Source organism: Shinella sp. CPCC 101442 (assembly GCF_024704725.1).
Classification (GTDB): Bacteria; Pseudomonadota; Alphaproteobacteria; order Rhizobiales; family Rhizobiaceae; genus Shinella.
Map to the genome: position 1 here is coordinate 1 of NZ_JALIQS010000008.1, position 57,671 is coordinate 57,671.

Here is a 57,671-nt window from a genome sequence, read left to right on the forward strand (position 1 = left end):
GGGAGAGGGCTCCAGATCCTGACGCGTCTCGACCGCTGCATCGGCCGGTTTCGGCATGGAGCGCGACCTTGTTGGCCAGCGTCTCGTCGATGTTGCGAAGGTGCGAGATCATGCGCTCAGCGCCATACCGATGTGTCGCTGTTCGGGCGGCGTCTGGCTGATATAGAACTGACGCGCCTGAATGCAGTGATCGGCAAAGCTCTCCGGTCGCAGTCGGACCTTTTCACCGCTCTCCTGCGCGTTGAATGCCGGTATCCGGCAAGGGGAGATTCGCGCGGTCCTTCTCCAAAGGAATTCGGCTGATAGTTACAGACCGATCTCCCGCAAGGGAGGGCGTGCTTGCTTTTGGCAGTTGACGGAGGCCTGAAGCTCCTCTGTTGCCAACGTTCCCCCCGAACGTTGGACGCCCTGTCCTCTAGGAACGTTCGCCCCGTTTGGGCGTTGTCCCGCTAACTCAGGAGGCGGCGATGGGGCGTTTTTACTTCAAGATACAGGATCAGGACGGCGTGCTGCAGCCGGACCGCGGTTTCGACTTCGAAAATCTGGATGAGGCAAAGGGCGAGGCAAAGACCCTCCTGGCAGAGATGGCTATAGATGGGCTCCCAAATGAACCGATCGACACCATCTCCGTCGAACTGCAAGACGCCAATCGTGTTCCAATCGTGACGTTTCGGTTGGTTCTCGAGGCGATACCGCACGGTGGCCAAGAGCTCTGAAGTCGCGCTGCATAGCCGATAAGGTGACATGGTCGAACGCATGGACCTCAGCCCGGCGCAAGCGACATTTTCAATGCTAGGGAGCGAACAATACTCGCTCTTGTTCGTCTCCGCGTCTTCAGCCGCCTGGGACATATTCTTTCCTTTGTCCGCTTCCGTACCGACAGCTGGCTCTGGCTTGTGTCATCAGCTCTGCGGTCATAGATGGACAGCAATTGACTGTAGGAAAGACCGAAGCCTTGGGCAGATGTGCGGTCGGTGAACCGCATAGGAATGTCGGATGGCAGACGTTTGGCAGAGCGGGTTTCAAAACTACTTGCTTCGGCGCTTACCGCAAACGAGCCTGGTACGGTTTGAAACATATCTTGAGAGGATAGAGGTGCCGCGTTCGCACCAGCTTTCCTCACCCCATCAGCCGATGGAGCATGCCTATTTCTTCGAAAGCGGGATCGCATCCGTCGTTATCCGGTCTCCAGAGGGCCAGCATAGCGAAATCGGGATAATTGGTCGGGACGGCATGTGTCCGACGGCGGCGATCTTAGGTGTGGATGCGGACCCCTTTTCCATCCATATGCAAATGCAAGGGGACGCCTATCGGATACCTTCGTCGGTTCTGAAAGCGGTTCTTTCTGAAGATCGCGAAGTTCATACCTTGTTTGCGCGCTATACGCAGGCGTTGGCGGTTCAGCAGGCCTATACGGCTCTCTCCAATGCAGTTCATCACATTGACGAGCGGCTCGCGCGCTGGATCTTGATGTGCCACGACCGCGTGGATGGAGAAGATATCAGCCTAACGCATGAATTCATGGCGGTCATGCTCGCCGTCCGGCGCCCGAGCGTGACGACAGCGCTGCATGTGCTGGAAGGCAAGAAACTCATCTATTCCGAGCGCGGCGTCGTCAGTGTTCGAAACCGGACGGGCCTTGAAGCATTCGCGCGAGATGCGTACGGCGAATGCGAGAAGGAATATGGAAGGCTTATCGGGGCGTCGCTCGGACAGTCGACTACGTGAGCGCTTCGGAAAACGGCATGCGCGCCACCAGCTCTCCCTGATCGTCGACGATCTCGAAAAGACGCGTTTCGTCCAGTTGCCCTTTGCGCACATCCTCGGCTAGTATTTCGCGGGCCGCGACGCGTGCCTCGGCAAGTGCGGCCTGCAAGGTATCGAAATCTCCTCCTTCCCGATCCTCGATCCGTTCCGTTCGACTGCGAATGTGAAAGAAATAATGGGTCATGGTCGCCTCTGAGCATCATTGGCCTTCGCAACAGACTGACGAAGTCGCGATGTGTTCCATTCTCTTGTCGTCGCGTCCGTACGTTATCGTACCGCAACTATCGCCATAGCGGTTCGTTCCCTTCAAAATGGAGGGATTAATGGACGCTCTACTCTGCGAGGACCCAGCTCAAACGGTTCATGGTGAAATTGAGGTGCAGTTGCCTGCGCTGAGGCGGTTTGCCCAGAGGCTGACCCGCTCGGTGAGCGAACGGGAAGACCTTGTCCAGGAGACGGTGATGCGCGCGCTACGCTCCTCGCACCAGTTTCATGCAAACACGCAACTTCGCTCGTGGCTCTTCACGATTATGCGCAATACGTTCAACACGGAGTATCGCCGCCGCTGCCGGGAACCGGTTGGACTGGACGACGGCCTCTTTGAGCGGCTCAGTATCAGTGCGCCGCAGGAATGGGCGGTTCGGCGCAGCGAGTTGTGCTGCGCAATCGGCCGTCTCCCACCGCGATCACGCCGCGCATTGCTGCTCGTCGCAATGGGCGTCAGCTATATCGACACGGCCCGGTTATGTGCGTGCGAAATCGGAACGGTGAAAAGTCGGGTCAACCGTGCGCGAAAAATGCTTGAGGACGAGATCGGCCGCCCTAGCGCGCCTTAAAGGGAACAATGGCGCTCCTCACGGGATTGGCCTGTTTACATACCCCACCGATTGAATGACTGGAGCGTGACCATGACCGATCACAAGCAAGTGTCACGCGAGGAAGACTTTCTCGACTACGAGGAGCGCGATGTCCGCGTCGGTTGGCCCTATGCCGACAGCGATGATGCGCGTCGCGCTGGTCAGAATGCGCCCTACGGGATAACCGGCGCTGGTTTGGACCGGGTCGAAAACGAAGGCATCGAGATCACTTCGGGCCCGACCGGGCGGGATGTCGAAGGAGAAAAGGGAGCATTTGCTGAAAATGCGCATGAGGCAATTTCGGACGACGCTCTTGGGGCATGGGTTCTCGAAGCACTTGATCGGGACGGGCGGTTTGATCTTCAAATGCTCGATCTCACGATCCGCGATGGGGTTGCTGAACTTGACGGCGCCGTCGATAGCCAGGACGAACGGCGTTAGCTGATCCAGTTCCTACGCCGGGTGAAGGGCCTGCGCGAAGTGCGGGCCGGTGGACTTTTGACGTATGGCGTCGATAGCCATGTTCCCCGAGATGTTGCTGAGTAACGTCCAAACCAAGCCAAAGACCCACTCGGTGCCGTCTCGTACGCTGTTGCCGCTTGGAATTGAACCACCGCAACTCTAGACTTGCGCCTATCGCAAAGAGGAGGCGGGCGTGGGCAGCTACACTTCCAGGGGAACGTTTCAGCCGGAAGAGCTGGTTGCGTTGAAAACGGTCTTTGACGAATTGACTGCGGAGCCTTGTTTCGAAGCCTCCGATGAGGCAAGGGAGAGTTTCGCCAAGTATCTCTTCGAGATGTTCCCTGCCATGACCTTCAATCCGATCAAGCACCGTTCGATCATCTAGGCGTCTGCCCGGATGTTCTACTCCCGCGAGGACGCCTGATGTAATCGCTCTCGAAATGCGGCATACGGGCAACGGTATCGTGGGTTCGAACCCCACCTCTTCTGCCAAAATTTCACTACTAGCTTGTTTTAAATGGTTTTTTCATAGCCTTGAATTTCAGCGCCACGATTAACCCCGCATTTGCATGCGGCTTGGTTTATGGCGAGTAGCTCTCCGAACGACGAAGGCTGCTTTTCCAGCGCGACCATTTGACCTCGACCTTCCAGTCAATCCGTTCGCACCGCAGTTCCCAAGTGCGTGGCCGCAACCGTGTTCCCAATGCCAATTAAAACCTGCGTACCGCGACCCGTATCGATACCTGTTCCCCAGGGAACACGGTCGCCCCCTTGCTTGTGAGCAGATGCGGTCACGGCGGGAATGTACTCGCCATCGAACTGCGGCGGCCTGACCTCCAATGTTTATACAGCACTTTTCGGCCACCCATGCGGCGGGTGGCGGGTGGTCGCTGTTGTCCGAAAAATAGAGTTATGGGTGAGAAAAGTGGCGACGAAATATGGAACAAATGCATCGGAAACGCTGACCGGCGGCCTTGACCAGGATTACATCTTTGGCCAGGGCGGCCACGATAAGATCTACGGCGTGTTTGCCCGCGACAACCTGTCGGGCGGCGACGGCAACGACACGCTGAGCGGCGGTTTTCAAGACGATACCCTCTATGGCGACCTCGGCACGGACACGCTGTCGGGCGACCAGGGCGATGACACGCTTTCGGGCGGTGGCGGTGCCGATACGATGTCCGGCGGAATGGGCGACGATCGCTTCACCGATTATTCCATCGGCGACTGGAAGGGTGACATCGTCGATGGCGGGCTGGGCACGGATACGGTCGACATCAACCTGCAATACAACACGGCCGGTATCAAGTTCACGGTTCAAGACCCGACCACGTCGGTCAACATGGCCGGTTTCACCGTCAAGAACATCGAACAATATTGGGTCACGGCCACCAATTTTGCCGACACGCTGACCGGTGGCCACTGGAACGACCGCTTCAACGGGCAGGACGGGAACGACACGCTTTCCGGCAACGGGGGCAACGACACTCTCGACGGCGGCGCCGGCAAGGATACGCTCTCCGGCGGCCAGGGCGATGACTATCTCTACGGCCGCGACGGCGACGACAAGCTCGACGGCAGCTATGGCGACGACAACCTGCAGGGCGGGACCGGCAACGACAATATCATCGGCGGCAACGGTGACGACGCGCTCTACGGCGAAGATGGCAATGACGTGCTGAATGGCGGAAGCGGCGACGACTATCTGTGGGCCGGCGACGGCAACGACACGCTGAACGGCGGCGCAGGTGCGGATTACATCATCACCGGCAGCGGCACGAACACCGTGAATGCCGGTGATGGCGACGACGAGATCCTGATCACCCTGGCGGATGGCGCCGACAAAGTCGACGGTGGTGCCGGCATCGACGAGATCGAGATCCGCAACATCTCGGGCACCTTCACGGCCAAGGCCTCGACGGTCGTTAATACGCTCGCCGACGGCACGACCATCGTCAATGTCGAGAACTACGATCTCTACGGCACGAACGACAGGAACACGATCGTCACGCTGGGCGGAAAGGACCACATCGTCACCTACGACGGCGACGACACGGTCAAGGCCGGCGCAGGCGACGATTCCGTCGATGGCGGTGCTGGCAACGACAAGCTCTATGGCGAAGCGGGCAACGACACGATATTCGCCGGCTCCGGCAAGGACGCGATCGACGGCGGCTCGGGTACGGACACGGTTTATATCGACGTCTACAGCTACCAGACGATCAATTACACCTTCGACGTCGTCAACAGCAAGGGAACGCTGTCGAACGGCTCCTACGCGCAGAACACCGAAATCTTCAACATCTTCACCTCCGCCTATGGCGACGACGTCCTCAAGGCCGGCAATGCCCAAAGCGTCTGGTTCAAGTCCTACAGCGGCAATGACCAGCTCTACGGCAGCGCCGGCGACGACCTGCTCGACAGCGGACTCGGCAACGACAAGATCGTCGCCGGTAAGGGTGACGACGTGCTGTACGATCTTGGCGGCAACAACAACCTGTCGGCCGGCGACGGCGACGACGAGGTGCATCTGTCAATCTTCGAGGCCCATGCCGGCGGGGATACGACGACGCTCGATCTCGGCGCGGGCAATGACAGCGTGGAGTTCAACGCCGGCCTCGGCTACACCTTCGGCACGCTCAACGCCGACGGCGGCGCAGGCAGCGACCTCGCCGTCATCGACCGCAACGAAACCACCAAGGCCCTCACCTTCACGCTGAGCGCCAACGCGACCGTCGTCAACGGCGATGTCACGCTGAGGAATTTCGAGCGCATCGACATTACCGGCGGCTCCGGTGCCGACAAGTTCACCGGTGGCAACCTGTCGGATTCGCTCGACGGCAACGACGGTAACGACACACTTGTCGGGCTTGGCGGCGACGACTGGATCTATGGCGGCAACGGCCGTGACACACTGAAGGGCGGCGATGGCCGCGACACGATCTGGGCGGCCGGATCGAGCGACGACGCAGCGGCCGACACGATCGATGCAGGCGCCGGCGATGACTACGTCCACATCAACAACGGCGACGCCGCCATCGGCGGCGCCGGCACGGATACGGTCTATGTCGACGTCTCGACGCTGACGACCGGCGTCAAGTTCACCTCCGGCACCGGCACGGTGAAGGTCAACGCCACCACCTCCTATTCCGGCATGGAAGCGCTCGATTTCACCGGCACGAAGGGCAACGACATCGTGACCGGCGGCGCCGGCAGCGACACGCTGCGCGGCAGGGAGGGCAACGACACGCTCAACGGCGGCGACGGCAGGGATTTCCTCTACGACGATGCCGGCAATGACACGCTGCTGGGTGGCGCCGGGGACGATAGTTTCACCCGCAACGAGTTCACCGGCAAGGACGTCTTCGATGGCGGCGCCGGTGTCGACACGCTGGACTTCAACTATTACGGCTACGACACCTCGGTGAAACTCGACCTGCTCGACAACACCAAGAACGATGGCCTCGCCCGCGGCCTGACGGTCAAGAATATCGAGCGGATCTGGGGCACCAGCCAGGACGATGATATCAGGGGTACGAATGCCAGCGAATGGATGTACGGTGGCAGCAAGGACGATATCCTGCAAGGCCGTGGCGGAAACGATACGTTGATTGGCGGGTCCGGCGGCGATCAGCTTACAGGTGGATCGGGCAAGGACATGTTCCAGTTCAACTACGTCACCGACGGCGGCGATCAGATCACCGACTTCAAACGTGGCGAGGACAAAATCGCCATCGACGACACCGCCTTCGGCATCAAGGCCGGAAGCGGGATCAAGCTCCTGCTCGCCGACGACGCCGTCTTCACGACATCAGGCCCAACCTTCCTTTACGAAAAGGACACGCACCGGCTTTGGTTCGATGCGGACGGCAAGGGCGGCGACAAGGAATCCGTCCTCCTCGCGACCCTAGACAACGTTTCGACGCTCTCCACCAGCGACTTTCTTTTGGTCTAACCTGGTATCCCGCCAGTTTGGCGAATACTCTCCGCGCCGTTCGAGCGCTTTCTGCCCGGCAGGACGCGCTCGAATTTTCGACTGGAGACATCAGTCAAAGGCGTTGCCGGCATTCTGCCCAAGACAGCGAATAGGCATCAACGAACTGCCAAAACCTTTGGCCGGATATCACCGCTCGTGGGCAAACGTCTTTGGACAAATGACGCGCTGAAACTCATTGGAACACAGCCGGATGCGGGGCTGGTCAATACCATGCTGGAAGCCGCTATCGAAACCGTGGCCGATATTGATGCGCGGCCTATCGTTCATTCTGATCGCGGAGCCCACCATCGCTGGCCGGGCTGCTCACAAGGACAGGCGATGCAAAGCTGGTCCGCTCAATGTCTCGCAAGGGCTGTTCGTAAGACAACGCGGCCTGCGAAGGCTTCTTCGGTCGGCTGAAAACAGAACTCTTCTATCCTAGAGACTGGAGGGCGACCACGATCGAGCAGTTTGTCAGAGAGGTGGACGCCTAAATCCATTGGTACAACGAAAAGCGCATCAAACTGTCACTTGGCGTCCTCAGTCCCATCGAATATCGAAACAGCCTTGGGCTTAACCCACAACCAGTCCAACTTTTTATCCGCATCCGCGCCCGGGTCAGTTCTCAGTGGCAATCAACACTTGACGCATTGACTTGCGGCCTGATCGGACTTCATTGGCTTGTCGCCCCGCGCGACCAATCAGTGATGATTGGCGATCTGGAGAGCGGTTACATGATTGCACCGGCCACAAATGGCATCCATGAGCGGTTGCACGCTGCAGCGCTGCAGCGGAACGTGCCAATTGTATGAATTGGAGAAGCTTCGCTGCCGCAGGCACACTCCGGCCACTCCCATCGAAGCAAGATTGACCTGGACAACCGCGGCAGGACTTGCCGCTATGAGACAGCCCGCGCCCCCGTGCGCCGACCAACAAAGCGGAGAGGTGGCTGAGTGGTCGAAAGCACCGCACTCGAAATGCGGCGTACGGAAATCCGCATCGCGGGTTCGAATCCCGCCCTCTCGTCGAGTTTCCTCATCTACGAAATTGATTTGGTAGAGAAATATCGGTTTGGCGTTCGGCGTCCCTTCTTCCATTGAAGCCACCTCCTCTCGAGTATATGCGAACACAAGCGCCGACTGTGACGGAGCCTCTGGCTGTTCGCTATCGCCGGCGATGGGGCGTTGGATTTGGTACAACCAAAATCAGAGGCCAGCGCGCCGGCTTCGCGCTACGCGCATATTGGTCTAGTCGGAAAGAAGCCGCAGTACGGCAGTCCCACCCTTTCCTTTGCGCGCTCACGCCATATTTACGCCTTTGCCACGCAATTCAGCGCTGGCTTATGGAGTTGGGGCTTTGGCTACATCGGTACTTATCAGCATTTTGATCACCTTCCTGGTAATCGTGCTGGTTCTCTATCTCATTGGACGGTTGCCGCTTGACGGACGCGCGAAGCAAATCGCGCAGATCATCGTGATAATCATCGGGATAATTGCGCTGTTGAAGTACATCGCGGTGTTCTAGGCCAGATCACTTCGCATTGGCGCATCCAGATGCCCTGCGTCGTGCAGGGCATCTACTCCGATGCGGATCTTTTCAAAATAGTCCTGTTTTTCAGATGCATGCGCTCGACGTGGAGTGTTCAAGAGCGGGTGGGATGCGCACTTACCATCCGCGAGGGGAGCATGGACCCGAGCGGCGGACCGCTTTCGCGCTCACTGAGGTGCCGATCAATCCAAAATTCCACGCAAATGCAGTTACTGCGCCTTACGGTCGGCAAAGTAGGCCACCAGGGCATTAATGTCACCCTCCTTGAGGTTGGCGACGGCCTTTTCCATGACGTGTCTGAACGGTCCTCCGCCGCGGTTTTTCCCGACAAAAAGTCTCAACTGATTTTCGAGATAGGAAGCCGGCTGGCCGGAAAGGCGCGGGAAGGCGGGATTTGCCTCTGACTTGTCGTGGCATGACAGGCAGGCGGGGATGCGCCGGACAGGATCGCCAGTGACAGCAAGCGCTTCTCCACGAGCCGCGTTCTCGGAGGCCAAGCCCTGTAAGCGCGCGGGCTCGGCAGCAAAGTGACGGGCGAGGGCGCGGCGATCCTCTCCGTCCAATCTCTCTATCGCCACCACCATGATACCGCTCGGCCGCGTTCCATCAGCATAGGCGGCAAGGGCCTGTTCGAGATAGGTGGCAGATTGGCCGGCGAGCCGTGGTATCAGGCTTCGCGGTTTGATGCGTTCGGGCGCATGGCACCCGTTGCAGGTTTCGATCACACCTTCCAACGTCGGCTCCGTTTCTAAACTACCCGCCAGGTCACGATAACCGTTGGCGTCGAGTTCAGGATACCGGCGCAGAAAGGCAACCATGGCCCACGCCTCGTCCTCGCGACCGGCGACCGGCCAGGCAGGCATACCCGTATAGCGCACGCCATGCTGAACGATCTGGAACAACTCTGCGTCGCTCCAGGCGGCGATCTTATCCTTCAGATCGGGCGGCGGTGGCAGCATTTTAGCAACACTGTCCGGTCGCGACCCGGCAGGCGAGCCGTGGCAGATCGCACACCCGGCCTCGAAATGCCCGGCCGCCATCGGTAACATGCCCTCGGTAAAGACCGGAACAGTCGTGCCGATCGCGGCTGTGCGGACGGACGATCGCATCACCCAGTGCAGAACGATATCCGTGATCTTCCAATGGCCGGTGCTTGCCTTGACGCTGATCAGTCCAGACCAGGCAACAAGAAGCGCACCCAGAACGCCGGCAAGTAGGAGGACGACGATATGTCTCCAGCCGATCAGCATCTTGGCCCCTCGCGCAGTGTTTCACCGTCCCGCAGGACGCCAGCAAGAAGGACGATGCCGCCGACGAGATAAGCAAATGCTCCCACCACCAACATCACCACACCGCCGATTTGCTGGTCGGCAGCAGCGGGAAGGGAAATACCGAAACAGCGGACAGCGCCGTCGCCATAGAGAGGGCGCGGCGCCAGCGCCAGCAGCACGCCGAGAAGGGTCATGTGCATCGAGGTGAACAACAATCCTACTGTCCCGGCGAGCCGCCCCTCGCCCGGCCGTAGGCAAGCGATCCATAGTAGTAGGCCGGCAGCGAGAAAACCGATCTGCTCAATGAGCGTGAGCGGGTGACTTGCATCTGCGGCGGCGCGTAGCACTGGCAGATGCCAGAACCAGATCACGACGAGTTCGATCAGCGAGGCCAGCATCGGGGTCATCCAGGTCCAACGCGCCATCGGGTCGCGCCGCGCGCCGACGAGGCCATGGGCGATCAGGGGGGCTGCCACGGCGACGATTCCCATGTGCACGACCATGTGGACTGTGAAGGAGTTCGATCCAAAGCCGAGGATGAGGGCAAGACAGAGAATGACAATGCCGACGGGGAGCGCAATGCTTTTCATGTCTGGCACGCTCCGATCAATAAGAGCGGCACGGCGACAAACACAACCGCGACGAAACTCAGGCCGGAGAGCAGCAGCGTTGCGAATCCCTGGAAGAGGAGGCGGTCCCTGCGCGTCGGTTCGTCATGCGGCGGGTCGCCTGAACCGAAACCCCATTGCCTCCACGCAAGATAGGCCGAGGCCGCGATGCCCGCGAGTGCCGCGATCGTAACGGCGCCAAGGGCGAGGCGCATCGCATCGAAAGAGACGGAGGCTGAACCTGCCTTGGCACAGAAGACGGCTACGGTGATGTAGCAGGCGAGGAAATGAAGCGCCCAGATGGTGGGGGCGGTGAAGAGGGTCCAGAGGCTTTCGATTTCCTTGGGGATCAGGCGCATCGGTCACCTCAATCCTGGAAACAAGCCGAGCACGGCGAAGGAGCTGATCGCCGTAATGACGAGGAAATGCCAGTAGAGCACGACATTGCGCAAATCCATGTCGTGGCGCGCGTCCATTTTGCTGGCAATGCTCCGTGCCAGGCAGTAGACCTGCATAATGACGCCGACGCCGCCATGCGCAACCGTCCAAAGGGCGACGACCCAGACGATGGCCGGATAGACGTGCGTGGTCGGGTCCATGCCGGTGAAATAGGGTCCGGCGAGACCGGCGCAACCTGCCGCAAGTGTGAGCAGCAGAGAGAGCAGGATCGAAAGGCGGGTCAGAACTGACCTGTTGCCTGAGTTGACCCTGCGTGCCAGAAGCATGACTAGCCAGGCGCTCGTGAAGAGGCCGGCGGCCGTGAGCGGCCAGAGCATGCCGGGGCCGGGATGGCCAGCAGTGAAATCCTCGTGGATAGTCCAGTAAAAGAAGTAGCCGAACATCAGGCTGGCATAGGCCGTACCGTCACCCGCCATGGTGATGAACATCGCCCACCAGCCGACCGAGCTCGGTCCGGATGTGTAGAGCGGCAGGGTCTTTCCGAGGCCGACGTCACGCATCTCATCCCTGGGAATGACGGAGGTGCCAGTCCAGAGCCAGGCAATGATCGCCGTAATCGTCATGAGCGCGCAAACGATCGTCGTGATCCACCAATGGAAGGTCAGCGCGACGAAGACGCCGCCGAGCGAAAAGGCGGCGATGATGGTGAGTGTCGAGGTGCCGCCGACACGCAGGCATTGGATGGGCTCGGCATCAAGCACGGACGTAACCAGCGTTTCGCGTGCACCGTCCTTGACGTCGGGTAGGTAGAAACGGCCGGCTTTGATGTCCTCGATCAGCCCCGGCTGGTCCCAGATGGGATAGCGGCTCTTGATAATGGGGATCGAGCGCACACCCCATTTCTCCTCCGGTTCGCTGATCCATTCCAGTGTACCGGCGTTCCAGGGATTCGCCTCCTCCTTCGGCTGGCGATGTTTCGGTCGCAAAACATCGATCACCACGAGAGCAACCCCGGCGGCAAAGATGAAGGCGCCGATGGTGGAGATCAGATTGAACCAGTCCCAGCCGATATCGGCGGGATAGGTGAAGACGCGCCGCGGCATGCCGCGCAGGCCCGCGAGATGCATGGGGAAGAAGGCCACGTTGAAGCCGATGAACATCAGCCAGAAAGCGATTTTCCCCAGCCGGTCTGAAAGTTTCCGCGCATTCAGCAGCGGGTAATAATAATAGATGCCGGCCACGACTGGGAAAAGCATGCCGCCGATCAGCACATAATGCAGGTGAGCGACGATGAAATAGGTGTCGTGCGCCTGCCAGTCGAACGGCACCAGTGCCACCATGACACCGGTCAGCCCGCCGATGATGAAGATTGCGAGTCCGCCTGCGCCAAACAGCATCGGCACGGACAAGATGACACGGCCGGCGAGCATGGTGGCGATGAAGACGAAGATCTGCACGCCGGTCGGGATCGCCACCGCCTCGGAGGCGGCTGAGAAGAAGGCGAGCGAGATCTGCGGTAGGCCGGTGGTGAACATGTGGTGCACCCACAGGCCGAAACTCAGGAAGCCTGTTCCGACGGCGGCGAGTACGATCCAGGAATAGCCGACGATCGGTCTTTGCGCGAAGGTCGGCACGATCATCGCCATCAGCGCGATGGCCGGCAGGAAGATGATGTAGACCTCCGGGTGGCCGAAGATCCAGAACAGGTGCTGCCACAGCAGGGGATCGCCGCCGCGCGCCGCGTCGAAGAACGGCCAGTCGAACGTCCGCTCCATCTCGAATAGGATGTCGCCGGCAATCAGCGGCGGGAAGGCGAAGAGGATCATGCCGGCGACGATCAGCAGATACCAGGCGAAGAGCGGCATCATGTTGATGCGCATCCCGGGCGCACGGCACTTCATGATGCCGACGATCAGCTCGACGGCGGCGGCGATCGACGCCACCTCGATGAAGGACAGGCCGAGCAACCAGATATCCGCGCCGATGCCGGAGTATTCCTTGTCGGTGGCGAGCGGCGGATACATGAACCAGCCACTATTGGGTGCCGCGCCGAAGAAGATCGACCCGCAGACGAAGACCCCTCCGAGCGCGAAACTCCAGAACCCGAAGGCGGAGAGACGGGGGAAGGGGAGCTCGCGCGCGCCGAGCATCGAAGGTAAAAGGAAGATCGCCGCCGCCTCGAAGATCGGCACGGCGAAAAGAAACATCATCACGGTGCCGTGGAGCGTGAAGGCCTGGTTGAACGTGTCAGCGGAGAGGAAGTCGTTCTCGGGCACGGCGAGCTGAACACGCACGAGCAGCGCCAGAACGCCGGCAAACAGCATGAAGATGAAGGCGGCAGCACCATACCAAAGGCCAATCTCGGTATTGTTCACGGACGTCCAGTAGCGCCAGCCGGATGGCGTGCGCCAAACTGCTCGCAGCTCGGCTTCTTCAGCGTTGTGCGCGTCTGCCGAAATTTGTGTTTCGACAGCCCCGGTCATTTAAGCCCCACGAGATACCTGGCAATGACGGCGATTTCCTTATCGGGCAGCATGTCGAAGGCCGGCATTTTGGCACCGGGTTTCACCACGGAGGGATTTCGGATGAAGCGGGCGACGTTTTCAGCCGTATTGGCGAGCGCGCCGGCGCCGACTGTCTGGCGCTGACCGAAGAAGGTGAGGTCCGGGCCGACACTCGTTGATGCTGTCTCTCCGCGCACTCCATGACAGCCCGCACAGCCATACCGGGCGAATAAGTGCTCGCCGTCGCCGCCGCGCGGACTGTCACCGGCCGCCTGCGCGCTCCTCCACGCGGTAAAGTCCGCAGGCTCCATGACGATGACGGAAAAGGCCATCAGCGTATGAGACGTTCCGCAGAATTCGGCGCAAGGCGCGCGGAAGACGCCCGCCTTCGTCGGCAACAGGGACAGCGTGTTGGTGCGGCCGGGGATCATGTCCACCTTTCCGCCAAGGACCGGTATCCAGAAGGAATGGATGACGTCGGCTGCCGTAAGGGAGAAGACGGCGCGTTCGCCAACTGGAAGACGCAGTTCATTTGCGGTTTCGAAGGAGGGTATGCCCTCAACGGCAGGATAGCGGATACGCCACCAGAATTGCTCGCCGGTCACTTCGATCGGCCTTAGACCGGTTGCAGAACGCGCCAGCCACGGGCGGATGGCAGGCAAAAGCCAGACTGCGTAGGCGAGGAGTGTTACGAGCACGATGACCGGAAAGGCAACCCCGCCCCAGGCGATCAGTCGCGCCGCTGTCACCTCACGCCAGGGGACCTCGCGACGCTTTGCGGCATAGAGGAGAAGCGCGACGACGGCCAACCAGACGAGGGCGCCTCCGAAGACCATGACGAGAAAGAGCGTATAAATGGCCGCCGCTTCATCGCCGGCAGTGTCCAGAGCCGACTGCATGCCGGAACACCCGGATAATGGGATCAGGAGGAGGGGCAGGGCGCGACGGCGAATGGCGGTGCTCCATGGGAGGTTCCCTAAAGAGGGATATGGCTCGCAGGGCGGCGCCGGCAAGGGCAGAAGCCTGGTTATGGCAACATTGTCATCTAATGCGGCGATACAACCGCAGTTATTTTACGCGCTCGAAAATTACTGAGGAACCAAACGCTTCGATCTCGGTTTGATCCTAGCCTTTACAGGCTGACAACGAGGAGACACCATGAAAAAGCTATTGCTCGCCGCCGCATTTGTCGGCGCATCGACCCTTGGCGCCTTCGCCCAGACCTCCACGGCGCCCGCTACCGATGGTGACACACCCGCCATTGCGACGCCGGATGATAAGAACGCCACTGCACCGGTCGAGGGTGCAAACAGCTTCACTGAAGACCAGGCCAAAGAGCGCATCGTGGAAGCCGGCTACGCCGACATCGCCGGGCTCAAGCTCGACGACAAGGGCGTTTGGCACGGCACCGCGACGAAGGCCGGCAAACCCGTCAACGTCGCGCTCGACTACCAGGGCAACATCGTCGCCAACTAAAAGGAAATCCCCATGACAAAAACTGCCACCGGACTTTTTGACAACTACTCGGACGCACAGGCGGCCGTCAACGCCCTTGAGGCACGCGGCATCCCCTCGGACGATATAAGCATCATGTCGAACAATGTGGATGAGCGTCGCACAGGCGATACGAATGCAGCGGAAGGCGCTGGTGCTGGCGCCGGCATCGGCGCGGCCGTCGGCGGAGTGGGCGGTCTTTTGACCGGTCTCGGCATCATGGCCATACCCGGCGTCGGCCCGGTGGTTGCGGCAGGCTGGCTTGCCGCCACGGCGGCCGGTGCAGCTGCCGGTGCGGTTGCCGGTGGTGCGGCGGGAGGCCTTATCGGTGCGATGACGGAATCCGGTGTGTCTGAAGAACACGCCCATGTCTATGCCGAAGGTGTGCGCCGCGGCGGCACACTTGTGACCGCCCGCGTCGAGGACAGCCTCTATCCCGAGGCGGAAGCAATCCTTCGCCATTCGAACCTGGTCGATCCGGCTGAGCGTCGTGCGGCCTATACCGAGCAGGGCTGGACACGCTTCGACGAAACGCTGGATCCGTACGGTCCCGCCGAGATCGAACAGGAACGTCTGCGTTACCGGCGCTGAGCGGTCGACAGACCGTATTCGTTTGATGTTGATGAAACGGCCGGCCCTGAGGATTGGGCCGGCCGCTCTTGCGTTCCGTCGCCTCCTACATATTGTGGCGTTCGCGTTCTCGCCCTTGCGGCTTACATAGGAAGGCGTAAGCTCAATGGATCGTCGGTATCATCCCCGAAGTGTCGGTGCCAAGCACTCATCTGTGCCGCGGCCCGAAAACAGGAGGCATGAACATGGCCGCTCCTCTGCGCTTCGCGCCCGCGAACAATCTCCTGCAGCTTCTACCGGATGTCGACTTTGAAATGTTGGCGCCGGACCTGAAGCACGCTGTCCTTCCGAAGGGAATGGAGCTTGCCCACCGGGATCGGCAGATTGATGCGGTGTACTTTCTAACTTCCGGTATCGGTTCTGTCGTGATCACGACCCCAACAGGCCGGCGTGCGGAGGCCGGCATCTTCGGCTTTGATGGTTACATTCCCACCGCCGCTGTCACCGGGGCGCGGATCAGTTCCTACGATGTGGCGGTTCAGCTCGATGCCGAAGGCTACAGCTTGGACTTCGACGACTTTCGGCGTTGGATGGATCGGAGCAAGCCTTTCGTGCAGATCATGAACCGGTCGATGGAAAGCTTCGCCGTGCAGCTGGCGCATACGGCAGTGTCGAACGCGGTGCACGAGGTGAACGAGCGGCTCGCCCGCTGGCTTCTCATGTGCCACGACCGTTCACGTAGCGACGACATGGCGGTAACACACGAACTCCTCTCTGTCCTCTTGGGCGTCAGACGGCCGAGTGTCACGACCGCGCTGCATGTTCTGGAAGGCGAAGGGCTCATCCGATCGCTGCGCGGCAGCGTCATCATCAGAAACCGTCCCGGCCTGGAGGCCTTCGCGCACGATTCCTATGGACGGCCGGAGGCGGAATATCGCCGCCTGATGGGCGGGCTTACCTGAAGCCATCCTTCGGCTCGTTGGCATGCATCCGACGGACTAGCCTGTTGATGCGAGAATCTGAGACGTGTGGGCTCGGCAGACCTTGAATTGGCGTCCCCAAAATTTTGTGGAACAGAAACGGTCCGATCGCCTTTCCTCCTAACAACGGAGGAAACGATGAAGCACAAACTACTGACCAGCGACGCAGGCGAGCGTACTTTTATCCTCGTGCTCGACGAAGGGGACGAGGCCTTCAAATGCATCACCAGTTTTGCCGAACGTGAAAACGTGACCGCCGCGTCGATTACAGCGATCGGCGCGTTTCGTGCGGCGACGATCGCCTTCTTCGAATTCGAAACGAGAAACTATCACAAGATACCCGTCGAGGTGCAGTCGGAGGTGCTCAGCATGCTGGGCGATGTTGCCCTGGACGATAGCGGCAGGGCGAGTTTGCACCTGCACGTGGTCCTCGGCTTCTCTGACGGAAGCACGAAGGGCGGCCATTTTCTGGAAGGTTATGTCCGGCCCACGCTCGAGGTAGTGCTGCGGGAAACACCCGCCGAACTGAAGCGCAGTCATCGGCCTGATCTCGGTATTTCGCTTATCGACCTAGATTAGCAGAGGCACGCACTGAAACCCGTTCATAATCTGAGGAGAAGACAATGGCGCATACTGACGACGAACAAGGGAAGGTATGGGAACTTGCCGAGAAGATCGGCTTTTGCATGCTTGCGACGCACACCGGAGACACGCTGCGTGCGCGACCGATGGCGGCCTATACCGAGATCATTGAGAACGCATTCTACTTTCTGACGGACGTTAACAGCCATAAGGACGACGAGATTGCCCAGCAGCCAAATGTCTGCCTGGCGTTCGCCGATTCCAAAGGCCAGAAGTACGTATCGATATCCGGCACGGCCGAGGTTCTCGACGACCGCGAGAAGATCCGTGATCTCTGGGCAACCCCCGCAAAGGCGTGGTGGGACAATCCCGACGATCCTTCGATCCGTGTTCTGAAGGTTACTCCGCATTTTGCTGAATACTGGGACAGCCCGGGTACCATCATCAGCTATATCAAGATGGCGGCCGCCGCGGTCAGCAGCGCTCGACCGGACATGGGTGATAATGCCAAGGTTAACATGTGAGCAGTGTGTGTGTGTGTGTGCGCAGTCCGCCAGAGGTCGCGATGGCTTCCGGCGGACGTGTCGTCATTCGATTGCGGTGGCTTTCTGGCAATCGATCTAACGTCATGAAGCTCGCGCAGCGGACCCCTTTACGAGCAATAACCCCTGAAAGCGGGGTAGAGTTCTGACGGATGTGACCGACTGGCAAAAGATGAACCGTCTATGGCTTCACTTCTCCGAATGGTTGCTTCTTGCGGGCCTCGTCTTCGGCGCGGTTGCTATCGTTAACGGACCGAGCTGGATCGCTCTCATCGGACGGGTGATCGCGTTTTCACTTGCCGTCCTCAATAGTTTCATCCACGCGGCGGACGGCTGGACCGGCGTCATTCCCTATGGGCTGGCGGTTTCGATCGCTACGGTAGTGATCATGGCTGTCACGGCGCTTGTCGGCCGTAGGGGAGCTTCACATGTCTACGATCCGTATTTCAATCGCAGCCTTGTTCGCCGGCGCCGCCCTCGTAGGCTGCAGCGGAAGCGAAGGTGAGTTCGATACAGCTCAACAGATGGGGCGCAATCCGGTTCTGCCGGAGCCCTCGCAGGCCCCTATCCCGGATCTCACTGTCGCGCCGGTCGCTGGCTGGCATGGTGGCCAGCTTCCAAAAGTTCCGGATGCCTTGATGGTCACTGCCTATGCACAGGATCTGGCAAACCCGCGCAGCGTTCACACACTTCCGAATGGCGACGTCTTTGTGGTCCAGTCGAAGGCGCCGGCCGGTAAGCCGCTCCAGCGACCGAAGGACATCATCCGCGGTTGGATCATGTCCATGGCGGCAGGGGATGCGGTTGGCGGTGGCGAAACAAACCGCATCACCCTCCTACGCGACACCGATCGGAACGGGACCGTTGACGAGCGGGGCGACCTTCTGACTGGACTCAAACTCGCCGATCGGCGTCGCCTGGTATGAAAACACGCTCTAACGTCGCTGCTGCCGATGCAATTGTCGCCTCTCCCTACGAGCTTGGTGGCGGCGCGATCACGGCGCAGCCCCGGATCTTCACACCTCTGCCCGGCGGGCCGATCAACCACCATTGGACAAAGGATCTCGCCCTCAGCCCCGACGGCCGCTTCTTATACGCTTCGGTCGGATCCAACTCCAACGAGGGCGAAAGGGGATCCAGGCGGAGAAGGGGCGTGCCGCAATTCGGCAGGTCGATCGCCAGTCGGGTGCAGCAAAGGTTTTTGCATCGGGCATTCGCCAACTTTCATCCCCAGACATGCGCGCTGTGGACGGTGGTGAACGAGCGCGACGAGCTTGGCCCAAATCTCGTTCCCTGACTACATGACATCCGTGAAGGGGGGCGGCTTTTATGGATGGCCGTGGAGCTAGTACAGCTAGGATGTCGATCCGCGTGTCCGTCCGGAGCGTCCTGATCTCGTTGAGACGGCGATCGCACCCGATTACGCCTTGTCGAGCCCCGTCGCGGCCCTCGGTCTTGCTCTTCACCAATGATTCCGCGGATGCCGGAACCCTTTCGAAATGGTGCCTTTGTCGGCAATCGCGGAAGATGGAATCGAAATGCGTTCAATGGCTATAGGGTCATTTATGTCCCGTTCAGCGAGGGACGGCCTGCCGGAAAGGCGCAGGATATCGTCACGGGATTTCTTGAAAACGACCGGGTGCACGGGCGACCGGTCGGGCTTGGGATCGACGGCAAGGGTGTCCTGCTGATCGCGGATGATGCGGGAAACACGGTGTCGCGCGTCGCAGCGGCGGATGGCTCGGTAACATCGCAGCCAATAACGACGGACCGAGTGACGACATCTGCCACGACGTCGAACGTTGAGGAAAGCCCAACGCGGAGTACGGAGGCAGACGGCCAACCATCTCAAACGGACGTTGTGCGGGCGTTGCCATCCGAGGATGATCAATAGCACCGGGAGCGCTATGCATTTTCACCTGAACGGTGCTCGAAGAAATGGCCCGCTCCCCATGGAGCGAGCCGCTACGTAGAAGCCCTGACGATCTCAGTGACGATGCTCTGGCATCTCTTTGAGCTGATCCTTCGTCCAGGCCGTCACGGCATGAACGTCGCCATCCTCGTCCCTCATGAAGGCGAGCTCTGCCAGAGGAACTGCGACAGGCTTAGCGCCGATACCAAGGAAGCCGCCGACATCGATAATGGCTGTGATGCCTTCGCCGGCGCCATGGACGTGATCGACCTTTCCAACCTTGTGATCATCGGCTCCATAAACGGTGGCACCCTCGAGGACATCGGGGGTGAGTTCGGAAGCGGCCAGACGGATGTGGTTTGTATGATCCATTGTCGTTCTCCTGTTGGAGCTTCCTAAACGGAAGGAGTAGACGCAATGTTCCGGGCCTCGACTGGGGATGCTCGACGGTGGGCCAATCGCTTATGAGAGCTTTCGCAAGCGTGAAAGACGTTTCCAGTTATTGACGCGCACCATGTGCGAAGGGACAGGAAACGGGCTCGCTCACGGGTGTCAGGTTGCGCTGCGAGCGAAAAGCGGCGGATTTCTCATAGGCCAGTTTGCGCAGTCGCATGATCGAGCCGAGCGGCTGATGGGCCTTTAGACCGTTCCACGGGCTGAAATGCATGCCGTCATCGACGATCTCGGACCGCTCTTCATTCCAGGCGGGCTGGGGCTCGGTGACGAGGTGGGCGATGGTCAAGAAAGGGCTTATCTCCTCGTTCCACGCGTCCACGCCCTCGACAGGCATCGTGGCAAGATCGGTGCATAGCTGCACCTGGAGGTGCCAGACGGCCGTCTCCCTGGCGAAGAAGGATTCGACCTCATGGCGGATGACATCCGGATCCTTGCTCGTGTCGAGCCGTCTTTCGGCCAGCGCCTGCAGATTGTGCGAAGCGGGGACGATGGCGAGTTTGGCGATATAGTCGCCATGGCGTAGCGGCAGCTGCGAGAAGAAGCTTTCGCCGAGAATATGGGTTTGCGGATTGCCGCCAAGCGATTTCAGCGTAGCGCTCTCGACTCCGACCGCCTCGATGACGGATTCGAGCCCCTTGAAGACCTTGGAGAGAAACTCCTTCATGCCCTCCAAACGGTCAGTCGTCAGGGCGAGAACCTTGAGATTTCTCAAGAACGCCTTTCCGCTCGCTGAATTGAATGTCTTGCCATTGAGCATCACGAAGTCCTGGCTGGTCGAGCGTTCTGAACCAGGCAGACGGGTGCCGTCGATGTCGAGCAGTTTCAGCGCTATGCCACGCGGCGTGGAGACGCTGTCATGGAGCAGGTCGCCCGGTGCCGTCGAAAGCCGGATGACGGCCTCATAGGTCCGAGCCTCGCCAAAAAGGCCTTGGGCGAGTTGTGGCGAGAGGTCTGGCAAGACCTCCAGGCGCGCCTTCAGCAGACCGTGGCTCTTTACATGGACCGCCCGGGTGGCATGACCACTGTCTGCATATGTCTTTTGGGCAATGGAAAGCATCGTTTCGGCGAGGTCGCGTGCAATCTGCGGTTCGCCAGGATCGATATGCTCGACATCAGGACTGTAGCGCACCGGTGTGGTCGCGAAATGGTTGGTCATTCGGCGGTCTCGCTTTCGAGAATCTTGTCAATCGTGATCGGAAGACGACGTATGCGCTTGCCGGTGGCATGGAAGATCGCGTTCGACACCGCCGCGGCGACGCCGACGATTCCGATTTCGCCAAGGCCCTTCACGCCGATCGGGCTTGCCTTGTCGTCGTCCTCCTCGACAAAGATCACGTCGACGTCGTGAATGTCGGCATGGGCGGGGATATGATATTCGGCAAGATTGTGGTTCATGATGCGACCCGTCCGGTGGTCGATCGCGCTCTCTTCGTGCAGTGCCATGCCAATGCCCATCACCACGCCGCCAAGGATCTGGCTGCGCGCGGTCTTTGGGTTGAGGATGCGGCCGCCAGCGATGGCACTCACCACGCGCGTGACCCGGACAATCCCGAGCTGTTCGTCGACCTTCACTTCGACGAAGACCGCCGAATGACTGTAGGAGACATATTTCTTCATTGCGAGCATGTCGGGGCCGACCTTGGCATGCTCCTCGATCGAGATAAGCCCGCTGGCGGCCATGATATCGGCGATCGCGATGCCGATCTGGTGGTTGCTCTCCAGAACGAGACGTCCCTCGGCGATTTCGACCTGTTCGTCGGTCACGTCGGCAAGGGGTGAGGGTTCCATCGACTGGGCATGGGTCAACAGGCTCTTGATAACGGCCCTTGCGGCTGTCTGGACCGCCGAGCCGGTGGTGGCTGCCGTCCAAGATCCGCCTTCGACACCGGTTTTCGGCAGGTCGGACTTGCCGATATCGACCGTAACGGCTTCGATAGCACAATCGAAAACCTCCGCTGCGATCTGGCCAAGGATAGTATAGGTACCTGTGCCGATGTCGGAAGCGGCGGCGCTTACGGTGACCTTGCCATCAGCTGACAGGCGAACCTTCGCCTCGCCCTTCGACATCATTGCCTCCCAGATGCCACTGGCCATACCCCAACCTACCAGGTCGTTTCCCTCCTGCATGGAACGCGGGGCGGGAGAGCGCTCCGACCAGCCGAAACGGGCCGCCCCTTCGCGATAGCAAGCATGTAACGCCTTGGAGGTGATGGCCTTGTCCAGGTTCTGGTCTCGGTGAACGAAGTTGCGGATCCTCAGGTCCAACGGATCGATGCCAATCTCGTAGGCAAGTTCGTCCATCGCCGTTTCAAGGGCATTGACGCCGGTCGCCGCGCCGGGAGCGCGCATGTCGCCCGGTGTTGCTAAATCGAGCTTTACGATCTCGTAGCTGATCTTCACATTGTCGCACTTGTAAGCAAGGCCGGACCAGTTCGCGACATTTTCCTGATAATCTTCATGGCGCGAGGTTGCGTGCACAGCATGGTGCAGGACGGCTTCCAGATTGCCTTCGGTATCCGCGGCCAGTGACACCGTCTGTATGCAGGAGGGTCGCCAGGTGAGGTAGAACATCTCCCGGCGGGACATTTCGACCTTGATCGATCGGCTGAGGTCGAGGCTCGCCATGACGGCAAAAAACAGATGGTGCTTGGGCCGGAGCGCCTGACCGAAAGCCCCGCCGACAAAGTCATTTCTCACGATGACTTTGTCCGGATCGAGGTCAAAGACACCGCAAACATAGTCGCGACTGTTTTGGGAGCCCTGCGTCTTGTCGTAAATGGTGAACGCGCCGTCGCCTTCGAAGCGGACGGTGGCGGCAAACAACTCCATCGGATTGTGATGCTCGCCCGAAAGTATGTAGTCCGCAGAGATTTTGTACGAAGCGCCAGCGAATGCCTGTTCGGCGTCGCCACGCGGTGGCGGGGGCAAGAACTGCTTCATCCGGGCGACTGGGGGTTCGTAGCTGTTGTGTTGCTCGGCGACAATGTCCGTATGGGTGAGTTCGGCCGTGTAATGCATATGAACCAGTGCGGCGGCATCCCGCGCCGACTCGGGCGTTTCCGCTACCACGAAGGCAACGGGCTGTCCGTCGAACAGCACACGGTCATTTTCGAGTGGCCGGAACGGATGGCCAGGCAGCGCCACGGCGTCTTTCCACTTACTATCGCGATAGGCCGTCTTCGGCCGGTTTTCGTGAGTGTAGATCTTAATCACACCCGGCACGCGCTCTGCTCCACGCACGTCCACTGCGATGAGGCGGCCCGAGGCTATGGTCGCGAGCACAACGTGACCGAACAGCATTCCAGGCTCGAAATGCTCCGCTGCATATCTAGCCTGGCCGGTAACCTTGAGGGGGCCATCTATGCGGGAGATTGGCAGGCCGACGACTTTCGACTGGTCGAACATTTTCGTCTCCTACTGGATTTTCTTGTTTGTCTGGCTCTGGGGCGTTCCGCTGGCGGCCTGTCTCAACGCGCGAACGATGGCTTTGCGGACGAGCGGGATTTTAAAGTCGTTGTCGCCTTGGCCTTTTGCTTTGACGAGCAAGCGATCGGCGACTCGTTGGAATGTTGCCTCCTCGGCGGGCGCTCCAGCGAAGTCCGCTTCAGCGAGCTGGTCGCGCCATGGCTTGTGTGCCACACCACCGAGCGCGACGCGCATATCCGCAATCTGTGTGCCGGCGATTTCGATGGTGGCAGCGACCGAGACCACCCCGAATGCATAGGAGAGGCGATCGCGAACTTTCAGATAGCTGTGATGCTGCGCAAAATGGTTTCGTTCCAGACGGACGCCGGTAATGAGTTCGCCCCGGGCAAGCGTATTGTCGCGCTCTGGCGCGTCGCCCGGCAGGCGATGAAAGTCGCAGACGGCGATATCGCGCGCGCCGTCCGGCCCTTCGACTTCCACCGTCGCGTCCAATGCCACAAGCGCAACGCACATGTCGGAGGGGTGGACGGCGATACATTTCTCACTAGCACCCAGAATGGCGTGCATCCGGGTAAGGCCACCGATCGCCGCACAGCCGCTTCCCGGCGCACGCTTGTTGCACGGCGTCGATGGATCATAAAAGTAGCAGCAGCGGGTTTTTTGGAGCAGGTTGCCGCCCGTTGACGCCGCGTTGCGAAGTTGAGGAGAGGCGCCGGCGAGAATGGCGCTTGCAAGAAGCGGGAACTGCGCTTGAACACGGGCGTCATAGGCGACGGCGGAGTTGCTCGCCAGCGCCCCGATGCGTAGACCACCGTCGGGAAGCTCCTCGATCGTCTTCATCGGCAAAGGGTTGATATCAATGATCGCTTCCGGATGTATCACCTCATATTTCATTAAGTCGACAAGATTGGTCCCTCCAGCAAGAACCTGTGCGTGCGGATTGGCAACGAGCGCCGCGACTGCGTCCGCGACGGTCTCGGCCCGAGAATAGGAAAATGGCTTCATTCCGCGGCCTCCCGATGGGAGGGGTCGGTCGCCTGCTTTGCGAGGACTTCCTCGATGGCGTCTGTGATATTGGAATAGGCGCCACACCGACAGAGATTGCCACTCATCAGTTCGCGAATGTCTTCCCGAGAGCGAGCGTGCCCCTCCTGCAGAAGGGCGACCGCGGAACAGATTTGCCCCGGGGTGCAGTAACCGCATTGAAACGCGTCGTGTTCGACGAAAGCTTTCTGCATCGGATGGAGATCATCGGGGGTACCCAACCCCTCCACCGTGGTGACGGCAGTCCCGTCCAGGGTTATTGCGAGCTTAAGGCAAGCATTCATGCGCTGTCCGTCGATCATCACGGTGCATGCACCGCACTGACCATGGTCGCACCCTTTTTTTGTTCCCGTTAACTCAAGGTTACTGCGCAGGAGGTCCAGTAGCGTCGTCCAAGGATAAACGTCCAGCGTATAAGGATTGCCATTTATTGTCAGGGCAAGGGGGCAGGTTAGCGACCCCGGACGTTCGAGAGCTATCTCCATAAATTCTGCCTTCCGTATCGAGGTTGGATCGCTAACGGCAAGCTTGGCGCATTGTTCCTAAGGCGTGGGGAAATTTGATGTTCAAGCGGTGCCACTACGCTCACAAACTTGGCCATTTGGTGCGGCTTGTTCCGTTGTAATGCTACGCGACCGCCCTATCTAAACGACCCACAGCTCAGGAAGGACATATGGAAACTAAAGCACTGACAGGCATCGAAGGACTCGACGACGTTCTTTCCGGCGGCTTCACTCGGCGACACGTTTTCTTGCTGGAGGGGTCGCCGGGAACGGGCAAAACCACGATTGCTCTGCAGTTTCTGAAGCATGGGGCGGACCGCGGCGAAAAGTGTCTGTATATCACATTGTCCGAAACAGAAGACGAGCTGCGCGATACCGCCTTTTCTCATGGTATGGAACTTCCGCCAGAGATCGAGATATTCGAGCTGGTGCCGCCGGAAAGTCTGCTTGATGCCGATCAGCAGCAAAGCCTGCTTTACTCGTCAGATCTGGAGCTTGGCGAGACGACAAAAATGATTTTCGAAGCCTTCGAGCGTCTTGAGCCCTCACTGGTGGTGCTCGATAGTCTTTCTGAAATCAGGCTTCTAGCGCAGAGCTCGCTGCGATACCGGCGTCAGATCCTTGCCCTGAAGCATTTCTTTTCGAAGTCCGGGGCAACGGTTCTTTTGCTGGATGACATGACAGCGGAGACCATGGATAAGACGGTGCACAGCGTCGTGCATGGCGTGGTGCATCTCGAGCAAATGGCCCCCAACTACGGGTCAGAGCGCCGACGGCTACGGATCGTGAAATATCGAGGCCAGGCGTTTCGCGGTGGCTATCATGATTTCACGATTAAGACGGGCGGCGTGGAAGTCTTCCCGAGACTGCGCGCGCTTGAGCATCGAACCACTTTTGAACGCACGCCGCTTGGAAGCGGGATCCCCAGAATGGATGAACTGCTGGGTGGCGGGATTGAGCGTGGCTCCAGTACCTTGTTGATCGGTCCTGCTGGGACGGGCAAAAGCCTTTTTGCGCTGCAGTTCGTAAATGCGGCGGTGAAACGTGGAGAGCGGGCCGCGATCTTTCTCTTCGACGAGGAGCTGGGTTTGCTCTTTTCTCGCACCAAGGCTCTCGGCCTGGATATTGAAGGGCTTCGAGACCAGGGTGATATCCATATCGAGCAACTGGATGCCGCGGAGCTTTCACCAGGCGAATTCGCTCAACGGGTGCGCGACCGAGTGGCAAGCTCCGATGCAAAGACGGTCGTGATCGACAGCATTAATGGCTACCAGGCGTCCATGCCGGAGGAGAACGCACTCATCCTGCACATGCATGAACTTCTGCAATACCTCAATCGCCAAGGATGCAACACCTATCTAACCGTGGCGCAACACGGCCTAGTGGGCGATATGAAGTCCCCGGTGGACGTTACCTATTTGGCCGATACCGTAGTTTTACTCCGATACTTCGAAGCCTTGGGAAGGATCAGGCGCGCCGTCTCGGTCATCAAGAAGCGCACTGGCCCGCATGAGGATACGATCCGTGAGTTCCGAATTAGCAATGTCGGTTTGACAGTGGGAGAACCGCTCTCTCGTTTCCAGGGCATCCTGCGAGGCGTGCCAGCATTCGTGGGCGAACAGCAGTCACTGATGACGCTTGAAAACGATGGTGGTACCCATTCCTAACATAAGCGCTGCCGCTCTGATTCACGCGCCGATGGGAAGAGATGCCCAGATTGCGTCGGCCTTGCTAGGCGATGCAGGAATTGCCACCCTTGTGGCGACGGATTTGAGTGCATTTGTCGAGGGATTAGGGGAAGATGTTTCGTTTGCCGTCATCACCGAAGAAGCGTTGCGCACCTCGGATCTACGGCAACTGTCCGCCTGGATCGATGAACAGCCAAGCTGGTCCGACCTTCCCTTTATCATCCTCACGCATCGTGGCGGTGGGCCGGAGCGAAATCCGGGCGCGGCCCGCCTTTCCGAGGCGCTCGGCAATGTTAGCTTCGTTGAACGGCCCTTTCATGCCACAACCTTCGTGAGTGTCGCTCGTTCAGCTTTACGGGGGCGAAGCAGACAATATGAAGCGCGCTTGCGAATGGAGGCCCTCGACGAGGGGGAGCGGCGGCTGGAAACAGCTTTGGAGGCTGGGCGGCTTGGAGCTTGGGAACTCGACCTTGCGACATACGGTTTGACCACCTCAACGACGTGCAAGGCGATTTTCGGACGGGGTGCCGACGATGCCTTCACGTACGAAGATCTGCTTTCGAGTATCGATCCGGACGATCTTGATCGGATGCGGGAGGCCGTCAGGAACACGGTAGAGACGGGCGCGGACTACGCAATCGAGTACCGAACGGTTTGGCCGGACAAATCCGTCCACTGGGCTGAAATCCGCGCGCAGCTCTATCTGGATCGAGCCGGAAAAGCCTCGAAATTGGTTGGTGTGTCGTCTGATATCACCGCCCGGATCCGATCTGAAGAGCACCAGCGACAGCTTAACGAGACTTTGGAAGAACGAGTTGCTGTCCGCACGGAGGAACTGCATAGAGCTCACGCCGTCGTCATGGCGGAGGTGGCTCAGCGCGAGCGAGCAGAAGAGCAGCTTCGACAGGCTCAGAAGATGGAGGCGATTGGGCAGCTAACAGGCGGCGTCGCCCATGACTTCAACAACCTTCTTATGGCTGTACTCGGAAACCTTGAGCTGCTGCACAAGCACACGGCGCATGACCCAAAGGCTGTTCGCTTGATCGAAGGCGCGCTCCAGGGAGCACGGCGTGGCGCGTCACTAACGCAGCGGCTCTTGGCATTTGCTCGGCGCCAGGATCTGCAGGTCGGTCCGGTCAACCTCGGGAATCTTGTCGGCGACATGGCGGATCTCATGAAGAGGTCCGTAGGTTCCGGCATCATTATCGAGACCAATCTTCCGGCCGTTCAGGTTGTCGTCCAGGCGGACGCCAATCAATTGGAACTGGCACTGCTGAATCTCGTCGTCAATGCGCGTGACGCGATGCCGGCGGGAGGCTCAATTCGTATAGCACTCCGGCAAGTGAGCCTTCCCTCGGAGAAAGGCGATCTCACATCTGGCGACTATGGCGTTCTTTCGGTCATCGACAGCGGCCATGGGATGGACGAGGCGACTCTTGAGAAAGCGATCGTTCCGTTTTTCTCCACGAAGGAACTGGGCAAAGGAACAGGCCTGGGCCTTTCGATGATCCATGGGCTGGCGCATCAGCTCAATGGGAGCCTCAAGCTGGCGAGCGCGCTTGGGAGCGGCACGACCGCGGAACTTTGGATACCGGCGTCGGACGAAAACCAAGTCGCCAAGGCGGTATCTCCACAGCAGCATGTTGTCAGCGAGAACCAAAGTCCTAAGCGAGTTCTTCTCGTTGACGACGATTTTCTCATTGCGATGAGCTCGGTAGATATGTTGACGGATCTCGGTCACGAGGTTGTAGAGGCCCATTCCGGTTTAGAGGCAATCGAGATCCTCAAGCGCGATGCACGCTTTGACCTCATCATTACGGACTATTCGATGCCCGGCATGACCGGCGGCGAGCTGATAGTTGCGGCGCGCGCTTTAATCCCCGGCATCCCGATGTTGATTGCTTCGGGCTATGCTGACTTGCCATCAGGTGTCGAGCTTGATGTTGGTCGACTCGGAAAGCCCTACACTCAGCAGCAGCTTGCCTTAGAGATATCGAAAGCGCTGTCGGGTCATTGACTGATATCGCAAAACTGAGAGTAGAGGGCCGGCGAGAGCGCAACACGTAGTCTTTGACACCGTACTGATGGAACTGAGGGCTCGCCACGCCCTTCCGACTTTTCTGTCCACGCCATACAGCTTTGTATCCGGCCGTCTGAAGATCGTGCCGCGGAAATTTCTCGTCGGTCGATTCGAGTTCCTGGAGGCCCACCACATCGGGTGCGTCCACTTTAAGCCATCGAAGAAATGCTGGCAGGCGATCATTTACACCGGTGACATTGTAGGGCGCGAGCTTCATCGAACCCAATCCGATTCAGAACGTAACCGGTGTCGCATCCGCACCTTGACCGCCGCGTCCTGTGTTTGGTGTCAAGTTCAGACCAAGACATAATTGCAAAACTGGACTGCGTGAGCTACTTAGCGTCATCCACAAGGACCCGGTGAAACTCCGGGTGGCTCTTCTGGCCGCCGATCCGCCAGACAACACAGCAACGCAACCTATCCAATTTCGAGGACCGAGTTTTGCTCGGCCCGTTGCCTCAACTGTGATAAAATCTCCCATGCGAACTCTTTCAAACTACCGTCAGGAGTGGTTCTCCAACATCCGTGGCGACGTACTTTCGGGTATTGTCGTCGCTCTCGCGCTTATCCCGGAAGCGATAGGCTTCTCGGTGATTGCGGGTGTCGATCCCAAGGTCGGCCTCTACGCCTCCTTCGCAATTGCCTGCGTGGCGGCCTTTGTGGGCGGTCGGCCGGGCATGATCTCTGCTGCGACGGCCGCGACCGCTGTCGTCATGATATCGTTGGTCAAGGACCACGGTCTTCAGTATCTGTTCGCCGCCACTATCTTGATGGGCGTCATCCAGATCGTCGCGGGATGGCTGAGGCTCGGCCGCGTGATGCGCTTCGTATCGCGGTCGGTCATCACGGGTTTCGTCAATGCACTTGCTATCCTGATCTTCATGGCCCAGTTGCCTGAACTTATTGGGGTTCCGACACTCACCTACGTGATGATCGCGGGCGGCCTCGCCATCATCTACCTCTTTCCATACGTGACCAAGGCGATCCCTTCGCCGCTCGTGGCCATCGCGGTCCTAACGGCCATGGCATGGTGGTTTGGCATGGACCTACGCACTGTCGGCGATCTCGGCGAACTTCCGTCCACGCTCCCTTTCCTCATGCTTCCGCAGGTGCCTCTGACCTGGGAGACGCTGCAGATCATCTTCCCATACTCAGTGACGCTCGCTGCCGTAGGACTGCTAGAATCGCTGCTTACTGCGCAAATCGTCGACGACATGACGGACACGCCGAGCAACAAGAGCCAGGAATGCGTTGGTCAGGGCGCGGGGAATATCGCCTCTGCACTGATCGGAGGCATGGGCGGATGCGCCATGATCGGGCAGTCGGTCATCAACGTAACATCTGGTGGTCGAGGACGGCTTTCAACGTTCGTCGCGGGTGCTTTCCTGTTGTTCCTGATCGTCGTCCTTAACGACCTCGTCCAGATCATCCCCATGGCCGCGCTTGTTGCGGTTATGATCATGGTTTCCATTGGCACTTTCTCTTGGCGGTCGATCCTCGACCTGAGACGCCATCCGCTTCCGTCCTCTGTCGTCATGCTGGCGACGGTTATCACCGTCGTGGCAACGCATGATTTGGCAAAAGGCGTGATCGTTGGCGTCCTGCTGTCCGGCATCTTTTTTGCTGGCAAGGTAGCCCGTCTGTTCAGAGTCACGCGACTGGAGAATGCCGAAGAAAACAGTGTCACCTATGCAGTGGTGGGGCAGGTCTTCTTTGCGTCGGCGGAAGCCTTTATCCACGCGTTCGACTTCACAGATAAGGGTAAGCGGATCATCATCGATCTCACAAAAGCCCATCTCTGGGACATTACCGCGATTGGCGCGTTGGACAAGATCGTGTTGAAGTTCCGCCAGGCGGGCGATGAGGTCGAGGTTCTCGGCTTCAACGAAGCGAGTGCTGATATGATTGATCGCTTCGCGCTGCACGACAAAGATGAGCGGCTTGCGGCAAGCGCCTCACTACACTGAACAACGTGGCTGTGTACATTCGTGCGCAGCCATCTGCCCCGCTACTGTTGCCTCTTGGTCCGCTCCAAGGTCGGTTTATACCAAGGCAAACGCGCATGTATCTGGCCCTGCTTGTGGCCGTTGACGATGGCAGTGAGTGTGGCGGTCAGATAAGCCAGCGGATCGACGCCATTGAGTTTGCACGTTTCGATCAGGGAGGCGATGACGGCCCAGTTCTCAGCTCCCGCATCATGACCCGCAAAGAGTGCGTTCTTCCGATTGAGAGCAGTCGGCCGGATGGTCCGCTCGACACTGTTGTTGTCGATCTCGATACGACCGTCGGTAAGGAAGAGCTTCAGGCCATTCCAGTATTTGGCGATGTAAGCCAATGCCTCGCCGAGCGGGGACTTCGTTGCGACACGGCTACGGTGATGGACAAGCCAGTCATGCAGGTCTGCGACGAGTGGCGCTGATCGTTCCTGCCGACCTGCAAGGCGAGATTCAGGATCAAGGCCGCGCAATTCGGCTTCGATGCGATATAGCTCACCGATCCGTTTGACGCCATCCTCAGCAATCGGTGCTGACCCGTTGCGGGTGATCTCCACCAGCTTGCGCCGGGCGTGAGCCCAACAATAGGCAAGCCGAATCTCTGGGCCGACATGCTCTGGCGCGATCAGCCTGTTGTATCCGGCATAGCCATCGACCTGCAGGATGCCGGAGAACCCCTGCAGTATCCGTTCGGCATGAATGCCCCCGCGGCCAGGCGCATAGGTGAAGGCCACGCCTGGTGGAGCGCCGCCGCCCCAAGGACGGTCATCTCTCGCAAGTGCCCAGAAGTATCCGGTCTTGGTTTTGCGCGAGCCGGGATCGAGAACCGGGGCACGGGTCTCGTCCATAACAGCTTGGTCGAGCGCTTCAGAACGGCAATCAGCGCATCGAAGACGGGCCGCAGTTCATAGGCTGCTCGACGGACCCAGTCGGCGAGTGTGGATCGGTCGAGATCAAGGCCCTGACGGCTCATGATCTGCGCTTGCCGATAGAGCGGAAGGTGATCGGCATGTTTGGAAACCAGCACATGAGCGACGGTCGCTTCGGTCGGCAGTCCTGCCGGGATCAACCGTGCCGGAGCCGGGGCCTGAACGACACCGTCGGTGCAGGCACGGCATGCATATTTGGACGACGGATGACGATCACGCGGAACTGTGCCGGGATCACGTCCAGTCGCTCGGAGACATCCTCGCCAATGCAATGCAGACAACCACCGCAGGCGCAGACCAGGCTTTCCGGCTCGATCACCTCCTCAACACGCGGAAGATGGTTCGGAAGGGAGCCACGGTTGATCGCGCGTGGCTTGGCAAGCCTGTTTGCCGTCGGGGTGTCCGCCTCATCCTCGGCATGGATCAGGGCCATAGCCATTTCCGGGTCTTCCAGTGCCAGATCGAATTGGTCGGGATCGGTCTTCTCGGATTTGCGTCCGAAGGCGGCCTGTTTGAAGGCTGCGACCAGCTTCTCAAGCCGTTCGATCCGCTCATCCTTGCAGGCGATATGCTCGATCTTGCTGGCTATCGCAGAGTCCTTGGCCGCCTCGCGTGCTTGCGCCGCGATCAGCATCGCCTTTAGGGCAGCAACATCATCGGGAAGGTCGGCGGCATCAAGCATGGCCGGAAACTACCAAATTGAACGCGGTTTTGCCTTCGGAATTTGCCGTGCTGAGTCATCGTACCGCAGCTATTCGATAGCCTCCGGTGTTCTCGCCTGGACGGCATGAACCCGCCGCCAATCAAGTCCCGCAAACAGGGCTTCGAATTGGGCGTGGGTCAACGTCATCAGCCCATCCTTGATGCCTGGCCAAGTGAACGTGTGCTCTTCCAGTCGCTTGTAGGCAATGACGATACCGGAGCCATCCCAGTAGATGAGCTTCAACCGGTCCGCCTTGCGCGACCGGAACACGAAGACCGTTCCAGTGAACGGGTCCTTGTGCAGCTCGTTCTTAACCAGCGCCGCCAATCCGTCATGGCCCTTGCGGAAGTCGACCGGCTTGGTCGCTACCATGATCCGCACGCGGTTCGACGGAAAGATCATGCCGCCGCCGCTAAGGCACGCGCGATGGCCGCGATCTGCGCAGCAGATGCGCCTTCCTCAAGGCGGATGGTGACCGGACCGAGGATTATCTCGGGACGACTGAGCATTTTAGGCGGCAGTTCCGAAACAGGCGGATCGACGATCACCGCCGCGAACTCTACCGCATCCTCCGGTGCTGGCAGGATCAGCTTGCCCTGCCGCGCCATCGTTCGCCAAGTGGAAAGGCTGTTCGCTCGCAACCCATAGCGTTGCGCAACTTCATTGACCGTCGTGCCAGGCCTCAAGCTTTCCGAAACGATCTTAGCCTTGACCTCATCAGGCCAGTGTCGGTGAACCTCACGTCCAGACTTGCCGGTTGTGAGAAACTCCAATGTAGTCTCCATGGAGAAACTCCCGTTCTTCATCCATGGACAGCCGATCACAGATCAGACGGCGGAGGACAATGTGGAGGGAGAACACCGGTTACTTCAGAACGGTGTGAGGGAAAATCCGATTCGCGGTCTCACCCCGAGTGGATAGTCTGCCGGATTCGGGCCCGCCTGATACGCAGCAGCCTGACGACCGGCAACGCGCTTGATTGCTTCGAAAACCGCCTTGGGCGGCCAGCCAGCCACGATCAGCCGGTCCGCAAGCACCTGCAAGGCGGTCACGACTGCGTGCTCACATTGAACTGCAACCTCTGAATCACTCGTCGGGTGCTGAGGCTGTGGAAGTCGAAAGTTCATTGATCGTCTCCTTTGAACCCTGGGCATCCATGCGGCGAAGCAGGTACGAGTGCTGGGTCCGCAATGCCGAGGACATTCGGTTGGTTCCGGTCTTGCCAGGCAAAGCGATCAATACCCTAGCGAATGACCACGACGTTTGCCTCTCGGGCGGCTAAGAGGAACGCCAATCGAGCCCTGGACGGTGAGCATTTGCCTTCGATAGCCTTTGCGCAAAACGCGAGCGCTCGCTGAAACGCGCGTCCGTAGGTCACTGGCCATTTCTCAGCCAGCACAAACATGGCATTCCGCGGATCCCTGATCTCTATCGCGCGGGGCGTCCCCGGAAGGAGGATGGCAAGGGCGTTGTCCCAAATCACAGAAAGCATTGCATTATTCCTAGTCTAACCGAGGCAACAAATGCCTATCAGCAGACGGTGGTTCCGTGACGGATCAATGAAATTTGTGGGGCAGGCGTGCAACGTGACGGACTTACTCACCCATCTTCGTCGGCACGCCCTCGCCAGAGACAAGCGGGCCATCAGCAGCTTCTTCCGGAACGACATCGGGTCCAGGTTCCTCGATCGGGCGATCGGGAATGTCCGGTGTGTAGTCCGGAGTTTCCCCAGGCAAAACATCCAGGGTTCTGAATAGCCCCTAGATTCGTAGACACCCTGTTTTTAAGTTTTGGCATGAAGAGCACCATGAGCAAATCGAATTCAGCAAAGAGTTTATGCGTGACGCGGTGCGCCAGATCACAAAGCTAGGCTATCCGGTTGCGAAGGTTTCGCAGCGCCTCGGCGTCAGCCAGCATTCGCTTTACGAATGCAAGAAGAGGTTGCGGCGTCGAACGCCAAGGGCAACGATGAGGCCGAGGAGATCAGGCGGCTGAAGAAGGAACTGGCTCGCGTCACCGAGGAGCGAGACATCCTAAAAAAAGCGGCCGCGTATTTCGCCAGGGATGCAAAGTGAAGCACGCGTTCATCGCCCTGCATCGCTTGCAGTTTTCGGTGCGGACGATGTGCCGCCTTTTGCGAGTTCATTCCAGTGGATTTTACACCTGGCTGAAGAACCCGCTGAGCAGGCGGGCCAACGAGGACAAGCGGCCGACCGATTTGCTCCTGACGGCGTGGGAGGAGAGCGGCAAGGTCTACGGTTATCGCAAGCTGCATGACGACGTTCTCGACCAGGGCGAGATGTCTCTGCCAGCATCGTTCTCCGCAGCGCAAGGTCGCAAAGACGCAGAATGATGAGGCCACCCCAGCGGATCGAAGCCATAACCAAATCCTGCCGTAAACCACAACACGGAAACAGAACCTGCTCATGGATCATTTTCGTATAGCATTTTACTGTTGTATTTAGGAATTTACATCTGTATCAGATTCACTCGGGCTTTGGGTTTTGGGAGCAAGCCCCAGCAGAGCCCTCGTTCCATCATTCAGGCGGGAGGAAGTTTCGCCTGCTCCAAGGGAGGTCATCATGAAGAAATTTTCCATGTTGCTGGCGTGCGCCGCCGCATTCGCCCTGCCCGTCGTCGCCTCGGCGCAGGACGCCGCCGGAACCACCAAAAAGGAAAGCTACCGCTTCGTCGTCGTGCCGAAGGTCGTGCATCCGTGGTTCGACAAGGTGAACGAGGGCGCACAGGCGGCAGCCGCCGCGATCAAGGCGCAAACCGGCTCCAGCGTCGAAGTCGTCTATTCGGCACCGCAATCCGCCGACGTCGTCCAGCAGAACCAAATCATCGACAGCGCGCTCGCGACCCAGCCCGACGGCCTGGCGCTCGACCTGCTCGACCCCTCGGGCAACCGCGCTTCGCTCGAAGAAGCCCAGAACCAGAACGTTCCGTTGGTGATCTTCGATTCGATCCCACCGGAAGGCATGGCGATCCCCTATATCGGCTCCGACTTCTGCGAGCAGGCGAAGATCGCGGCCCGGCGCCTCGTCGAGGTTCTCGGCGGTGAAGGCGAAGTCGCCATCATGCAGGGAGTTCCGACCGCGCCGAACCATTCGATCCGCGCCGAATGCCATCGTCAGGTCTTTGCCGAACACAAGGGCATCAAGGTCGTTGCCGAAGGTATCGACAATGACAGCATCGAGACGGCGCAGCAGCAGGCCGCCGCCATCATGCAGGCAAACCCGAACCTCAAGGGCTGGGTCGCATCCGACGCCGCAGGTCCGATCGGCATCGGCCAGGCGATCGTCGAAGCCGGCAAGCAGGGCAAGGTCACCCTTGTCGGTCTCGACAACTTGCCGGAAATGCTCGACATGATCCGCGATGGCGTTGCCGACAGCTCCTCAGCCTCGCAGCCGGAACTGCAGGGCTACTGGTCGGTCATGCTGCTCTGGGCGCAGGCAACGGGCGCGAAGGTGCCGGGCTACCTCGACACCGGCAACGCCTTCCTTACCAAGGAAAATGTCGGCGGCTGATCCGGCCGAAACCGGATTGCCGCGAGGCGCGGGTTTTCCCGCGCCTCTTCTATCTTCATCCTGCGCGCAGGTATCCCATGGCTTATCTCGAAACCCGCGGCCTTGGCCGGGACTTTCCCGGCGTGACAGCTCTCGACGGGGTCGATCTGTCGATCGAACTCGGCCGCACGCACATTTTCGCCGGCGAGAACGGTGCGGGCAAATCCACCCTCGTCAAGATCCTCACCGGCACAGACCGTCCGTCGCGCGGCCAGGTGCTGATCGGCGGGCGTGACCCGGCCGACGATGCGAGCCTCTACAAGAACGTCGCCTATGTGCCGCAGGAGCTCAACCTCTTCCCGCAGATGAGCGTTGCGGAAAATCTCTTCATGCCGTTCGAACGCACGGGGCATGGTGGGCTTCTCGTCAATCGTGGTGCGCTCGTCGAGGACGCCCGGACCTATCTCGAGCGGTTCGGCATTGAGGCCGATCCGCGCGCGCTGGTCGCCAACATCTCGGTCTCCGACCAGCAGTTGCTGCAGATCGCCCGCGCCTGCACCAATGCCGACATGAAAGTCCTCATCCTCGATGAGCCGACGTCATCGCTGACGCGCGTCGAGGTGGACCGGGTCTTCAAGGTCATCCGCGGCCTGCTCGACCGTGATCACGCCATCGTCTTCATCAGCCACAAAATGGACGAGGTCTTTGCGATCGGTGACGACTACACGGTGCTGCGCAACGGTGAAAAGGTCGAAAACGGCCGGATTGCCGACATCGGCGAAGCGGACCTGATCCGCGCCATGTCCGGCCGTGACCTCGCCTTCGACGAGCATTTTCGCCCACAAGGGCCTGTTACCGACACGATTATGGATGTGCGCGGGCTTTCCGGCGCCCGTTTCCACGATGTCAGCTTTACCCTGCGCCGTGGCGAGATCCTCGGTTTTGCCGGGCTCGTCGGCGCCGGGCGCTCAGAAGTCATGCAGACGGTCTTTGGCTTTCTGAAAGCCAAGGCGGGTGCCGTGACGGTCGAGGGCAAGCCCTGGACGTTGAACGACACATCCGCCTCGGTCGACGGCGGCATGCTCTACCTCTCGGAGGAGCGCAAGCACCACGGCATCTTCCCACTGCTATCTCTGCGCGAAAACATCGGAATTTCTATTCTCTCGCTCACCAAGGGCTCGTTCGGCATCAGCGGTGGCCGCGAGCGGGAGGCGGTGCAGAAAATCGTTGACGACTACGGCATCCGCACCTCCGGCATGGGCAAGCGCATCTCGCAGCTCTCCGGCGGCAACCAGCAGAAGGCCATCATCGGCCGGGCGATGGCAACCCGACCGCGCGTGCTGATCTTCGACGAACCCACCAAGGGCATCGACATCCGCACCAAGACCGAGATCTACAAGATCATGAAGGGTTTGGCCGAAGAAGGCGTCGGCGTCATCCTCGTCTCCTCCGAACTCGACGAACTCAAGAAATGCGCAAGCCGCATCGTGACCATGCACCATGGCCGCATCACCGGCGAGTTCGACACCACAAACACCAGTAATGAAACCCTCGTAGGCGCCATCTTCGGCACGGAGGCGAAAGCCCATGCAAACTAGCCCCACGCAAACCAGCGCCGTCGCGCATCTGGCGCGCAGCCCGCTTGCCGGCGTCTTTATCGCCCTCGCGGTCATCTTCACGCTTTCCGCGCTGATTTCTCCCTACTTCCTCACGCCCTACAACCTGTCGGTCATCGCCCGCGGGCTGGCCTTCGTCGGCCTGATCACCATCGCGCAATCCATGCTGATGGTGCTCGGCGAGCTCGACCTGTCGCTCGGCGTGATCGGCGGCCTGTGCGGTGTCATCTCCGGCATCCTTATGGTGCGGCTCGGCTTCGAGCCCTATTCGGCCATGTTGCTGGCGATCTTGCTCGGTGGCTGTCTCGGCCTTCTCAACGGCCTCTTGGTCACCGTGCTCCGGCTGCATTCGCTGGTGCTCACCATCGGCACCGCCGGAATCTTCGGCGGTGCGAACCTGGTGCTGACGCGCGGCGTCGCGATCACCGGAATCCCGCGCGATGTGCACTATCTCGGCCGCGGAGACGTGCTTGGCGTGCCTGTTCCCTTCCTCATCATGCTCGCAGCACTGGCTTTCGCCACCTTCGTCATGCTGAAGACGCCGTTCGGCCGCTACATGTACGCTATCGGCAACAACCAGGCCGGTGCGCGCATGCTCGGCATCAAGGTCGACAAGATACGCCTTCTCGTGTTCGGCGTGGCCGGCGCGATTGCCGGACTGGCCGGCGTGCTGATGGTTGCGCGCCTCGGCACCGCCCAGCCGTCCATTGGCGAAACCTGGGTTCTGGCGCCGATCGCGGCCTCCGTCATCGGCGGCGTCGCCACGACGGGCGGCATCGGCAGCCCGATCGGGGCGATCTTCGGTGCCGGCATCATCGCCATCATCGAAAACATCATCGTGCTCTTCGGCGTCTCGCCCTATTGGCAGGGCATCGTCTCGGGTGCGATTGTCGTGCTCGCCATTTCCTTCGACGCTATTTCCCGCCGTTATCTGCGCCGTGACGCTTGATACAAGCCGCCGCATCGATCTGACGAAAGACAAGAGAATGAACCAGGAAGTCAAAACCAAGAAGCTGATCAACGCGCCGGAATACATCATAGCGGAGTTGATCGAAGGCATGGTCGGCGCGCATCCGGACATGCTGCGCGTGGAAGGTTCGACCGGACGGGCCGTCGTCGCCGTCGATGGTCCGCGTGACGGCAAGGTGGGCATCGTCGTCGGTGGCGGCTCCGGCCATGAGCCGGCCTTTGCCGGCTATGTGGGGCGCGGCCTTGCCGATGCGGCCGCCGTCGGCAACGTCTTCGCCTCTCCCTCCCCGTCGCACATCGTCGAAGCGGCGCGCGCCGTCGATGGTGGCGTCGGTGTCGTCATGCTTTACGGCAACTATACCGGCGACGTCTTGAACTTCACCATGGCCGCGGAAGAGCTGGAACAGGCCGGGATCGCCGTGCGTCATGTGGCCGTTGCCGACGATGTTGCCTCCGCTCCCATCGAGCGAAAATCGGAACGCCGCGGCATTGCCGGCGACTTCTTCGTCTTCAAGGTCGCCGGTGCTGCCGCCGATCTTGGCGAGCCGCTGGCGCGTGTTGAAGCCTTGGCGCAAGCGGCGAACGAGGCGACCCGCTCGATGGGCGTGGCCCTCAGCCCCTGCTCGCTGCCGCAGACCGGCAAGCCAAATTTCACCATCGGTGACGACGAGATGGAAATCGGCATGGGCATCCATGGTGAGCCCGGCATCCGCCGCCAGAAGCTTGCGCCGGTGGACGAGGTGACCGACGAGCTGGTCGATGCGGTCATCAAGGAGCTTGGCCTGAAGGCTGGCGAGCGCGTTGCCGTTCTCGTCAACGGTCTCGGCGCCACGTCGCAGATCGAGCTTTACCTCATCTTCCGTCGCGCCAAGCAGCGGCTCGACGCGCTGGATGTCGAAATCCATGCTTCCTGGGTTGGCGAATACGCCACCTCGCTGGAAATGGCCGGCGCCTCCGTCACGCTGATGAAGCTCGACGACACGTTGCAGGCGCTTCTCGATCACCCCTGCCGCACGCCAGCCCTCGTCGTCGGCGCCTTCGAAAGGACCGACGGAATTGCCGCGCGCAGCCGCAAGACCGCCAAGGTTGTCGAGAGCACGGCAGCCGCGCAGGAAAAGCCGCGCGAGCTTCTGACCGAAGGCGACGTCACGCCGGCGATCTTCAAGACGATGATGCATGCGGTCGGCAACGAGATTATCGCGGAAAAGAACTGGCTTTCCGAACTCGACGGCGTGATCGGCGACGGCGACCATGGCGTGACAATGGAGATCGGCTGGAAGGCCGTACAGAGCGCGCTGGACGACAGCCAGGACGACGAGACGATCGAGGGCATTTGCAAGCGCATGGCCAAGGCCTTCCTCGATGCGGTCGGCGCCTCCTCCGGTCCGCTCTACGCAACCGCGTTCCTGCGCGCCGGCACAGCTGTCAGCCACCGCCTCAACCTCGATGGCGCCGGCATGGCCGAATGGCTGAGTGCCGCCTGCCAGGGCATTCGCGATCGCGGCCGCGCCGACCCAGGCGACAAGACAATGATCGACGCCTGGGTACCGGCGGTCGAAGCCGGACAAAAGGCGGCGAAGGATGGTGGCTCGGCGCTCGACGTGCTGGTTGCCGCTCGCGATGGCGGCGAGGCGGGCATGAAGGCAACGGCGGCGCTGGAATCACGCCGTGGCCGTTCCGCCAAACTCGGCGAACGCTCCGTCGGCCATATTGACCCGGGTGCGGCCTCGACCTTCGTGACACTGCGCGCCATGGCGGCTGCACTTCAGAAGGCGCTTGCCTGATTGAATGTTCAGCGCGGGCCTTGCAGCAGGGCCCGCGCGACACCTTCATTGGTGACTAGCCGGTTGACATAGCCGGCGCGCAGGATCGCCCTGATGATAGGGATTTTGCGAATACCGCCGGAAACCAGCACGGAAATGGGTTTCAGCTTCAGCTTGTCCGGCGGCAGCGCGATGATCGAGTCGTTGAGGAAATGATCGATCGCCTGGCCACGCGCATCGAGAAACCACCCCATGAATTCGCCGACCGCGCCGCGCTTCAACACCGTGTCGAGATTGTCCTTCACCACGCGGATCTGCGTCAGCGACGTATCCTGCGCCAGCGCGCCACAGGACACTATGCCGATATCGGCAATCTCGGTGCGTGCCAACACATCCGTCAGCTCGTCATTGAGCAGCAGCGCATTGCGGCTTTCGGGATTGGCGCAGTAGATCGGCGCCGTCAGATAGTGGCATTCAACGTTGAGTGCGCGCGCAAAGGCCGTTGCCACCTCGAATGTGTTGGTGGCCGAACCGCTGGTGACGCCACCGGTCAAGCCGACCACCCAGCTTTCGGATTTCGGCCGGGCATGAAGGCTGCGCACGGCAAAGCTTAGGGTACGCCCCGAGCCGATGCCGACGCCCATGTCGCGGCCTTCGATCAGGTCGCTGGCAAGCGAGCCGGCCGCCTCGCCGATCACCCTCTTCTGCTCGAGATAATCGTCCAGGTCCGGAACCACGATGGCATCGACCAGACCGTAACGGGCGGAGACCTTTTCGGCGAGTTCGATGCAGTCGGTCAAAGGCAGGCTGACATTGACCTGCACGCTACCGGATTCGCGCACCTGACCGATGATCTTGTTCACCTTCAGCCGCGTGATGTTCATGCGCTGTGCGATTTCCTGCTGGGTCTGGCCGCCGATGAAATAGAGCCATGCGACGCGAGCGCGCTCCAGGTCCTCGTCGAAATGTCCCCAATCGTCATTCATCTGGCACGACTTCCCCACTTGTTTCGCCCTCGATACCCACTTCACGTGTGGTGGGCAACTGTGGAAAGACGGGCGGGTTCAGCGGCGTTGCTCACGCCCGCGTCTGCGGCAAAGCGATCGCGGATCCCAAAGTGCTGTTGGCGATCGATTTGGGGTCCGCGATCAATGCGTCGGTGGATGAACCCGGATGCCAACGCCATGGCGCCCTACACCTTCGCCAGAATGTTCGCGACAGTCGATATGCTGAGCATTGGGCCGAAGGCATATCGATCCACCACGATCCGAGCGCGCTAGAGCCGCTATCGCCTGCTTTTTCATGGCGCGGCGCATAATTGGGTTGAAAGGGATGTGCGCCTCACGAGCTGGATCCCTCCGCATATTCCGTTGGCATCTGAAGCACCAGCTCAATGATGGGATGGTCGGCGCGCACCCCGTGATGATCAGTAGGCTTCGGATGCCTCAAGGCTATTGTCACGTTTGGTCCGTAACCTAGGCCTCCGGTTCTGCGGCTCACGGGTCAGGTCCGTTCAAGATCCTTTAAGGACAAAGTATCTGTGCCTAAGGAGTGCGCTATCGGTTGATGTGGCCTGACTAGTTGCCACTTGTTTGACGCAAGTCAACGACCGCTTGGCGTGAACGCTCCAATGCTCTCGCAACGATCTGCGGGAATGCCCTGGAATGAAACTATTCCGTCTAATTTTTTTCCTTTGTGCTGGCCTGTGCTTCGCATTCTCTGCGAATGCCGGCACGGTCCTGCAGGACCATCTGCCGTCCACCATGGCCTCCGATCTCGTGCCGGGCGCGGATGGCTTCGGCACCGTTCGCGACGATATTGCGGTGGCGCCGGTGCTGAAGGGCGGAAGGACGATTGCGTGGGTCTTCGTAACCTCGGATTTTGTTGGTACGACCGGTTATTCCGGCAAGCCTATCCACACGCTCGTGGCAGTGGGAACGGACGCGAAGATCATCGGCGTGCGGCTGGTCAAGCATTCTGAACCCATCGTGCTCATCGGCATTCCCGATGCCAAGGTGAAGGCGCTGGTGGCCGGTTATGCCGGGCTAGACCTCGTCGCGGAGGCCAAATCCGGCGGCACGGCGCATGAGGTGGATATCATCTCCGGCGCGACCGTGACGGTGATGGTGATCGACGATTCGATCGTTCGTTCGGGCCTCAAGGTCGCGCGGGCGCTTGGTCTTGGTGGGCTTACTCCCGAAGCGGAAAACGCCGGTCCTCGTCTCGAGATCGATCCGGCCGCCGTCCGGCCAGCGGACTGGATCGAGGCCGAGGGCGACGGGACACTGCGCCGGCTGTCGGTCGACGTGGCGCAGGTCAATGCCGCCTTCGCCGCGCATCCTGATGAGCGAGCGCGCGACCGTGCAATTGTCGAAGCGCCGCAAACGACCTTCATCGACATGCAGGCGGCGCTGGTCTCCGTTCCCGCAATCGGTGGCGCTCTGCTCGGCCCAGCCGAAGACGCCAATCTCCAGGGCTGGCTGAAAGAAGGCGAGAACGCCATCGCCGTGATGGCGCGGGGTCTCTATTCCTTCAAGGGCTCGGGCTATGTGCGCGGCGGTATCTTCGACCGTATCGTGCTGATCCAGGATGATGTGTCCGTGCGCTTTCGCGACCGCGATCATCGTCGCCTTGGCGGCATCGCGCTTGCCGGTGCGCCTGAATTCACCGAGATGGACCTGTTCCGCATTCCCGCTGGCCTCGGTTTCGATCCGGCCAAACCCTTCCGCATCCAGCTTCTGGCACACCGTGAGGTCGGGCCGATCGAAAAGGTCTTCCATACCTTCGACCTCGGTTATCAGCTGCCGCAGAAATACCTTCACGCCATGGCGCCCCCGGTGAAGGAGGCTGTCGCCGTTGCCGATCGCGGCGAGGGGGCTGCGCAGGCCGATCTGTGGAAACGCATCTGGCAGGATTCCAGGCTGAAGATCATCGTGCTCGGCGCCATGCTGGTGGTGCTGACCGGGGTTTTCTTCTTCCAGAGCTATGCGGTGAAGAATGCCAAGGGGTTCTACATCTTCCGCATTGTCTTCCTGACGGTGACGCTGGTCTTCCTAGGCTGGTATGCCAATGCGCAGCTTTCGGTCGTCAACCTGATGGCGCTGTTCGGCAGCCTGGTGGGCGGCTTCAGCTGGCAGGCTTTCCTGCTCGACCCCCTGACCTTCATCCTGTGGTTTGCCGTTGCCGCCGCGCTGCTCTTCTGGGGACGCGGGGCCTATTGCGGCTGGCTCTGCCCCTTCGGGGCGCTACAGGAACTGACCAACCAGATCGCCCGCAAGCTGCGTATTCCGCAATGGACGTTGCCCTGGGGTCTGCATGAACGGCTCTGGCCGATCAAATACATGATCTTCCTCGGTCTTTTCGGCGTGTCGCTGATGAGTGTCGAACAAGCGGAGCACCTGGCCGAGATCGAACCGTTCAAGACGGCGATCATCCTGAAGTTCATTCGCGCCTGGCCGTTCGTGGCCTATGCGGTGGCGCTTCTGGTTGCCGGGCTGTTCGTCGAGCGCTTCTACTGCCGCTACCTCTGCCCGCTCGGTGCGGCGCTCGCCATACCCGCGCGCATGCGCATGTTCGACTGGCTCAAGCGCTACCACGAATGCGGAAGTCCCTGTCAGACCTGCGCCATCCAATGTCCGGTGCAGGCGATTCACAAGACCGGCGAGATCAATCCGAACGAGTGCATCAACTGCCTGCACTGCCAGGTTCTCTACCAGTCCGAAACGGTGTGCCCCGTCGTGATCAAGAAGATGAAGTCGCGGGCCAAGCTCGCGGCAAGCCCGGGCGGCGCGCCGATCCACCAACCCGCAGCAAAAGTTAACTGAAGAAGGAGTCGATCATGGAATCGAAGGAAAACAAGGGGCTGAGCCGCCGCGCGCTCTTCAGCGCCACGGCAGGAACGGCGGTTCTTGCCGGCACGATGGGGCCGGCGGCCCTTGGCCTGGGGGCTGCGGGTCTCTCGACCCCGGCCCGCGCTGCCTCTGGGGCGGACGGTTCCGTCGCGCCCGGCAAGCTGGACGACTACTACGGTTTCTGGTCCTCGGGCCAGTGCGGCGAGATGCGCATTCTCGGCATCCCGTCGATGCGCGAACTGATGCGTGTGCCGGTGTTCAACCGCTGCTCGGCCACCGGCTGGGGCCAGACGAATGAATCGATCCGCATCCACCAGCGCACGATGACGGAGAAGACCAAGAAGCAGCTCGCCGCAAACGGCAAGCACATCCACGACAATGGCGACCTGCATCACGTCCACATGTCCTTCACCGAAGGCAAGTATGACGGCCGCTATCTCTTCATGAACGACAAGGCCAATACCCGCGTGGCCCGCGTACGCTGCGACGTGATGAAGACCGATGCCATCCTGGAAATCCCGAACGCCAAGGGCATCCACGGCCTGCGTCCGCAGAAATGGCCACGCTCGAACTACGTCTTCTGCAACGGCGAGGATGAAGCACCGCTGATCAATGACGGCTCGACCATGACCGACGTCTCGACCTACGTGAACATCTTCACTGCTGTCGATGCCGACAAGTGGGAGGTCGCCTGGCAGGTGAAGGTTTCCGGCAACCTCGACAATTGCGATGCCGACTATGAGGGCAAGTGGGCGTTCTCGACCTCGTACAATTCCGAAATGGGCATGTCGCTGGAAGAGATGACCAAGTCCGAGATGGACCATGTCGTCGTCTTCAATCTCGTTGAAATCGAGAAGGCGATCGCCGCGGGCCAGTATGAAGAGGTCAACGGCGTCAAGGTCGTGGACGGCCGCAAGGACGCCAAGTCGCTCTTCACGCGCTACATCCCGATCGCCAACAACCCGCATGGTTGCAACATGGCACCGGACAGGAAGCACCTGTGCGTGGCCGGCAAGCTCTCGCCGACCGTCACCGTGCTCGACGTCACCAAGTTCGACGCGATCTTCTACGACAATGCCGAGCCGCGCAGCGCCGTGGTGGCGGAACCGGAACTCGGCCTCGGTCCGTTGCACACCGCCTTCGACGGTCGCGGCAATGCCTATACCTCGCTCTTCCTCGACAGCCAGGTGGTGAAATGGAACATCGACGAGGCCATCCGCGCCTATGCCGGTGAGAAGATCAACCCGATCAAGGACAAGCTCGACGTCCAGTATCAGCCCGGCCACTTGAAGACGGTCATGGGCGAGACGCTGGATGCCTCCAACGACTGGCTGGTGTGCCTGTGCAAGTTCTCCAAGGACCGCTTCTTGAATGTCGGTCCGCTGAAGCCGGAGAACGACCAGCTCATCGATATCTCCGGCGACAAGATGGTGCTGGTGCATGATGGCCCGAACTTTGCCGAGCCGCATGACGCCATCGCCGTCGCTCCTTCGATCCTGCCGAACATAAAGTCGGTATGGGACCGCAAGGACCCGATGTGGGCCGAAACCCGCAAGCAGGCAGAGGCCGACGGTGTCAATATCGACGAGTGGACCGACGCCGTCATCCGCGACGGCAACAAGGTTCGCGTCTACCTGACGTCGGTCGCGCCGAGCTTCAGCCAGGAAAGCTTCACCGTGAAGGAGGGCGACGAGGTCACTGTCATCGTTACCAATCTCGACGAGATCGATGACCTGACGCACGGCTTCACCATGGGCAACCACGGCGTCGCCATGGAGGTCGGACCGCAGATGACGAGTTCCGTCACCTTCGTCGCCGCCAATGCGGGCGTCTACTGGTACTATTGCCAGTGGTTCTGCCATGCCCTGCACATGGAAATGCGCGGGCGCATGTTCGTGGAACCGAAGGGCGCCTGAATGATGCGGCTGCCCGTTTTCCTGATCGGCCTTGTTCTCGCTTCGCCGCTTGCGGCGGCGGAGCGTGCCGTCGTGCCGGGCGCGGGCAGCCTCGCAGCCGCCATCGCCGGGGCTGCACCCGGCGATGTGCTTATCCTTGCCGACGGGGTATATGCCGGCCCCGTCGTCGTCGACCGATCGCTCACTATTTCCGGACCCCGCGGTGCGGTGGTGGATGGGCAGGGGCGGGGCAGCGTGATGATGATTTCCGCTGCCGACGTGACCTTGACGGGTTTCACCGTCACCGGCTCGGGCCGCGTCAACCAGGATCTCGATGCCGGGGTGAAAATCCTGGAGGGCGCCGACCGGGCAAGCGTTGAAAAGCTGCTCGTCACCGGAAACATGCACGGCATCGACGTGCATGGCGGCCACGATGCTGTCGTCAGCGGCAACGAGATCATCGGGATCGAAAGCCCGCGCATGAACGAGCGCGGCAACGGCATCTATGTCTGGAACAGCCCCGGCACGCTCCTGGAGAACAATGTCATCCGCTATGGCCGTGACGGCATCTTTTCCAATGCCAGCGCCGACAGCATCTATCGCGGCAACGTCATGCGCGATCTGCGTTTTGCCGTGCACTTCATGTACACGCGCAACACCGAGGTTTCCGGCAATATCTCGATCGGCAACCATCTCGGCTTCGCCATCATGTTCTCCAACAAGGCGAAGATCTTCAACAATCTGAGCCTCGGCGACCGTGAACACGGGCTGATGCTGAACTATGCCAACAACGCCGACGTCACGGGCAATCTGGTGCGCGGCGGCACGAAGAAATGCCTCTTCATCTACAATGCCCACAAGAACCTGATCTGGAACAACCGCTTCGAGGGCTGCGGCATCGGCATCCATTTCACCGCCGGATCCGAGAAGAACGTGCTGACCGGCAACGCCTTCATCGCCAACCGCGAGCAGGTGAAATATGTCGGCACCCGCAACATGGAATGGAGCCATGAGGGCAGGGGCAATTTCTGGTCCGACCACCCGGCCTTTGATCTCAACGGCGACGGCATCGCCGACAGTTTCTACCGTCCCAACGACCTGATGGACCAGATCCTCTGGTCGCAGCCGGCGGCAAGTCTGCTCATCGGGTCACCCGCCGTGCAACTCGTGCGCTGGAGCCAGCGGGACTTTCCCGCGACGCTGCCTGGCGGCGTGCGCGACAGCGCGCCGCTGATGCGGCCTCTTACCATATCCGTCCCGCCTGAAATCCTCGGCTACGAAGCCGAAGCCGCCGGTCGCTGGGCCGAAGGAAATTATGATGACACCGACCCTGAAAATCTCTCGGCTCACTAAGCGCTTCGGCGAGGTGGAGGCGCTGAAAGCCGTCTCGCTGACGTTGGAGGCGGGGCGGCGCGCTGCCCTGCTCGGCCACAATGGCGCGGGCAAATCGACCTTGATGAAGATCGTCCTCGGCCTCATTCGCTATGACGGCGGGGACGTGACGGTTTGCGGCGTGGCGCCCGGTTCGCCGGCGGCGCGCGCGCAGGTGGCCTATCTGCCTGAGAATGTCGCCTTTCACCCGGCTTTGACCGGAGAGGAACAGCTTCGCCACTATCTCGCGATGCGCGGTGAAAGCCCGAAGCAGGCCATGGCGCTTCTTGCCCGTGTCGGGCTGGAGAAGGCGGCGCGGCGACGGATCGGCACCTACTCCAAGGGCATGCGCCAGCGTGTCGGCCTCGCGCAGACGCTGATCGGCCGCCCGCGTCTCCTCGTGCTGGATGAGCCGACCTCCGGTCTCGATCCGGTGTCGCGGCGCGATTTCTACGATCTCTTGGATGGTCTTTCTGCCGAGGGGACCGCGATCCTGCTTTCCTCCCACGTGCTGACCGAGGTGGAGGCACGCACCGATCGCATCCTCATTCTTTCAGGCGGGGAACTGGTGGCGGAGGGTACGCTCGCCGATCTGCGCGGCCGTGCTGCACTGCCTATCTCTTTTCTTGTTCGCGCCGCGCACGCCCATGCGCCCTCACTGACGGCGGCCTTTCCCGACGCCGTTGCTGGTGGGGATGGGCTCCTGCGCCTTTCCTGCGCGCAGGCGGAAAAGCTGCCGCTCTTGGCCCGCATAGCCGCGCTCGCGAGCGACGTCGCCGATCTCGATGTGATCCCGCCGAGCCTCGAGGATATCTACAGTCATTTCAGCCGGAGGGACGGGCAATGAACCGCATCCTCGCCACTGCGATTTCGGAATTCCGCATCGCCTTTCGCAATCGCTGGGTCTCCATCGCGACGGGCATGATGGTGCTGTTTGCACTGGTGCTAGCCGCCGCCGGCGCCGCACCGACGGGAGACGTCGGCGTGGACGGGCTCTCGGTGACGGTCGCCTCGCTCACCTCGCTCGCCGTCTATCTCGTACCGCTCCTCGCGCTCCTGATGAGTTTCGACGCTGTGGCGGGCGAAGTGGAGCGCGGCACGCTGCCGCTGCTTCTCACCTACCCCGTCTCGCGCCTGCAGATCCTTCTCGGCAAGCTTCTCGCGCATCTCGTGATCCTCGCCCTTGCGGTCACGCTCGGTTACGGCTCGGCGGCGCTGCTCGCCGTCTGGTCCGATGCCGAGGCGATCAGGGGGCTTGGCTCGTTGTGGCGGCTGATCTGGTCCTCGGTTCTGCTCGGGGCCACCTTCCTCGGCGCGGGCTACGCGCTCTCGGCTTTGGCGCGTCGGCCCTCCGGAGCCGCCGGTTTTACAATCGCGCTCTGGCTCGTGGCGGTGGTGCTCTATGATCTGGCTTTGCTTGCGTTGATCGTTTCGGACGGCGGCGGCGCTTTTACGACGCAGGCGCTACCCGTTGCCCTGCTTGCCAATCCCGCCGATGCCTTCCGCGTCTTCAATCTCTCGGCGGCGGAGGCTGTCGCGGTCGCCGGCGGCATCGGCGGTGCGGCGGGTGCGATTCCGCTCTGGCAATCGGCCGCCTCGCTCTTCCTCTGGCCGCTCGCCGCCATCGCCCTTGCCGTTACGGCTTTCCGCAAGGTGACGCCGTGAGGATTTCGCTTCGTTCGGCATTTTTCGTCGGGGCACTCGTGCTGCTTGCCGCCTGCAAGGAGGAGGTGGTTCAGGATATGGCACCGCAGGACATGACGCCCGAGACCCTCGGTCACTATTGCCAGATGAACCTCCTGGAACATCCAGGCCCCAAGGCGCAGGTCTTTCTGGAGGGCAACGCCGCACCGCTGTTCTTCAGCCAAGTGCGCGATGCCATCGCCTATATGCGCGGCCCCGAGCAGGTCGCGCCCATTCGCGCAGTCTATGTCAACGACATGGGCAAGACGGGCGCGACGTGGGACCGGCCCGGCGACGGCAACTGGATCGTCGCCGACAAGGCCTTCTACGTCCTTGGCTCCGCGCGCGCCGGCGGCATGGGCGCGCCCGAAGCGGTGCCGTTTTCCACCCGGGAGCGGGCCGAGGATTTTGCCCTCGTCGAGGGCGGCCGCGTGCTGACGCTCGCCGATATTACCGATGATATGGTTCTCGCGCCGGTCGACGCCGGAGGGGACCAGGGGGACGATGACGATGCGGATTTCGACGGCCGCCTGCGTGCCCTGCCCAACAAAGCCGGAGGTTGAACCATGGCAATAACTCGACGCCGCCTAATCACAATTTCCGCCGCTCTGGCCATCCTGCCCACTACCACCCGCGCCTCTGCAACGGGCGCGACCCGCCAATGGACGGGACAGGCGCTGGGCGCGCGCGCTTCAATCCGGCTTGACCATCCCGATGGTGAGGCCATCGCCGCTCGCGTCATGGCCGAGATCGACCGGCTGGAGGATATGCTCAGCCTCTACCGGCCGCAGAGTGCACTGGCTCGCCTGAACCGCAACGGGCATCTTGCAGCGCCGCCTTTCGAATTGCTCGACTGCCTGTCGCTGGCCGGTGCCGTGCACCGCGCGAGCGGCGAACGGTTCGATCCGACTGTGCAGCCACTCTGGGCGCTCTGGGCCGAAGCTGCCGCAGGCGGCACAAGGCCCGATGCAGGGGCGCTCGAGACGGTGCGGCACAAGACCGGCTGGGCGAAGGTGAAACTCGACGCCACGGAAATCACCCTGCAATCCGGCATGGCGCTGACGCTGAATGGCATCGGCCAGGGTTATGTCGCTGACAGGATTGCCGCGCTGCTGGAGGCAGAGGGGCTGAGCAATATCCTGATCGATACGGGTGAACTGCGGGCGCTCGGGGGCAAGCCGGATGGTGGAAACTGGCCGGTACGCCTGGAGACGGGCGAACGCCTGCCGTTGCGCCAACGCGCGCTCGCAACATCCGCGCCGCTCGGCACGACCTTCGATCAGGCGGGCCACGACGGCCATATCCTCGATCCCGCAACGGGCATACCGGCGGCATCGGCATGGCGGTCCGTCTCGGTCTCAGCGCCGTCCGCCGCCATCGCCGACGCACTTGCCACCTCAGTTTGCCTAATGTCCGACCCGGAGACGATCCGGGCAATGCTCGGGCATTTCGCAGGTGCACGCCTGGAGGCTGCCGCGTAAGGGTGGCCATGCCGCCATCATGGCAGAGGAAGTCGAAAGCCATGACCCTGTCCACCGTTGTTGGGTCACGTCGCTTGCAACATTCAAGTGGTGTATTAGTTGCCGTGTAAAAGGGGAAGGAATGACTATGGACAAGGAAGACTCGCTTAAACCCACGGTATTCTCCAGCGAGCATGTCAGCGGTCGTGACCTCGGCGGCAGCAGCCTGATGCCGATGCTCGTCGCCGGGCTCGTCCTGATCGCGATCGGCTATGCTGGCGTGATGATTTTCGTTTAGCCGAGTGAAACGAGGCAGCGTTTCCAAAGGCGTATCTCCCGGATGCTGCCCAGGTTGTTGATTTGCACTGATTGCACCACGTCGACAGGTCCGGTTTGGCCAGGCCTTCGCATCCTCGTGAAAAGGCCGGGCAAGCTCACCCGGCCGGCTTCTTAGCAAGCGGTTATTGGCGCAGATCGTGATCCCAATTCTGCGGTGCCCTACGCGGCCGCTCGTTATAATGGGAAGGGGATCACACTACCGGTGGGTTCAGGCGAGCAAAGCCTTGCTGAAGGTAATAGGGGAAGTACGGATACGCGGCGGTCTTCTGGCTGGCCTTGTCGAGCCGCGCTGTCTGGTCCGGGGTCAACGACCAGCCCGTGGCGCCGAGGTTCTGGCGTAGCTGCTCTTCGTTGCGAGCACCGATGATGACGCTTGATACCGTCGGACGCTGCAGCAGCCAGTTGATGGCGATCTGCGGGACCGTCTTGCCGGTTTCACCGGCCAGTTCGTCAAGCACATCGACGACATCGTAGAGCTTTTCGTCATCGACCGGCGGACCGAACGAGGCCGTATCATGCAGGCGGCTTCCATCGGGCCAGGGGTGGCCACGTCTGATCTTGCCGGTAAGGCGCGCCCAGCCGAGCGGGCTCCAGGCGAGCGCACCAACGCCCTGGTCGAGCCCAAGCGGCATCAATTCCCATTCGTAGTCCCGCCCCACCAGCGAATAATAGACCTGATGTGCGACATAGCGCGGATAGCCGCCTTTCTCTGCTGCTGCCAGCGACTTCATCAGTTGCCAGCCGGCGAAATTGGAAACGCCGACATACCGGATTTTTCCACCGCTGACCAACGTGTCGAGTGTCGACAACACTTCTTCGATGGGCGTGAATGCATCGAAGGCGTGCAGTTGCATCAGGTCTATGTAATCGGTACCCAACCGGCGCAGCGCATCATCCACTCCCTTGATCAGGCGTGAACGCGAAGACCCGGCATCGTTCGGGCCGTCGCCCATGGGCAACGCCATTTTGGTGGAGATCAGAACGTCGCTGCGCCGTCCCCTGATCGCCGCGCCGAGCACTTCTTCGGAGGCCCCGTCCGAATATACGTCTGCCGTGTCGAAAAGATTGACGCCCGCCTCGATGCAGATGTCGACGATCCGGCGCGCCTCGGTGTCGTTGCTGTTGCCCCACGCGCTGAAAAGCGGCCCTTTGCCACCGAACGTCCCGGCGCCGAAAGACAGCGCGGGAACCTTCAACCCGGACGATCCAAGCCGTCTGTATTCCATCATACGAACTCCTTTGTGCGAGCATGCCTGCGTTGGCAAATGGAAGGTGGTGTCTTGGGGATTTGATAGATAGACCATTTACAGGAACATCATTTGTGAGCTGAAGTCACATGGCGCGACAACATATCAATCGCTCCGGCGAAATGGCCGTCTTCGTCAGGGCTGTCGAACTCGGCGGCTTCTCAGCAGCTGCTCGCGAATGCGGCATGACGCCATCGGCGGTGAGCAAGCTGGTGCAGAGGCTCGAAGAGAGGCTTGGCGTTCGGCTGATCAACCGGTCGACGCGCCAATTGCAGTTGACGCCGGAGGGATGCGCATTTCACGAGCGCGCAGCCAGCATCCTCGCCGATATCGATGATGCCGAGAGGCAGGCAGCGGCAGGCGACACCCCTGCCGGCCGCGTTCGCCTCAACGCCAGCGCTTCCTTTGCTACGCATGTGCTGATGCCGCTTCTGCCGGACCTTCTGGGTTCGTTTCCGGAACTCGCCGTCGACATTATCCAGACCGACGCCGTCGTCGACCTGATGGCCGAGCGCGTCGATATCGCGATCCGCGCTGGTCCGCTGAAGTCGTCGACGCTAATCGCGCGCAAGCTCGGCAGTACGTCCATGACGATCGTCGGGGCGCCGTCCTATCTCGAATGCCAAGGCAAGCCTGAAAGCTTGGACGACCTCAGAACCCACAACCGCCTGAGCCTGAACTATGCCAGGGCTGTGGATGGATGGCCGGTGCTGGAAAACGGTTTGCCGGTCCAGCTGCCGCCATCCGAAAGGGTGCGTGTGAGCGACGGGGAGGGGTTGCGCCGGCTGGCACTTGCAGGTGTCGGATTGGCGCGGATGGCGACGTTCACGGTCCGGGGCGACATTGATGCCGGGCGGCTGGTGCCCGTTGTCGAACACCTCAACCCAGGAGATCGCGAGACTTTCCATGCGGTGTTTCAGGGGCAGGGCGGTACGCTTCCGTCCCGGGTGAGGGTGATGCTTGACTTCCTGGCGGCGCGAGCGCGACTTTCCGACTGAAGCAACAAAGGATCAGTGGTTCTGATCCCTTGAAGACCGCCGACGTTTTCCCATTAAATTGCCCCCCAAATGGCGAGTTCTGCCAGTTGGACTCACCCAGTCCATCGGGTGAGCGAGACAACAAGTGCCACGGCGCTAAAAGTCCAGATTGCGGGCCCTATCGACACTGCAAATCCAATCGCATTCAATGTACAAAACCGGGTTGAAGACGGACTCGGCATGGCAGGTTTGGAGAAGCGGATGAGCGCGCCTAGTGGAATCGAAGTCGGCGGCGTCGATTCAAGCTATGCCACGTTACGGCTGGTGCTCACGCTCATTCTTGGCACTGTTGCGTGCGTCGGCAATTGGTCGATCGTGGTGGTGCTGCCGACCCTCCAGCTCGAATTCGACACGCTGCGCGGCGGCGCCTCGCTGCCCTATACCTGCACCATGCTAGGCTTCGCTTTCGGTGGGGTGGCGATGGGACGCCTCGCAGATCGAGTCGGCATTGTCGCACCGGTGCTGATTGGCGCTTTTCTGCTCTGCATCGGCTATATCGCCGCCGCCTTCACAAGCAACATTTGGCAGTTCGCCGCGATTTCCGCCGTGATTGGCCTTGGCTCCGCCGCTGGATTCTCGCCGTTGATTTCCGATCTGTCCCACTGGTTCCGCAAGCGGCGCGCACTTGCCGTCACTTTCGCCGCTTCGGGTAGCTATCTCTCCGGCGCGGCATGGCCGCTGATTATCGAGCATTTTGTAACGGCGCAGGGCTGGCGGGCCACCCATATAGGCATCGGCCTGTTCGTCCCTTTGGTGATGGTGCCGATCGGACTTCTGCTGAAGCGGCGCCCGCAGACTGCGGCTTATGCCGAGGCCGAGGCGGCGACCGAAGCGGCGCGCGAGGAACTCGGCCTCAAGCCCAATGTGCTGCAAGGCATTCTCGTCGTCGCGGGGTTTGCGTGCTGCATGGCGATGTCGATGCCGCAGGTCCACATCGTGGCCTATTGCGGCGATCTCGGGTACGGCGTCGCCGTAGGCACGCAAATCGTGTCGCTGATGCTCGGGCTTGGCGTGGTCAGCCGTCTCGCTTCCGGCGTGGTCGCGGACCGGATTGGGGCCGGCCCGATGCTGATCCTCGGCTCCTCCATGCAGGCGGCGGCGCTGCTGCTTTATCTGTTCTTCAATAGCCAAGCCTCGCTCTATGTGATCTCCGGCTTGTTCGGGCTTTTCCAGGGCGGCATAGTCCCGATGTATGCTGTGATCATCCGCCAGTTCCTGCCGCCACGCGAAGCCGGCATCCGCATCAGCCTGGTGCTGATGGCGACGGTGCTCGGCATGGCATGCGGGGGCCTTGCTGCCGGCTACATCTTCGACGCGACCGGGTCTTACCGCCTGGCCTTCCTGCATGGCTTCCTGTGGAACGTCGTGAACCTTGTTCTGGTGAGCTGGCTGATTCTCTGGCCGAAGCTACGTCAGCGCCGGCAAGCTGCGATGGGGCGATAAACGCTTGTGATGTTCAATGTTCCGGATGGTCTCTGCACCCTAAATGACCGATTTTTCAAACGCGCCCCGCTAACCCGATCGTCATGCGTTCGGCTCGACGCCCGGCAAGGCATTAGACTGTGCGGAGATCTCACGAGCAACGGCGGGGACTTCAAATTTCCTGGTGACTGCCGCCTACGTTTGGTTCATGATTTCTATATGTTCCGGCCGCGACGCTCGCGGCTGATCGGGTTCACGTCGGCGGTCACGGAAAATGGTTTGGCGAGAAGCCTGCCCGCAATGAAGAAAATGAAGCTCTTTCGATACCCGGAGCGAGGCGGCGATCGTCTGTGGAGGCTGTCCATTCGGCGCGTTTCATTGAAAATGCGTAGACTGGATCTCGCAACTTGCCTCTGAAGTAAATTCGATAATGGCGTATCGCTTTCTAGCGCACGATCAACCACCGTTTGCATTTGAAATGGAACGCCTTAGTGAGTAGGTGCCAAGTTGCAGCCACGGGCCGCTGAGATATTCCCAAAGGTCGATACCCCGAATTTCTATAGAGTGGGGCAGGAAGTCATTGCTCAGAACTCTGTACAACGCATCCGCTTTGGTCTTGGGGGCATTGTTCTGGGATCGTGATAGGCGGTTGCCACTTCTGCAGATCCTGCTTGCCCAGCCACGAAAGCAATTTGACTGCCAGACGCTCGCGTCCTCACGCAGTGATCTGCTGGTGGTCGAAAACTCGACGCCGGCTCCAGAGATGGCGTAAATCACTGACGTCTGGTGATACCCCTCTGTCTTAACTGCTATATCGATCAGTTCATCACGGATCCGCCCCTCGTGTTCGCCCGGAAGCCAGTGAAACATTGTGAGGTGTGCGCGAAGGACGTGTCGATCGGCGGGAAATGCGCGGTACGCAGTCGATCGAACAGTTCAAGATCATTATCGGCTAACCGCAAGTTCTAACGTGCACGTAGCCTTCTTTTCCCCGTGCAGTGCAAGGCATTTATTTTGAGGATTTGTGGCGAATGAAATTCAACGTCAAGGCCTATCCGCAACTTTCTGGCTCGCTTTTGAGAACGGCAGCGTTTACCTTAAGCAGATCGCCCCTATAGCTGGATGTTGATGCTGTGGCCGCAACTCAAAACAAATAGGTAATGGCAATTCCTAATCGAGCCAGAACGTTCGATCCCAGACAGGTATCCCTCCAGCAATCTCGAAGACAATTATCCGAACACGCCTCACCACTTCGGGAGGAACGCGCCCGTGGATAATCATCGCTTGCGGCTCGTATCGGATTTCAATTTCGTGCCGCGAGCAAAGTTCGTCGTATGCTACTGCGGCGGCAATTGACGCGCGCAGCCCAAATCCTTGCGCGCCAGAGCCGCCACCGAGAGATGTTTGAAACATCTCATCCTCCCATGTTTTCCAGTACGCTTGGAAACAACGCGAAGGCCGACACAGTTCCGAGTCAGAGCAAGAAACCCACAAATTTATAGGGGCTGAAAGAGCACTACGTGAGGGACGTTGGGGCGGGACTGCCGCAATATAAAAAGGCCCCGATTTACTCGGAGCCTCATCATCGACATCAGGACACAGCCTAGTTGTTGCCGGCCCAGTCGCAGACACGGGTGTCACCTTCGCTTCGGTTCGTAGCACCGTTGGTCGAGCAATCCGCCTTCATCTTGGAACGCTGTTCATCGTTCAGGCCAGCCCAGTTCTTCGACCACTCGGCCTCCGGTCGTAGTGTACGCGCCTTCATGTCGCTGTAGAAGACGTTGCCGGTAGCTTCGTCCATCTGCATCAGGGCTTGGTCGCCTGCGTTGGTGGTGCTCGACGTGCTTTCCCCGCTGCTCGTCTGCGCGAACGCAGAGAAGCTGATGAGCGTGGCAGCTGCGGCAATCGTGGCGAGTTTGGTCAACATGTTGTTCTCCTCATGAGCGGGCAATCCCGCATCGCTCAGACAACACGCAAGTATGTCTAGGGTTCCCTAGGGCAGCACGAAACGTTGGCTCGCTTTCGTCCCGGCATTTTGCCCGCCTATCGACGCTATTTGATAGCAAGGAATAGTGACGAGGCAACGGCGAGGCGATCGAGGTTTCCCCCAGGAAAGCTCTGGCTGCGAAGTCGCCCCCGACGCGCGCGCCACAATGGGAATTTGTCTCTCACAACGCCACAACTGGTGCGCAGCAAGCCAGGCGCAAGGGAGAGCAATTAGATATTAGAAATAATTCAATTTCGGAACTAGCGATGGCCGCTCACTGGGCACGCAAAATTACCCTAGAAATTGGCGAAAGGGGCAGTACTTTTGCCCATATCGAAAGCACGCAAGACGCAGCTCACTTCTTGTTAGATCATTGGAGAATGGCTCGCTCGCCACTTTATTGTGCTGCGGTACGCTATTGCACTAAGGCCATAAGGGGCGAGATAAGTCACGAGGCGGCTTATATCTCGTTTATGGCTGCCATTCGAGAAGCAAATGTTGCCTTGATCTCAGTTCGGCGCCAGTACGAGAGCGGCAACATCGAATATAATATCGCGACGGCTCTCTCCGAGAGTATCTTTGAGGATCTTAAACTGGTTGGCCGGCCTGACGCGTGGGGCATGATCCCGCCATTTCAGGGCCTCCAAAATGGCGCGTCACAGGCGGAATATTTCGAGAGCCATCAAAAAACATCCGATGTTGTCCTAAGGTTCACGGATTGACGGCGATTTTTCGTTGCCCCAGAATTACCTAAAATTCAGGGGATGAACGTGGTTGGCTCCTTACGCCCATTTGCTTTCACGATATTCGAAGACAAAGTCGATTTTCGATACGACTGGTTTGCGAACGGAAACACGCCCGAATTTATTCTTTCGGGCGGGGATTGTTGATTTCCTGATCAAATCTGATGCAAGCACAGGCTTCGCAAAAGCTGACTTCAGCCTGTAGCACGTCCGATTTAATCCGGTTCATATCCTGCTGAAGTGAAGTAGTTGGCGCATTCGGCCGGGGTGAAGGTTCGATGATGGAACTGGCGGCGTTCCAGAGAGCGGAGATGCAACTACACCGGACTGCGAGGTGTTAGCTTATTTCGCCGTTGTCATCGACCTCTATTCCCGCCGGGTCATTTGCTGGGCACGGCAGAGCCGCCAAAGAACGGATGTCGTATCGCAGGCGCTCTAGAGAGTCGCGAAAATTATACTAAAAAGGCGCGCAACCGCCTCAGCA

Annotated in this window: 47 protein-coding genes, 1 tRNA gene, 7 pseudogenes and 1 other annotated feature; of the genes and pseudogenes, 35 read left to right on the forward strand and 20 right to left on the reverse strand. The window is 60.2% G+C overall.

The features are described from left to right. A pseudogene (locus MUO32_RS23505) lies at positions 1–329 on the reverse strand (catalase HPII); the annotation flags it as partial. 138 nt (positions 330–467) lie between these two features. Here MUO32_RS23505 and MUO32_RS23510 point away from each other — a divergent pair. Together MUO32_RS23510 and MUO32_RS23515 are read left to right on the forward strand one after the other, a co-directional pair. Next, positions 468–716: a hypothetical protein gene (locus MUO32_RS23510; protein ID WP_257950812.1), complete on the forward strand. Its 249-nt coding sequence runs from the start codon at positions 468–470 to the stop codon at positions 714–716. A gap of 280 nt (positions 717–996) precedes the next feature. Next, positions 997–1,728, forward strand: coding sequence for a Crp/Fnr family transcriptional regulator (locus MUO32_RS23515; RefSeq protein ID WP_257950813.1), 732 nt, complete (start codon positions 997–999; stop codon positions 1,726–1,728). On the opposite strand, the gene MUO32_RS23520 is transcribed toward MUO32_RS23515, so the two are convergent. Further along, positions 1,721–1,951: a hypothetical protein gene (locus MUO32_RS23520; RefSeq protein ID WP_257950814.1), complete on the reverse strand. Its 231-nt coding sequence runs from the start codon at positions 1,949–1,951 to the stop codon at positions 1,721–1,723. The genes MUO32_RS23515 and MUO32_RS23520 overlap by 8 nt on opposite strands. Before the next feature lie 139 nt (positions 1,952–2,090). On the opposite strand from MUO32_RS23520, the gene MUO32_RS23525 reads away from it, so the two are divergent. The 8 genes and pseudogenes from MUO32_RS23525 to MUO32_RS29340 all read left to right on the forward strand — a co-directional run bounded on the left by MUO32_RS23525 (position 2,091) and on the right by MUO32_RS29340 (position 8,586). Further along, entirely contained in the window at positions 2,091–2,603 is a 513-nt protein-coding gene (locus MUO32_RS23525; protein WP_257950815.1) for a sigma-70 family RNA polymerase sigma factor, read from the forward strand. A gap of 72 nt (positions 2,604–2,675) precedes the next feature. Then, positions 2,676–3,065, forward strand: a complete 390-nt coding sequence (locus MUO32_RS23530) for a hypothetical protein (RefSeq protein ID WP_257950816.1) — start codon at positions 2,676–2,678, stop codon at positions 3,063–3,065. A 214-nt stretch (positions 3,066–3,279) separates the two neighbouring features. Then, on the forward strand, positions 3,280–3,471 hold the full coding sequence (locus MUO32_RS23535; protein WP_257950817.1) for a hypothetical protein: 192 nt from the start codon (positions 3,280–3,282) through the stop codon (positions 3,469–3,471). 540 nt (positions 3,472–4,011) lie between these two features. After that, complete coding sequence (locus MUO32_RS23540; RefSeq protein ID WP_257950818.1) at positions 4,012–7,041, forward strand: calcium-binding protein; 3,030 nt, start codon at positions 4,012–4,014, stop codon at positions 7,039–7,041. A gap of 216 nt (positions 7,042–7,257) precedes the next feature. After that, a pseudogene (locus MUO32_RS23545) lies at positions 7,258–7,637 on the forward strand (transposase); the annotation flags it as partial. Between the two features lie 57 nt (positions 7,638–7,694). Next, positions 7,695–7,874 (forward strand): annotated as a pseudogene (locus MUO32_RS23550) (DUF429 domain-containing protein); the annotation flags it as partial. Positions 7,875–8,001: 127 nt separating this feature from the next. Next, a tRNA-Ser gene (locus tag MUO32_RS23555) sits at positions 8,002–8,088 on the forward strand. 330 nt (positions 8,089–8,418) lie between these two features. Next, positions 8,419–8,586: a Thivi_2564 family membrane protein gene (locus tag MUO32_RS29340; protein WP_308311332.1), complete on the forward strand. Its 168-nt coding sequence runs from the start codon at positions 8,419–8,421 to the stop codon at positions 8,584–8,586. Positions 8,587–8,819: 233 nt separating this feature from the next. Here the strand turns inward: MUO32_RS29340 and MUO32_RS23560 are convergent, their stop codons facing one another. Genes MUO32_RS23560 through coxB form a run of 5 tightly spaced genes read right to left on the reverse strand, consistent with a single transcriptional unit; the run spans position 8,820 to position 14,291 of the window. Continuing rightward, positions 8,820–9,860, reverse strand: a complete 1,041-nt coding sequence (locus MUO32_RS23560; RefSeq protein ID WP_257950819.1) for a c-type cytochrome — start codon at positions 9,858–9,860, stop codon at positions 8,820–8,822. After that, entirely contained in the window at positions 9,854–10,471 is a 618-nt protein-coding gene (locus tag MUO32_RS23565) for a cytochrome c oxidase assembly protein (RefSeq protein ID WP_257950820.1), read from the reverse strand. The genes MUO32_RS23560 and MUO32_RS23565 overlap by 7 nt, the downstream gene beginning before the upstream one ends. Further along, the gene (locus tag MUO32_RS23570; protein WP_257950821.1) at positions 10,468–10,848 is read right to left on the reverse strand and encodes a hypothetical protein; all 381 of its coding nucleotides are present in this window, start codon (positions 10,846–10,848) and stop codon (positions 10,468–10,470) included. Before MUO32_RS23570 ends, MUO32_RS23565 begins: the two co-directional genes overlap by 4 nt. Positions 10,849–10,851: 3 nt before the next feature. Next, complete coding sequence (ctaD, locus tag MUO32_RS23575) at positions 10,852–13,371, reverse strand: cytochrome c oxidase subunit I (RefSeq protein WP_257950822.1); 2,520 nt, start codon at positions 13,369–13,371, stop codon at positions 10,852–10,854. Continuing rightward, complete coding sequence (coxB, locus tag MUO32_RS23580; RefSeq protein ID WP_257950823.1) at positions 13,368–14,291, reverse strand: cytochrome c oxidase subunit II; 924 nt, start codon at positions 14,289–14,291, stop codon at positions 13,368–13,370. The genes ctaD and coxB overlap by 4 nt, the downstream gene beginning before the upstream one ends. Before the next feature lie 259 nt (positions 14,292–14,550). Between coxB and MUO32_RS23585 the strand changes: the two genes are divergently transcribed. The 6 genes and pseudogenes from MUO32_RS23585 to MUO32_RS23610 all read left to right on the forward strand — a co-directional run bounded on the left by MUO32_RS23585 (position 14,551) and on the right by MUO32_RS23610 (position 19,454). Further along, positions 14,551–14,868, forward strand: coding sequence for a PepSY domain-containing protein (locus MUO32_RS23585; RefSeq protein ID WP_257950824.1), 318 nt, complete (start codon positions 14,551–14,553; stop codon positions 14,866–14,868). Between the two features lie 12 nt (positions 14,869–14,880). Then, positions 14,881–15,477, forward strand: coding sequence for a general stress protein (locus tag MUO32_RS23590; RefSeq protein ID WP_257950825.1), 597 nt, complete (start codon positions 14,881–14,883; stop codon positions 15,475–15,477). Between the two features lie 224 nt (positions 15,478–15,701). Beyond that, the gene (locus MUO32_RS23595; RefSeq protein WP_257950826.1) at positions 15,702–16,418 is read left to right on the forward strand and encodes a Crp/Fnr family transcriptional regulator; all 717 of its coding nucleotides are present in this window, start codon (positions 15,702–15,704) and stop codon (positions 16,416–16,418) included. A gap of 156 nt (positions 16,419–16,574) precedes the next feature. After that, on the forward strand, positions 16,575–17,015 hold the full coding sequence (locus MUO32_RS23600) for a PPC domain-containing DNA-binding protein (protein WP_257950827.1): 441 nt from the start codon (positions 16,575–16,577) through the stop codon (positions 17,013–17,015). Between the two features lie 44 nt (positions 17,016–17,059). Next, positions 17,060–17,542, forward strand: coding sequence for a pyridoxamine 5'-phosphate oxidase family protein (locus MUO32_RS23605; RefSeq protein ID WP_257950828.1), 483 nt, complete (start codon positions 17,060–17,062; stop codon positions 17,540–17,542). A gap of 446 nt (positions 17,543–17,988) precedes the next feature. After that, positions 17,989–19,454, forward strand: a pseudogene (locus tag MUO32_RS23610) (sorbosone dehydrogenase family protein). 93 nt (positions 19,455–19,547) lie between these two features. Here the strand turns inward: MUO32_RS23610 and MUO32_RS23615 are convergent. The 5 genes from MUO32_RS23615 to MUO32_RS23635 form a co-directional block, all read right to left on the reverse strand. Further along, complete coding sequence (locus tag MUO32_RS23615; RefSeq protein ID WP_257950829.1) at positions 19,548–19,844, reverse strand: PRC-barrel domain-containing protein; 297 nt, start codon at positions 19,842–19,844, stop codon at positions 19,548–19,550. Positions 19,845–19,971: 127 nt separating this feature from the next. Continuing rightward, entirely contained in the window at positions 19,972–21,084 is a 1,113-nt protein-coding gene (locus MUO32_RS23620; protein WP_257950830.1) for a catalase family protein, read from the reverse strand. Then, positions 21,081–23,333, reverse strand: coding sequence for a xanthine dehydrogenase family protein molybdopterin-binding subunit (locus tag MUO32_RS23625; protein ID WP_257950831.1), 2,253 nt, complete (start codon positions 23,331–23,333; stop codon positions 21,081–21,083). Before MUO32_RS23625 ends, MUO32_RS23620 begins: the two co-directional genes overlap by 4 nt. A gap of 9 nt (positions 23,334–23,342) precedes the next feature. Further along, on the reverse strand, positions 23,343–24,359 hold the full coding sequence (locus MUO32_RS23630; protein ID WP_257950832.1) for a xanthine dehydrogenase family protein subunit M: 1,017 nt from the start codon (positions 24,357–24,359) through the stop codon (positions 23,343–23,345). Continuing rightward, a complete protein-coding gene (locus tag MUO32_RS23635) occupies positions 24,356–24,883 on the reverse strand; it encodes a (2Fe-2S)-binding protein (RefSeq protein ID WP_257950833.1) in 528 nt (175 codons plus the stop codon). The genes MUO32_RS23630 and MUO32_RS23635 overlap by 4 nt, the downstream gene beginning before the upstream one ends. A 188-nt stretch (positions 24,884–25,071) precedes the next feature. On the opposite strand from MUO32_RS23635, the gene MUO32_RS23640 reads away from it, so the two are divergent. From MUO32_RS23640 to MUO32_RS23655, 3 genes are all read left to right on the forward strand, one after another. After that, positions 25,072–26,568: an ATPase domain-containing protein gene (locus tag MUO32_RS23640; protein WP_257950834.1), complete on the forward strand. Its 1,497-nt coding sequence runs from the start codon at positions 25,072–25,074 to the stop codon at positions 26,566–26,568. Continuing rightward, entirely contained in the window at positions 26,549–28,606 is a 2,058-nt protein-coding gene (locus tag MUO32_RS23645; protein WP_257950835.1) for a hybrid sensor histidine kinase/response regulator, read from the forward strand. The genes MUO32_RS23640 and MUO32_RS23645 overlap by 20 nt, the downstream gene beginning before the upstream one ends. 412 nt (positions 28,607–29,018) lie before the next feature. Continuing rightward, positions 29,019–29,074: a sequence feature (sul1 is cis-regulatory element that is thought to sense ions involved in sulfur or methionine metabolism; They are found in Alphaproteobacteria), on the forward strand. Positions 29,075–29,148: 74 nt separating this feature from the next. Next, the gene (locus tag MUO32_RS23655) at positions 29,149–30,636 is read left to right on the forward strand and encodes a SulP family inorganic anion transporter (protein WP_257950836.1); all 1,488 of its coding nucleotides are present in this window, start codon (positions 29,149–29,151) and stop codon (positions 30,634–30,636) included. A 41-nt stretch (positions 30,637–30,677) separates the two neighbouring features. Here MUO32_RS23655 and MUO32_RS23660 read toward each other — a convergent pair. The 4 genes and pseudogenes from MUO32_RS23660 to MUO32_RS29415 all read right to left on the reverse strand — a co-directional run bounded on the left by MUO32_RS23660 (position 30,678) and on the right by MUO32_RS29415 (position 33,787). Then, positions 30,678–32,274 (reverse strand): annotated as a pseudogene (locus tag MUO32_RS23660) (IS66 family transposase). Positions 32,275–32,343: 69 nt separating this feature from the next. After that, a complete protein-coding gene (gene tnpB / locus MUO32_RS23665; RefSeq protein ID WP_257950837.1) occupies positions 32,344–32,697 on the reverse strand; it encodes an IS66 family insertion sequence element accessory protein TnpB in 354 nt (117 codons plus the stop codon). Then, a complete protein-coding gene (locus MUO32_RS23670) occupies positions 32,694–33,080 on the reverse strand; it encodes a transposase (RefSeq protein ID WP_257950838.1) in 387 nt (128 codons plus the stop codon). Before MUO32_RS23670 ends, tnpB begins: the two co-directional genes overlap by 4 nt. A gap of 458 nt (positions 33,081–33,538) precedes the next feature. Next, the gene (locus MUO32_RS29415) at positions 33,539–33,787 is read right to left on the reverse strand and encodes a DUF982 domain-containing protein (RefSeq protein ID WP_374708713.1); all 249 of its coding nucleotides are present in this window, start codon (positions 33,785–33,787) and stop codon (positions 33,539–33,541) included. 344 nt (positions 33,788–34,131) lie between these two features. Here MUO32_RS29415 and MUO32_RS23675 point away from each other — a divergent pair. The 5 genes and pseudogenes from MUO32_RS23675 to dhaL form a co-directional block, all read left to right on the forward strand. Beyond that, positions 34,132–34,606 (forward strand): annotated as a pseudogene (locus MUO32_RS23675) (transposase); the annotation flags it as partial. A 271-nt stretch (positions 34,607–34,877) separates the two neighbouring features. Beyond that, the gene (locus tag MUO32_RS23680) at positions 34,878–35,825 is read left to right on the forward strand and encodes a substrate-binding domain-containing protein (protein WP_257950839.1); all 948 of its coding nucleotides are present in this window, start codon (positions 34,878–34,880) and stop codon (positions 35,823–35,825) included. Positions 35,826–35,902: 77 nt separating this feature from the next. Further along, positions 35,903–37,402, forward strand: a complete 1,500-nt coding sequence (locus MUO32_RS23685; RefSeq protein WP_257950840.1) for a sugar ABC transporter ATP-binding protein — start codon at positions 35,903–35,905, stop codon at positions 37,400–37,402. Continuing rightward, positions 37,392–38,369, forward strand: coding sequence for an ABC transporter permease (locus MUO32_RS23690; RefSeq protein ID WP_257950841.1), 978 nt, complete (start codon positions 37,392–37,394; stop codon positions 38,367–38,369). Before MUO32_RS23685 ends, MUO32_RS23690 begins: the two co-directional genes overlap by 11 nt. Before the next feature lie 37 nt (positions 38,370–38,406). Continuing rightward, positions 38,407–40,173, forward strand: coding sequence for a dihydroxyacetone kinase subunit DhaL (gene dhaL, locus MUO32_RS23695; RefSeq protein ID WP_257950842.1), 1,767 nt, complete (start codon positions 38,407–38,409; stop codon positions 40,171–40,173). Between the two features lie 8 nt (positions 40,174–40,181). Here the strand turns inward: dhaL and MUO32_RS23700 are convergent, their stop codons facing one another. Continuing rightward, a complete protein-coding gene (locus tag MUO32_RS23700; protein WP_257950843.1) occupies positions 40,182–41,138 on the reverse strand; it encodes a sugar-binding transcriptional regulator in 957 nt (318 codons plus the stop codon). A gap of 678 nt (positions 41,139–41,816) precedes the next feature. Here MUO32_RS23700 and MUO32_RS23705 point away from each other — a divergent pair. The 8 genes from MUO32_RS23705 to MUO32_RS23740 all read left to right on the forward strand — a co-directional run bounded on the left by MUO32_RS23705 (position 41,817) and on the right by MUO32_RS23740 (position 50,710). Further along, positions 41,817–43,976: a NosR/NirI family protein gene (locus MUO32_RS23705; RefSeq protein WP_257950844.1), complete on the forward strand. Its 2,160-nt coding sequence runs from the start codon at positions 41,817–41,819 to the stop codon at positions 43,974–43,976. A gap of 14 nt (positions 43,977–43,990) precedes the next feature. Then, complete coding sequence (nosZ, locus tag MUO32_RS23710; protein ID WP_257950845.1) at positions 43,991–45,919, forward strand: TAT-dependent nitrous-oxide reductase; 1,929 nt, start codon at positions 43,991–43,993, stop codon at positions 45,917–45,919. Continuing rightward, entirely contained in the window at positions 45,920–47,251 is a 1,332-nt protein-coding gene (locus MUO32_RS23715) for a nitrous oxide reductase family maturation protein NosD (protein WP_257950846.1), read from the forward strand. Next, positions 47,217–48,116: an ABC transporter ATP-binding protein gene (locus MUO32_RS23720; protein WP_257950847.1), complete on the forward strand. Its 900-nt coding sequence runs from the start codon at positions 47,217–47,219 to the stop codon at positions 48,114–48,116. The genes MUO32_RS23715 and MUO32_RS23720 overlap by 35 nt, the downstream gene beginning before the upstream one ends. Further along, positions 48,113–48,934, forward strand: a complete 822-nt coding sequence (locus MUO32_RS23725; protein ID WP_257950848.1) for an ABC transporter permease — start codon at positions 48,113–48,115, stop codon at positions 48,932–48,934. Before MUO32_RS23720 ends, MUO32_RS23725 begins: the two co-directional genes overlap by 4 nt. Next, on the forward strand, positions 48,931–49,515 hold the full coding sequence (locus tag MUO32_RS23730; RefSeq protein ID WP_257950849.1) for a nitrous oxide reductase accessory protein NosL: 585 nt from the start codon (positions 48,931–48,933) through the stop codon (positions 49,513–49,515). Before MUO32_RS23725 ends, MUO32_RS23730 begins: the two co-directional genes overlap by 4 nt. 3 nt (positions 49,516–49,518) lie before the next feature. Then, on the forward strand, positions 49,519–50,433 hold the full coding sequence (locus MUO32_RS23735) for an FAD:protein FMN transferase (RefSeq protein WP_257950850.1): 915 nt from the start codon (positions 49,519–49,521) through the stop codon (positions 50,431–50,433). A 127-nt stretch (positions 50,434–50,560) separates the two neighbouring features. Beyond that, the gene (locus MUO32_RS23740) at positions 50,561–50,710 is read left to right on the forward strand and encodes a hypothetical protein (RefSeq protein ID WP_257950851.1); all 150 of its coding nucleotides are present in this window, start codon (positions 50,561–50,563) and stop codon (positions 50,708–50,710) included. Between the two features lie 232 nt (positions 50,711–50,942). On the opposite strand, the gene MUO32_RS23745 is transcribed toward MUO32_RS23740, so the two are convergent. Next, the gene (locus tag MUO32_RS23745; protein ID WP_257950991.1) at positions 50,943–51,977 is read right to left on the reverse strand and encodes an aldo/keto reductase; all 1,035 of its coding nucleotides are present in this window, start codon (positions 51,975–51,977) and stop codon (positions 50,943–50,945) included. A gap of 110 nt (positions 51,978–52,087) precedes the next feature. Between MUO32_RS23745 and MUO32_RS23750 the strand changes: the two genes are divergently transcribed. Next, positions 52,088–52,996, forward strand: a complete 909-nt coding sequence (locus tag MUO32_RS23750; RefSeq protein ID WP_257950852.1) for a LysR family transcriptional regulator — start codon at positions 52,088–52,090, stop codon at positions 52,994–52,996. 240 nt (positions 52,997–53,236) lie between these two features. Continuing rightward, on the forward strand, positions 53,237–54,478 hold the full coding sequence (locus MUO32_RS23755) for an MFS transporter (protein ID WP_257950853.1): 1,242 nt from the start codon (positions 53,237–53,239) through the stop codon (positions 54,476–54,478). 1,582 nt (positions 54,479–56,060) lie between these two features. Here the strand turns inward: MUO32_RS23755 and MUO32_RS23760 are convergent. Further along, the gene (locus MUO32_RS23760) at positions 56,061–56,384 is read right to left on the reverse strand and encodes a hypothetical protein (RefSeq protein ID WP_257950854.1); all 324 of its coding nucleotides are present in this window, start codon (positions 56,382–56,384) and stop codon (positions 56,061–56,063) included. Between the two features lie 326 nt (positions 56,385–56,710). On the opposite strand from MUO32_RS23760, the gene MUO32_RS23765 reads away from it, so the two are divergent. Continuing rightward, positions 56,711–57,166, forward strand: a complete 456-nt coding sequence (locus MUO32_RS23765; RefSeq protein ID WP_257950855.1) for a DUF982 domain-containing protein — start codon at positions 56,711–56,713, stop codon at positions 57,164–57,166. A gap of 236 nt (positions 57,167–57,402) precedes the next feature. Here MUO32_RS23765 and MUO32_RS23770 read toward each other — a convergent pair. Beyond that, a pseudogene (locus MUO32_RS23770) lies at positions 57,403–57,500 on the reverse strand (IS630 family transposase); the annotation flags it as partial. Positions 57,501–57,671: the final 171 nt, after the last annotated feature.

What these genes read in the sequence shown, in the direction of transcription:
- MUO32_RS23510 (WP_257950812.1), top strand. Translation starts at nt 468, where the DNA reads ATGGGGCGTTTTTACTTCAAGATACAGGATCAGGACGGCGTGCTGCAG.
- MUO32_RS23515 (WP_257950813.1), top strand. Translation starts at nt 997, where the DNA reads ATGGCAGACGTTTGGCAGAGCGGGTTTCAAAACTACTTGCTTCGGCGC.
- MUO32_RS23520 (WP_257950814.1), bottom strand. Translation starts at nt 1,951, where the DNA reads ATGACCCATTATTTCTTTCACATTCGCAGTCGAACGGAACGGATCGAG.
- MUO32_RS23525 (WP_257950815.1), top strand. Translation starts at nt 2,091, where the DNA reads ATGGACGCTCTACTCTGCGAGGACCCAGCTCAAACGGTTCATGGTGAA.
- MUO32_RS23530 (WP_257950816.1), top strand. Translation starts at nt 2,676, where the DNA reads ATGACCGATCACAAGCAAGTGTCACGCGAGGAAGACTTTCTCGACTAC.
- MUO32_RS23560 (WP_257950819.1), bottom strand. Translation starts at nt 9,860, where the DNA reads ATGCTGATCGGCTGGAGACATATCGTCGTCCTCCTACTTGCCGGCGTT.
- MUO32_RS23565 (WP_257950820.1), bottom strand. Translation starts at nt 10,471, where the DNA reads ATGAAAAGCATTGCGCTCCCCGTCGGCATTGTCATTCTCTGTCTTGCC.
- MUO32_RS23570 (WP_257950821.1), bottom strand. Translation starts at nt 10,848, where the DNA reads ATGCGCCTGATCCCCAAGGAAATCGAAAGCCTCTGGACCCTCTTCACC.
- ctaD (WP_257950822.1), bottom strand. Translation starts at nt 13,371, where the DNA reads ATGACCGGGGCTGTCGAAACACAAATTTCGGCAGACGCGCACAACGCT.
- coxB (WP_257950823.1), bottom strand. Translation starts at nt 14,291, where the DNA reads ATGCAGTCGGCTCTGGACACTGCCGGCGATGAAGCGGCGGCCATTTAT.
- MUO32_RS23585 (WP_257950824.1), top strand. Translation starts at nt 14,551, where the DNA reads ATGAAAAAGCTATTGCTCGCCGCCGCATTTGTCGGCGCATCGACCCTT.
- MUO32_RS23590 (WP_257950825.1), top strand. Translation starts at nt 14,881, where the DNA reads ATGACAAAAACTGCCACCGGACTTTTTGACAACTACTCGGACGCACAG.
- MUO32_RS23595 (WP_257950826.1), top strand. Translation starts at nt 15,702, where the DNA reads ATGGCCGCTCCTCTGCGCTTCGCGCCCGCGAACAATCTCCTGCAGCTT.
- MUO32_RS23600 (WP_257950827.1), top strand. Translation starts at nt 16,575, where the DNA reads ATGAAGCACAAACTACTGACCAGCGACGCAGGCGAGCGTACTTTTATC.
- MUO32_RS23605 (WP_257950828.1), top strand. Translation starts at nt 17,060, where the DNA reads ATGGCGCATACTGACGACGAACAAGGGAAGGTATGGGAACTTGCCGAG.
- MUO32_RS23615 (WP_257950829.1), bottom strand. Translation starts at nt 19,844, where the DNA reads ATGGATCATACAAACCACATCCGTCTGGCCGCTTCCGAACTCACCCCC.
- MUO32_RS23620 (WP_257950830.1), bottom strand. Translation starts at nt 21,084, where the DNA reads ATGACCAACCATTTCGCGACCACACCGGTGCGCTACAGTCCTGATGTC.
- MUO32_RS23625 (WP_257950831.1), bottom strand. Translation starts at nt 23,333, where the DNA reads ATGTTCGACCAGTCGAAAGTCGTCGGCCTGCCAATCTCCCGCATAGAT.
- MUO32_RS23630 (WP_257950832.1), bottom strand. Translation starts at nt 24,359, where the DNA reads ATGAAGCCATTTTCCTATTCTCGGGCCGAGACCGTCGCGGACGCAGTC.
- MUO32_RS23635 (WP_257950833.1), bottom strand. Translation starts at nt 24,883, where the DNA reads ATGGAGATAGCTCTCGAACGTCCGGGGTCGCTAACCTGCCCCCTTGCC.
- MUO32_RS23640 (WP_257950834.1), top strand. Translation starts at nt 25,072, where the DNA reads ATGGAAACTAAAGCACTGACAGGCATCGAAGGACTCGACGACGTTCTT.
- MUO32_RS23645 (WP_257950835.1), top strand. Translation starts at nt 26,549, where the DNA reads ATGGTGGTACCCATTCCTAACATAAGCGCTGCCGCTCTGATTCACGCG.
- MUO32_RS23655 (WP_257950836.1), top strand. Translation starts at nt 29,149, where the DNA reads ATGCGAACTCTTTCAAACTACCGTCAGGAGTGGTTCTCCAACATCCGT.
- tnpB (WP_257950837.1), bottom strand. Translation starts at nt 32,697, where the DNA reads ATGATCTTTCCGTCGAACCGCGTGCGGATCATGGTAGCGACCAAGCCG.
- MUO32_RS23670 (WP_257950838.1), bottom strand. Translation starts at nt 33,080, where the DNA reads ATGGAGACTACATTGGAGTTTCTCACAACCGGCAAGTCTGGACGTGAG.
- MUO32_RS29415 (WP_374708713.1), bottom strand. Translation starts at nt 33,787, where the DNA reads ATGCTTTCTGTGATTTGGGACAACGCCCTTGCCATCCTCCTTCCGGGG.
- MUO32_RS23680 (WP_257950839.1), top strand. Translation starts at nt 34,878, where the DNA reads ATGAAGAAATTTTCCATGTTGCTGGCGTGCGCCGCCGCATTCGCCCTG.
- MUO32_RS23685 (WP_257950840.1), top strand. Translation starts at nt 35,903, where the DNA reads ATGGCTTATCTCGAAACCCGCGGCCTTGGCCGGGACTTTCCCGGCGTG.
- MUO32_RS23690 (WP_257950841.1), top strand. Translation starts at nt 37,392, where the DNA reads ATGCAAACTAGCCCCACGCAAACCAGCGCCGTCGCGCATCTGGCGCGC.
- dhaL (WP_257950842.1), top strand. Translation starts at nt 38,407, where the DNA reads ATGAACCAGGAAGTCAAAACCAAGAAGCTGATCAACGCGCCGGAATAC.
- MUO32_RS23700 (WP_257950843.1), bottom strand. Translation starts at nt 41,138, where the DNA reads ATGAATGACGATTGGGGACATTTCGACGAGGACCTGGAGCGCGCTCGC.
- MUO32_RS23705 (WP_257950844.1), top strand. Translation starts at nt 41,817, where the DNA reads ATGAAACTATTCCGTCTAATTTTTTTCCTTTGTGCTGGCCTGTGCTTC.
- nosZ (WP_257950845.1), top strand. Translation starts at nt 43,991, where the DNA reads ATGGAATCGAAGGAAAACAAGGGGCTGAGCCGCCGCGCGCTCTTCAGC.
- MUO32_RS23715 (WP_257950846.1), top strand. Translation starts at nt 45,920, where the DNA reads ATGATGCGGCTGCCCGTTTTCCTGATCGGCCTTGTTCTCGCTTCGCCG.
- MUO32_RS23720 (WP_257950847.1), top strand. Translation starts at nt 47,217, where the DNA reads ATGACACCGACCCTGAAAATCTCTCGGCTCACTAAGCGCTTCGGCGAG.
- MUO32_RS23725 (WP_257950848.1), top strand. Translation starts at nt 48,113, where the DNA reads ATGAACCGCATCCTCGCCACTGCGATTTCGGAATTCCGCATCGCCTTT.
- MUO32_RS23735 (WP_257950850.1), top strand. Translation starts at nt 49,519, where the DNA reads ATGGCAATAACTCGACGCCGCCTAATCACAATTTCCGCCGCTCTGGCC.
- MUO32_RS23740 (WP_257950851.1), top strand. Translation starts at nt 50,561, where the DNA reads ATGGACAAGGAAGACTCGCTTAAACCCACGGTATTCTCCAGCGAGCAT.
- MUO32_RS23745 (WP_257950991.1), bottom strand. Translation starts at nt 51,977, where the DNA reads ATGGAATACAGACGGCTTGGATCGTCCGGGTTGAAGGTTCCCGCGCTG.
- MUO32_RS23750 (WP_257950852.1), top strand. Translation starts at nt 52,088, where the DNA reads ATGGCGCGACAACATATCAATCGCTCCGGCGAAATGGCCGTCTTCGTC.
- MUO32_RS23755 (WP_257950853.1), top strand. Translation starts at nt 53,237, where the DNA reads ATGAGCGCGCCTAGTGGAATCGAAGTCGGCGGCGTCGATTCAAGCTAT.
- MUO32_RS23760 (WP_257950854.1), bottom strand. Translation starts at nt 56,384, where the DNA reads ATGTTGACCAAACTCGCCACGATTGCCGCAGCTGCCACGCTCATCAGC.
- MUO32_RS23765 (WP_257950855.1), top strand. Translation starts at nt 56,711, where the DNA reads ATGGCCGCTCACTGGGCACGCAAAATTACCCTAGAAATTGGCGAAAGG.